At 68.4% G+C, this 43,475-nt stretch carries 42 protein-coding genes and 1 pseudogene (1 of these 43 only partly in view); 15 read left to right on the top strand and 28 right to left on the bottom strand.

What is annotated here, in order from left to right; genetic code table 11:
- The 8 genes from WS95_RS17115 to WS95_RS17080 all read left to right on the top strand — a co-directional run.
- Positions 1 to 599, top strand: a 599-nt coding sequence (locus WS95_RS17115; protein ID WP_156444490.1) for an aminotransferase class III-fold pyridoxal phosphate-dependent enzyme, incomplete at its 5' end; no start/stop codon positions are given.
- A gap of 61 nt (positions 600 to 660) precedes the next feature.
- Positions 661 to 1,776, top strand: a complete 1,116-nt coding sequence (locus tag WS95_RS17110; RefSeq protein ID WP_059780814.1) for a polyamine ABC transporter substrate-binding protein — start codon at positions 661 to 663, stop codon at positions 1,774 to 1,776.
- A gap of 186 nt (positions 1,777 to 1,962) precedes the next feature.
- A complete protein-coding gene (locus WS95_RS17105) occupies positions 1,963 to 3,117 on the top strand; it encodes an ABC transporter ATP-binding protein (RefSeq protein ID WP_034208581.1) in 1,155 nt (384 codons plus the stop codon).
- 10 nt (positions 3,118 to 3,127) lie between these two features.
- Positions 3,128 to 4,114, top strand: a complete 987-nt coding sequence (locus tag WS95_RS17100; RefSeq protein ID WP_059824770.1) for an ABC transporter permease subunit — start codon at positions 3,128 to 3,130, stop codon at positions 4,112 to 4,114.
- Positions 4,111 to 4,950, top strand: a complete 840-nt coding sequence (locus WS95_RS17095) for an ABC transporter permease subunit (RefSeq protein ID WP_059824768.1) — start codon at positions 4,111 to 4,113, stop codon at positions 4,948 to 4,950. The genes WS95_RS17100 and WS95_RS17095 overlap by 4 nt, the downstream gene beginning before the upstream one ends.
- Positions 4,951 to 5,064: 114 nt before the next feature.
- The gene (locus tag WS95_RS17090) at positions 5,065 to 6,648 is read left to right on the top strand and encodes a DUF3138 family protein (RefSeq protein WP_034208584.1); all 1,584 of its coding nucleotides are present in this window, start codon (positions 5,065 to 5,067) and stop codon (positions 6,646 to 6,648) included.
- 94 nt (positions 6,649 to 6,742) lie between these two features.
- Positions 6,743 to 8,047 carry an NAD(P)/FAD-dependent oxidoreductase gene (locus tag WS95_RS17085; RefSeq protein ID WP_059824766.1) on the top strand — a complete coding sequence of 435 codons (1,305 nt, stop codon included), beginning with the start codon at positions 6,743 to 6,745 and terminating at the stop codon, positions 8,045 to 8,047.
- Between the two features lie 25 nt (positions 8,048 to 8,072).
- On the top strand, positions 8,073 to 9,374 hold the full coding sequence (locus tag WS95_RS17080) for an NAD(P)/FAD-dependent oxidoreductase (RefSeq protein ID WP_059824764.1): 1,302 nt from the start codon (positions 8,073 to 8,075) through the stop codon (positions 9,372 to 9,374).
- Positions 9,375 to 9,464: 90 nt separating this feature from the next.
- Here the strand turns inward: WS95_RS17080 and WS95_RS17075 are convergent, their stop codons facing one another.
- The 7 genes from WS95_RS17075 to WS95_RS17045 form a co-directional block, all read right to left on the bottom strand.
- Positions 9,465 to 10,139 carry a DUF799 domain-containing protein gene (locus WS95_RS17075; RefSeq protein ID WP_059824762.1) on the bottom strand — a complete coding sequence of 225 codons (675 nt, stop codon included), beginning with the start codon at positions 10,137 to 10,139 and terminating at the stop codon, positions 9,465 to 9,467.
- A gap of 10 nt (positions 10,140 to 10,149) precedes the next feature.
- Positions 10,150 to 10,581: a DUF4810 domain-containing protein gene (locus WS95_RS17070; RefSeq protein ID WP_034208588.1), complete on the bottom strand. Its 432-nt coding sequence runs from the start codon at positions 10,579 to 10,581 to the stop codon at positions 10,150 to 10,152.
- A 57-nt stretch (positions 10,582 to 10,638) separates the two neighbouring features.
- Positions 10,639 to 11,310 carry a CsgG/HfaB family protein gene (locus WS95_RS17065; RefSeq protein ID WP_208449968.1) on the bottom strand — a complete coding sequence of 224 codons (672 nt, stop codon included), beginning with the start codon at positions 11,308 to 11,310 and terminating at the stop codon, positions 10,639 to 10,641.
- Between the two features lie 510 nt (positions 11,311 to 11,820).
- Positions 11,821 to 13,176: a glutathione-disulfide reductase gene (gor, locus tag WS95_RS17060; protein ID WP_059824760.1), complete on the bottom strand. Its 1,356-nt coding sequence runs from the start codon at positions 13,174 to 13,176 to the stop codon at positions 11,821 to 11,823.
- Between the two features lie 241 nt (positions 13,177 to 13,417).
- Complete coding sequence (locus WS95_RS17055) at positions 13,418 to 13,645, bottom strand: hypothetical protein (protein WP_034208778.1); 228 nt, start codon at positions 13,643 to 13,645, stop codon at positions 13,418 to 13,420.
- A 374-nt stretch (positions 13,646 to 14,019) separates the two neighbouring features.
- A complete protein-coding gene (locus WS95_RS17050) occupies positions 14,020 to 15,141 on the bottom strand; it encodes a porin (protein WP_034208591.1) in 1,122 nt (373 codons plus the stop codon).
- 448 nt (positions 15,142 to 15,589) lie between these two features.
- On the bottom strand, positions 15,590 to 16,336 hold the full coding sequence (locus WS95_RS17045) for a YoaK family protein (protein WP_059824759.1): 747 nt from the start codon (positions 16,334 to 16,336) through the stop codon (positions 15,590 to 15,592).
- 271 nt (positions 16,337 to 16,607) lie between these two features.
- Between WS95_RS17045 and WS95_RS17040 the strand changes: the two are divergent.
- Positions 16,608 to 16,808: pseudogene (locus WS95_RS17040) on the top strand (hypothetical protein); the annotation flags it as partial.
- 4 nt (positions 16,809 to 16,812) lie between these two features.
- On the opposite strand, the gene WS95_RS17035 reads toward WS95_RS17040, so the two are convergent.
- Together WS95_RS17035 and WS95_RS17030 are read right to left on the bottom strand one after the other, a co-directional pair.
- Positions 16,813 to 17,340: a chromate transporter gene (locus tag WS95_RS17035; RefSeq protein WP_006477572.1), complete on the bottom strand. Its 528-nt coding sequence runs from the start codon at positions 17,338 to 17,340 to the stop codon at positions 16,813 to 16,815.
- Complete coding sequence (locus tag WS95_RS17030; protein WP_059780806.1) at positions 17,337 to 18,011, bottom strand: chromate transporter; 675 nt, start codon at positions 18,009 to 18,011, stop codon at positions 17,337 to 17,339. Before WS95_RS17030 ends, WS95_RS17035 begins: the two co-directional genes overlap by 4 nt.
- A gap of 96 nt (positions 18,012 to 18,107) precedes the next feature.
- Between WS95_RS17030 and WS95_RS17025 the strand changes: the two genes are divergently transcribed.
- Positions 18,108 to 18,992: a transcriptional regulator GcvA gene (locus tag WS95_RS17025; RefSeq protein ID WP_059824757.1), complete on the top strand. Its 885-nt coding sequence runs from the start codon at positions 18,108 to 18,110 to the stop codon at positions 18,990 to 18,992.
- Between the two features lie 40 nt (positions 18,993 to 19,032).
- On the opposite strand, the gene WS95_RS17020 is transcribed toward WS95_RS17025, so the two are convergent.
- The 13 genes from WS95_RS17020 to flgB form a co-directional block, all read right to left on the bottom strand.
- Positions 19,033 to 20,340, bottom strand: coding sequence for a solute carrier family 23 protein (locus WS95_RS17020; RefSeq protein WP_059780804.1), 1,308 nt, complete (start codon positions 20,338 to 20,340; stop codon positions 19,033 to 19,035).
- 289 nt (positions 20,341 to 20,629) lie between these two features.
- Positions 20,630 to 21,865 (bottom strand): flagellar hook-associated protein FlgL, encoded by a 1,236-nt coding sequence (flgL, locus tag WS95_RS17015; RefSeq protein WP_034208596.1) that lies wholly within the window; start codon positions 21,863 to 21,865, stop codon positions 20,630 to 20,632.
- Between the two features lie 17 nt (positions 21,866 to 21,882).
- A complete protein-coding gene (gene flgK, locus WS95_RS17010; protein ID WP_059824756.1) occupies positions 21,883 to 23,814 on the bottom strand; it encodes a flagellar hook-associated protein FlgK in 1,932 nt (643 codons plus the stop codon).
- 193 nt (positions 23,815 to 24,007) lie between these two features.
- On the bottom strand, positions 24,008 to 24,763 hold the full coding sequence (locus tag WS95_RS17005) for a flagellar brake protein (protein WP_034208598.1): 756 nt from the start codon (positions 24,761 to 24,763) through the stop codon (positions 24,008 to 24,010).
- A 220-nt stretch (positions 24,764 to 24,983) separates the two neighbouring features.
- Positions 24,984 to 25,970, bottom strand: coding sequence for a flagellar assembly peptidoglycan hydrolase FlgJ (gene flgJ, locus WS95_RS17000; RefSeq protein ID WP_034208599.1), 987 nt, complete (start codon positions 25,968 to 25,970; stop codon positions 24,984 to 24,986).
- Positions 25,971 to 27,152 carry a flagellar basal body P-ring protein FlgI gene (locus WS95_RS16995; RefSeq protein ID WP_059824777.1) on the bottom strand — a complete coding sequence of 394 codons (1,182 nt, stop codon included), beginning with the start codon at positions 27,150 to 27,152 and terminating at the stop codon, positions 25,971 to 25,973.
- A gap of 5 nt (positions 27,153 to 27,157) precedes the next feature.
- Positions 27,158 to 27,847: a flagellar basal body L-ring protein FlgH gene (flgH, locus tag WS95_RS16990; RefSeq protein WP_059824754.1), complete on the bottom strand. Its 690-nt coding sequence runs from the start codon at positions 27,845 to 27,847 to the stop codon at positions 27,158 to 27,160.
- 21 nt (positions 27,848 to 27,868) lie between these two features.
- Positions 27,869 to 28,657: a flagellar basal-body rod protein FlgG gene (gene flgG / locus WS95_RS16985; protein WP_034208601.1), complete on the bottom strand. Its 789-nt coding sequence runs from the start codon at positions 28,655 to 28,657 to the stop codon at positions 27,869 to 27,871.
- A gap of 35 nt (positions 28,658 to 28,692) precedes the next feature.
- Positions 28,693 to 29,451 (bottom strand): flagellar basal-body rod protein FlgF, encoded by a 759-nt coding sequence (flgF, locus tag WS95_RS16980; RefSeq protein WP_034208602.1) that lies wholly within the window; start codon positions 29,449 to 29,451, stop codon positions 28,693 to 28,695.
- Positions 29,452 to 29,470: 19 nt separating this feature from the next.
- Positions 29,471 to 30,712 carry a flagellar hook protein FlgE gene (flgE, locus tag WS95_RS16975; protein WP_059824753.1) on the bottom strand — a complete coding sequence of 414 codons (1,242 nt, stop codon included), beginning with the start codon at positions 30,710 to 30,712 and terminating at the stop codon, positions 29,471 to 29,473.
- Positions 30,713 to 30,739: 27 nt separating this feature from the next.
- Positions 30,740 to 31,486, bottom strand: a complete 747-nt coding sequence (locus WS95_RS16970; RefSeq protein WP_034208604.1) for a flagellar hook assembly protein FlgD — start codon at positions 31,484 to 31,486, stop codon at positions 30,740 to 30,742.
- A 67-nt stretch (positions 31,487 to 31,553) separates the two neighbouring features.
- Positions 31,554 to 31,979, bottom strand: coding sequence for a flagellar basal body rod protein FlgC (gene flgC / locus WS95_RS16965; RefSeq protein ID WP_006477560.1), 426 nt, complete (start codon positions 31,977 to 31,979; stop codon positions 31,554 to 31,556).
- A gap of 40 nt (positions 31,980 to 32,019) precedes the next feature.
- Positions 32,020 to 32,508, bottom strand: coding sequence for a flagellar basal body rod protein FlgB (flgB, locus tag WS95_RS16960; RefSeq protein WP_034208605.1), 489 nt, complete (start codon positions 32,506 to 32,508; stop codon positions 32,020 to 32,022).
- A gap of 205 nt (positions 32,509 to 32,713) precedes the next feature.
- On the opposite strand from flgB, the gene flgA reads away from it, so the two are divergent.
- The 3 genes from flgA (at position 32,714) to WS95_RS16945 (ending at position 34,953) form a co-directional block, all read left to right on the top strand.
- Positions 32,714 to 33,988, top strand: coding sequence for a flagellar basal body P-ring formation chaperone FlgA (gene flgA / locus WS95_RS16955; protein ID WP_059824751.1), 1,275 nt, complete (start codon positions 32,714 to 32,716; stop codon positions 33,986 to 33,988).
- Between the two features lie 117 nt (positions 33,989 to 34,105).
- Positions 34,106 to 34,435, top strand: a complete 330-nt coding sequence (gene flgM, locus WS95_RS16950) for a flagellar biosynthesis anti-sigma factor FlgM (RefSeq protein ID WP_027785676.1) — start codon at positions 34,106 to 34,108, stop codon at positions 34,433 to 34,435.
- Positions 34,436 to 34,512: 77 nt separating this feature from the next.
- Positions 34,513 to 34,953, top strand: coding sequence for a flagella synthesis protein FlgN (locus WS95_RS16945; protein ID WP_034208608.1), 441 nt, complete (start codon positions 34,513 to 34,515; stop codon positions 34,951 to 34,953).
- Between the two features lie 49 nt (positions 34,954 to 35,002).
- Here the strand turns inward: WS95_RS16945 and WS95_RS16940 are convergent, their stop codons facing one another.
- Entirely contained in the window at positions 35,003 to 36,853 is a 1,851-nt protein-coding gene (locus WS95_RS16940; RefSeq protein WP_059824749.1) for a M24 family metallopeptidase, read from the bottom strand.
- Positions 36,854 to 37,040: 187 nt separating this feature from the next.
- Positions 37,041 to 37,235 (bottom strand): hypothetical protein, encoded by a 195-nt coding sequence (locus WS95_RS34860; protein ID WP_155294482.1) that lies wholly within the window; start codon positions 37,233 to 37,235, stop codon positions 37,041 to 37,043.
- Here WS95_RS34860 and WS95_RS16935 point away from each other — a divergent pair.
- Positions 37,234 to 38,013 (top strand): helix-turn-helix domain-containing protein, encoded by a 780-nt coding sequence (locus WS95_RS16935; RefSeq protein ID WP_059824748.1) that lies wholly within the window; start codon positions 37,234 to 37,236, stop codon positions 38,011 to 38,013. The genes WS95_RS34860 and WS95_RS16935 overlap by 2 nt on opposite strands.
- Before the next feature lie 42 nt (positions 38,014 to 38,055).
- Here the strand turns inward: WS95_RS16935 and WS95_RS16930 are convergent, their stop codons facing one another.
- The 4 genes from WS95_RS16930 to WS95_RS16915 form a co-directional block, all read right to left on the bottom strand.
- A complete protein-coding gene (locus WS95_RS16930) occupies positions 38,056 to 39,297 on the bottom strand; it encodes a multifunctional CCA addition/repair protein (protein WP_059824746.1) in 1,242 nt (413 codons plus the stop codon).
- The gene (locus WS95_RS16925; protein ID WP_059824745.1) at positions 39,294 to 39,941 is read right to left on the bottom strand and encodes a glutathione S-transferase family protein; all 648 of its coding nucleotides are present in this window, start codon (positions 39,939 to 39,941) and stop codon (positions 39,294 to 39,296) included. Before WS95_RS16925 ends, WS95_RS16930 begins: the two co-directional genes overlap by 4 nt.
- A 61-nt stretch (positions 39,942 to 40,002) precedes the next feature.
- Positions 40,003 to 40,962: a complex I NDUFA9 subunit family protein gene (locus WS95_RS16920; RefSeq protein ID WP_059824743.1), complete on the bottom strand. Its 960-nt coding sequence runs from the start codon at positions 40,960 to 40,962 to the stop codon at positions 40,003 to 40,005.
- Between the two features lie 57 nt (positions 40,963 to 41,019).
- On the bottom strand, positions 41,020 to 42,972 hold the full coding sequence (locus WS95_RS16915; protein ID WP_059780797.1) for a lytic transglycosylase domain-containing protein: 1,953 nt from the start codon (positions 42,970 to 42,972) through the stop codon (positions 41,020 to 41,022).
- An 8-nt stretch (positions 42,973 to 42,980) separates the two neighbouring features.
- On the opposite strand from WS95_RS16915, the gene WS95_RS16910 reads away from it, so the two are divergent.
- Positions 42,981 to 43,475: the 5' portion of a 5-formyltetrahydrofolate cyclo-ligase gene (locus WS95_RS16910; RefSeq protein ID WP_059780796.1), read on the top strand. The gene runs 114 nt beyond the window's last position; the window shows 495 of its 609 coding nt (coding positions 1–495); it begins with the start codon at positions 42,981 to 42,983; the stop codon falls past the right edge of the window.

The following is a 43,475-nucleotide window of genomic DNA, read 5'->3' as shown; positions in this document are numbered from 1 at the left end:
CCGACGAAGTGATCGGCGGGTTCGGCCGCACCGGCGAGTGGTTCGCGCACCAGCACTTCGGCTTCGAGCCGGACCTGATCACGATGGCGAAGGGCCTCACGTCGGGCTACGTGCCGATGGGCGCGGTCGGCATTCACGAGCGCATCGCGCGCCCGATCATCGACAACGGCGAATTCAATCACGGCCTCACGTACTCGGGCCACCCGGTGGCGGCGGCCGTCGCGGTCGCGAACCTGAAGCTGCTGCGCGACGAAGGCATCGTCGAGCGCGTGAAGACCGACACCGGCCCGTACTTCCAGGCGCTGATGCGCGAAACCTTCGCGCGTCATCCGATCGTCGGCGAAGTGCACGGCCACGGGATGGTCGCGAGCCTGCAACTGGCCGAAGCGCCGGCCGAACGCCGCCGCTTCGCGAACGGCGGCGACGTCGGCACGATCTGCCGCGACTTCTGCTTCAACGGCAACCTGATCATGCGCGCGACCGGCGACCGGATGCTGCTGTCGCCGCCGCTCGTGATCTCGCGCCAGGAAATCGATGAACTCGTGTCGAAGGCGAAGAAGGCCGTCGATGCAACCGCCCAGCAACTGGGTATTTCGTAACGGCCTTGCCTACAGGCGTGCGGCGGGCGCCGCACGTCGCCATAACCAGGGGAACTCCACCATGCGTGCCTGTATTCTTCGCCAAGCCTGCTCCGTCGCCGCCCTCGCCGCCGCGGCCGCGCTCACGTCGGTCGCCAGCCCGTCGGCGCATGCCGACGAGCTGAACGTCTACAACTGGTCCGACTACATCGCGCCGGACACGATCCCGAACTTCCAGAAGCAGACGGGCATTCACGTCAAGTACGACAACTACGACAGCGACGACACGCTTCAGGCGAAGCTGCTGGCCGGCAGCTCCGGCTACGACATCGTCGTGCCGACGTCGAACTACATGGCCAAGCAGATCCAGGCCGGCGTGTACCAGAAGCTCGACAAGTCGAAGATTCCGAACCTCGCGAACCTCGACCCGCTGCTGATGAAGATGATCGCCGACGCCGATCCGGGCAACCAGTACGGCGTGCCCTGGGCGTACGGCACGGACGGCATCGGCTACAACGCCCAGGCGGTGAAGAAGGCGCTCGGCGACAAGGCGCCCGTCGACAGCTGGGCGCTGGTGTTCGATCCGGCCAACATGGAGAAGCTGAAGAGCTGCGGCGTGTCGTTCCTCGACCAGGCCGTCGACGTGTTCGCCGCCACGCTGCAATACATGGGCAAGGATCCGAACAGCAAGAACCCGGGCGATTACCAGGCTGCATTCGAAGTCCTGAAGAAAGTCCGCCCGTACATCACCCAGTTCAACTCGTCCGGCTACATCAACGACCTCGCGAACAACGACGTGTGCGTCGTGCTCGGCTGGTCGGGCGACGTCGGCATCGCGCACCGCCGTTCGGCCGAAGCGAAACGCTCGTACGACATCAAGTTCGCGAACCCGAAGGAAGGCGGCCTGCTGTGGTTCGACGTGATGGTGATCCCGAAGGATGCGCCGCACCCCGAGGCCGCGATGAAGTGGATCAACTACGTGTCCGATCCGAAGGTCAACGCGGCGATCACCAACACGGTGTTCTACCCGACCGCGAACAAGGCCGCGCATCAATTCGTCACGCCGGCCGTCGCGCAGGACCCGACCGTCTACCCGCCCGAAGACGTGCTGAAGAAGATGGTGCTGATGAAGCCGATGCCGGCCGACATCCTGCGCCTCGAGAACCGTCTGTGGGCCCAGTTGAAGACGGGCCACTGATCGCCGTGCATCGCGGCGGCGCAGGCATCGCGGTACGCCTGCCCGCCTGACATTCGCGGACCTCCGTCCGCCCGCGCGCCGCGCGCGCTGTTCCATCCGGCACGAGCCGTCGTCCGCGAGTCGCGTTGCGCGCCTCGCGCGGGGACGCTCACGCCTGCAATCCGTGAAGAACGAATGGTGACTCCCATGCAATCGATACCCTCTTCCGCTGCCGCACGTCAGACCCAACCGGCCACGGCGCCCCGTACGCAAAACGACGCGTTCGTGCGCATCGAAAACGTCGTGAAGAAATTCGGCGACAGCACGGCCGTCGACAACGTGAACCTGACGATCGCGAAGAACGAGCTGTTCGCGCTGCTCGGCAGCTCGGGCTGCGGCAAGTCCACGCTGCTGCGCATGCTCGCCGGGCTGGAGACGGCCACCTCCGGCAAGATCTTCGTCGACGGCGAGGACCTCGCGTCGCTGCCGCCGTACCGCCGCCCCGTCAACATGATGTTCCAGTCGTACGCGCTGTTCCCGCACATGACGGTCGAGTCGAACGTCGCATTCGGCCTGAAGCAGGAAGGCACGCCGAAGCACGAGATCAGGGAGCGCGTGGCCGACGCGCTCGCGCTCGTGCAGATGAGCAAGTACGCGCAGCGCAAACCGCATCAGCTGTCGGGCGGCCAGCAGCAGCGCGTCGCGCTGGCCCGCTCGCTGGTGAAGCGCCCGAAGCTGCTGCTGCTCGACGAGCCGATGTCCGCGCTCGACAAGAAGATTCGCCAGAAGACCCAGCTCGAACTCGTGAACATCATCGAGAAGGTCGACGTGACCTGCGTGATGGTCACGCACGATCAGGAAGAGGCGATGACGATGGCGAGCCGCCTCGCGGTGATGAGCGAAGGCAAGATCGTGCAGATCGGCTCGCCCGGCGAAGTCTACGAATACCCGAACAGCCGCTTCTCGGCCGAATTCATCGGCTCGACCAACCTGTTCGAGGGGCGCGTCGTCGAGGACGAGCCCGATCACATCTTCGTCGAAAGCGACGACCTCGAAGCCCGCATGTACGTGAGCCACGGCGTGACCGGCCCGCTCGGGATGCCGGTCGGCATCTCGGTGCGCCCGGAGCGCGTGCACGTGTCGCGCGAGAAGCCGGGCTCGAAGCACAACTGGGCGCGCGGCGTCGTCACCGACATCGCGTACATGGGCAGCTATTCGCTGTACCACGTGCGTCTGCCGAGCGGCAAGACGGTGGTGTCGAACCTGTCGAGCTCGCACCTGATGAACGACGGCGCGCCGGCATGGAACGACGACGTGTTCGTGTCGTGGTCGCCGGCCAGCGGCGTCGTGCTGACGCAGTGAGGACGCCGCGATGAGAACCTCCGCTTCCACGCCTTCCGCGCCGGTGTCGACCGGCGCTGCCGCCGCCACGCCGGCTTCCCGGCGCGGCAATCGCTTCGCCGCGCTGTCGCGCTTCCTGCCGTCGGGCCGCAGCGTCGCGATCGGCGTGCCGTTCCTGTGGCTCGCCGTATTCTTCGCGCTGCCGTTCGTGCTGGTGCTGAAGATCAGCTTCGCCGACCAGGTGATGGGCATCCCGCCGTACACGTCGCTCGTCGAGATCAAGGACGGCGTCGTGCACTTCGCGTTGCAACTGTCGCACTACGCGTTCCTGCTGCAGGACGACCTGTACATCGCGACCTATCTCAGCTCGCTGAAGATGGCCGCCGTGTCGACGGTGCTGTGCCTGCTGATCGGCTATCCGATGGCGTACTACATCGCGCGTTCGGAGCCGAACCGCCGCAACGTGCTGATGATGGCCGTGATGCTGCCGTTCTGGACGTCGTTCCTGATCCGCGTGTACGCATGGATCGGCATCCTGAAGGACGACGGCCTCCTGAACCACACGCTGATCGCGCTCGGCATCATCCACACGCCGCTGCGGCTCTATCACAGCGATGCGGGCGTCTACATCGGGATGGTCTATTCGTACCTGCCGTTCATGGTGATGCCGCTCTATGCGCACCTCGTGAAGATGGACCTGACGCTGCTCGAGGCCGCGTACGACCTGGGCGCGAAGCCGTGGGTCGCGTTCACGCGCATCACGCTGCCGCTGTCGAAGAACGGGATCATCGCCGGCAGCCTGCTGGTGTTCATCCCGGCGGTGGGCGAGTACGTGATCCCGGAGCTGCTCGGCGGCGCCGACACGCTGATGATCGGCCGCGTGATGTGGGATGAATTCTTCAACAACATGGACTGGCCGATGGCGTCCGCGGTGACGGTCGCGATGGTGCTGCTGTTGCTGGTGCCGATGGCGCTGTTCCAGTACTACCAGGTCAAGGAACTGGAGGACGCGAAATGATCAAGCCGAGCAAACCGCTGTCGACGGGCGTTCTCGCCTTCGGCTTCCTGTTCCTGTACATCCCGATCATCAGCCTCGTCGTGTACTCGTTCAACGAGTCGAAGCTGGTGACGGTGTGGTCCGGCTTCTCGCTGAAGTGGTACGCGGCGCTGCTGGACGACGACGAGCTGCTGACCGCCGCCTGGCTGTCGCTGAAGATCGGCCTGTTGACGGCCACCGCGTCGGTCGTGATCGGCACGTGGGCGGGCTTCGTGCTCGCGCGCTTCGGCCGCTTCAAGGGCTTCACGCTGTACACGGGGATGATCAACGCGCCGCTGGTGATTCCGGAAGTGATCCAGGGGATCTCGCTGCTCTTGCTGTTCGTCGCGCTGGAACAGATGTTCGGCTGGCCGAAGGGGCGCGGGATGGCGACGATCTGGATCGGCCACGTGATGCTGTGCGTGTCGTACGTGGCGATCATCGTGCAGTCGCGCGTGAAGGAGATGAACAAGTCGCTCGAGGAGGCCGCGCTCGACCTGGGTGCGACGCCGCTGAAGGTGTTCTTCGTGGTGACGCTGCCGCTGATCTCGCAGGCGCTGCTGTCGGGGTGGCTGCTGTCGTTCACGCTGTCGATCGACGATCTGGTGCTGTCGGCGTTCCTGTCCGGGCCGGGATCGACGACGCTGCCGCTGGTGGTGTTCTCGCGCGTGCGGCTGGGGCTGAACCCGGAGATGAATGCGCTGGCGACGCTGTTCATCACCGCCGTGACGATCGGCGTGATCGTCGTGAACCGGACGATGATCGCGCGCGAGCGGCGCCGGATGGCCGACTTGAAGGCGGCATTCGCGGCGGCGTGACGGCCCGCCTCCGCTTCGAAGACAACGAGCACTGCAGACAAGCATGACGCGCGGCCTCAGGGGGGCGCGCGATTCGATCCCGATTTGACAGGCGCACGACTAGGAGAATCCGCAATGAAGAAGAAACTGATCTGCCTGCTGGTGGCCGGCGCGTTGCCGGGCATCGCGCTGGCCGGTTCCACCTCCGCCGAAATCAAGGCGCTGCAGGCGCAGGTCGCGGCGCTGCAGAAACAGATGAAGGCGATGCAGGCGCAGCTCGCCGCGAAGCCGGGCGGCGCGGCGGTCGCGACGTCCGGCGCGAGCGGCGGCATGGCGGGCGGCGGCGCCGTCGCGGTCGCCGCCGACCCGGGCTCGCCGGATTACGGCAAGGCACGCGCGATGCTGACCAACGACGAGGTCAGCGAAATGAAGCAGCAGATCGCGAACCAGCAGCTGAAGGTCGACTCGCTGACCGACGCGGCCACCACGGGCCCGCTCGCCGGCCTGTCGGTCACCGGCTACATCGATCCGACCTACATCTACAACCGCGCGGCCGGCACGTCGTCGTTCCTGTTCGCGAACCACGAGAACGCGTACAACTATTTCAACAGCACGTTCGGCGATCTCTACCTCGACATCAAGAAGACGTTCGGCGTCGGCCCGATGGCGCCGTCGGCCGAAATCACGCTGATGCCGAACCGCGGCAACGGCATCACGCTGCTGCAGAACTCGCGCGGCTCGATCACCGACAACCTGCTGAACACGGCGGTCGTCAACGTGCCGATCACCGCGGAAACGACGCTGGTCGCCGGCCTGATCCCGAGCTTCGGCGGCTACGAAGTCCAGCAGTCGAACCAGATGCTCACGCTCACGCACAACCTGCTGTACGATTTCTCCGATCCGGGCAGCTACGTCGGTGTCGGCGCGAACTACACGAAGGGCAACTGGGCGTGGAAGTTCTTCCTCGGCAACGAGCAGTACCGCACGTACGGTTCGGTCACGCAGACGGGCACCAATGCGCTCGGCGACCCGATCACCACCAGCAACAAGGTGCCGACCTTCACCGCGCGCGCGGACTACACGTGGTCGAGCGCGCTCGATCTCGGCGGCTCGTTCAACATCGGCCGCCAGACGCTGTCGAGCGCGATCGACGAGAACGGCGTCGTCCACTACGGCCCGGGCGGCGCGGCGCCGAGCGGCTACGGCTCGTTCTTCTTCGGCGAACTCGACGCGACCTACACGCTCGCCGACGTGCAGTACAACGCCGAAGTCGACTACGGCCGACAGCAGCATGCGGCGTTCAATGGCGGGCTCGCGCAGTGGTACGGGCTGTCGCTGCTCGCGCACCGCAAGTTCAACGCGCCGGTGGTCGGCCGCATGGGCGTGACGCTGCGCTACGACCTGCTCGCGAACTCGAAGAACGGCGGCGGCGGGGGCGGCATCGCGCTGAACGGCAACGGGATGGACCCGAGCAACGGCTTCGGCGTCGATGCGGACTGCCTCGCGATGTCGAAGGCCGGCGGCGGCCTGGGCTTCGAGTGCAAGGGCGCGGTGCGCCAGGACGTCGCGCTCGACCTGCTGTTCTATCCGACCCAGCAGATCACCGTGAAGGTCGAATACCGGCACGACTGGGCGAACAACAAGGTGTTCCTGCGCAACGACGGGTCGTACGGCAAGTCCAACGATCTGCTCGCGACGCAGTTCATCTATTCGTTCTGATGCAGGACGCGCGGGACGCCGTGCCGCACGCACGGCGTCCCGCGCCGTTTTCCGGCTGCGTGCTGGTTGCAGCCTTGTCGAAGGAGTCGGTTTGATGACGCAGTCTTTCACCCGCCGCGCCGATACGCTCGCGCGCGACTCGTACTACGAAGCCACGGCCGCGCGGCCCGTCGCCGACGATCCGATGCTCGACGCGGCGATCGACGTCGACGTCTGCGTGATCGGCGCCGGCTTCGCGGGCCTGTCGACGGCGCTCGACTGTCGCGCGCACGGGCTGTCCGTCGCCGTGCTCGATGCGCACCGGCCCGGCTGGGGCGCGTCGGGCCGCAACGGCGGCCAGGCGATCACGGGCTTCGCGAAAGACGAGGTGATCGAGAAACAGCTCGGCGCCGACGGCGCGCGCGCCGCGTGGTCGCTGTCGCTCGACGGCGTCGCGCTGATCGCCGAGCGCATCGCGCGCCACGGGATCGATTGCGACTTCGCGCGCGGCTACCTGACGGTGGCGACGAAGCCGCGCCGCATCGACGACCTGCGCGCGTGGATGAACGCCGCGACGTCGCGCTGGGGCCATCCGTCGCTCGCGTGGCTCGACACCGGCGAGATCCAGGCGCGCATTGCATCGACGCGCTATCTGGCCGGCGTGCACGATCCGCTGTCGGGCCATCTGCATCCGCTCAAGTACTGTCTCGGTCTCGCCGATGCCGCGCGCCGCGAAGGCGTCGCACTGTACGCGCACACGCCGGCGCTCGACGTCGTGCGCGGCGCGCGGCCCGTCGTGCGCACGCCGTCGGGCGAAGTGCGCTGCCGTTTCGTCGTGTCGTGCTGCAACGCCGGGCCCGGCGGCGTGCTGCCGGCCGCGACCGCCGCACGCATCGCGCCGATCGCGTCGTACATCATCGCGACCGAGCCGCTCGGCCGCGCGCGCGCCGACGCGCTGATCGCACGGCGCGAGGCCGTGTGCGACAACAACTTCTTCCTCGACTACTTCCGGCTGTCGGCCGACCACCGGATGCTGTTCGGCGGCCGCGCGAATTCGGCCGGCGCGTCGCCCGCCGCGCTCGCCGAAGCGATCCGGCAGCGCATGGTCGGCGTGTTCCCGCAGCTCGCCGACGTGCGCGTCGAGCACGCGTGGGGCGGCTTCGTCGACGTCACGCGCAACCGCGCGCCGGACTTCGGCGCGATCGATCCGAACTTCTTCTACGTCCAGGGTTTCAGCGGACACGGCGTCGCGCTCACGGGAATCGCCGGGCGCGCGGTCGCCGGCGCGATCGCGGGCGACGCGCGCGCGTTCGACCTGTTCGCGCGCTTGCGTCACCGGCGCTTTCCCGGCGGCGACGCATGGCGGCAACCCGCGCTCGAACTCGGGATGCTGTACCACCGCGTGCGCGAGCTGTTCTGAACCTTCTCGATACGTCTTCCCGATCATGCAGACCTTCGCCAACCAGCCGCACGTCGCGTCGTACTACGCGGCGACCGCCAACGATACGACCCGCCACGCACCGCTCGCCGGCACGGCCGACGCCGACGTGTGCGTGATCGGCGCGGGCCTCACGGGCCTGTCCGCCGCGCTCAATCTCGCCGAGCGCGGCCATTCGGTGACCGTGCTCGAAGCGTCGCGCGTCGGATGGGCGGCGAGCGGCCGCAACGGCGGCCAGCTGATCGGCGGCTTCGCGTGCGACATCGACACGTTCGCGCAGTTCATGCCCGAAGGCGACGTGAAGCGGATCTGGGACATGGGGCTCGAAACGCTGTCGCTCGTGAAGTCGCGCATCGCTCAACACGACATCGACTGCGCGCTGGTGCCCGGCTACCTGACCGCCGCCAACACCGAGCGCGACGCCGATGCGCTGAAGCGGTGGCGCGACGAAGCCGCGAAGCGCTTCGGCTACGACCGCTTCCACTTCGTCGAAGCCGGCGAACTCGGCGACTACGTGCAGTCGGCCCGCTATCGCGGCGGCCTGTACGATCCCGACAGCGGCCATCTCCATCCGCTCAACTACACGCTCGGCCTCGCGCGGGCGGCCGTCGACGCCGGCGTGCGCATCCACGAGGACAGTTGCGTAACGCGCGTGCGCGACGTGTCCGGCGGCCACGTCGTCGAGACGAGCGGCGGCAACGTGCGTGCGCGCTTCGTGGTGCTCGCCTGCAACACCTACGTGGGCACGCTCGCGCCCGCGCTGGCGAGAAAGATCATGCCGGTCGGCACCTACGTGATCGCGACCGAACCGCTCGGCGAAGCGCGCGCCGCCGCGCTGATGCCCGCGCGCGCGGCGATCTGCGACAGCCGCTTCGTGCTCGACTATTTCCGGCCGGCGCCCGACACGCGGCTCGTCTGGGGCGGCAAGGTCAGCTATTCGACGCGCGAGCCGCGCGACCTCGCGGCGGCGATGCGCGCCGACATGCTGAAGACGTTCCCGCAACTCGCGGACGTGAAGGTCGACTATGCGTGGGGCGGCTTCGTCGACATCACGATGAACCGCGCGCCGCATTTCGGCCGCATTACGCCGACGACGTACTTCGCGCAGGGGTTTTCGGGGCACGGCGTGAATACGACCGCGCTCGCGGGCAAGCTCATCGCCGAGGCGATCGACGGCCAGGCGAGCCGCTTCGACCTGTTCGACAGGATCCGGCATCGCGACTTCCCCGGCGGCGCGACGCTGCGCACGCCGGCGCTGGTGCTCGCGATGAGCTGGTACCGGCTGCTGGACGCGTTCGGCGTGCATTGACCGGCGCGCGGTATCGCCGCACGCAAACAAAACGGCCGCTCGTTTCGAGCGGCCGTTCGGACGACAGGCGTGGCGTGACGCCGCCGCGCGTCAGTCGGTGCCGTACTTCGGCGAGCGCGGCCCGTACAGCAGCCCGTTCGGCGGGCCGGCCGACAGCAGCCGCGTGCTCGTCAGCCCGGCGACGTCATGCGCTTCGTCGGTCAGCGAATGCGCGACCTGCTTGACGGCCGCCTGCACGAGCGCCCCGACGATCCCGAACGCATTGACGCTCATGTTGTTGCCGACTTCCTTGCCGGTCGCCCGGCCCTCGCCCTGCCACAGCACGTCGCCGCTCTTCAGGTCGACGAGTTTCGTCGACGCGGAAACGATCGTCGTGCTGTCGACCACCTGGTAGACGGAGCCGTACTGCGTGATCTTCGAATACAGCGCGGCGTCCGCGCCGAAGATCTCGCGCAGCTTCGCCGGCGACGTCGCCTGGATGTCGGTCGCATTCGTCAGGCCGTTCTGCTTGAACGTCTCGTCCATCACCGCGACGGGCACCACGTAGTAGCCGGACTCGGCGAGCGGCAGCGTCATTTGCGACAGCACGCCGTAGGTCGCGCCGACGTCGGTGGTGTCGTTGACCGGCGGCAGCACGAGGATCGAGCGCGGCTGGCTCTTCTTGAACGCCGTGTAGTCGGGACGTTGCACCGGCTGCGCGCACGCGCTCAGCAACACGGCGATCGACAGCACGGACAGCAGCTTGAATGAAAGTGTCTTGAACATGGCAAGGGCGTCACTGTTTGGCAGGATTCGAATCGGCATGCTTCTGATCGGCAACCGTCTGGCCGGCGGCCGCCGGATGCGCGGCTTTCGATGCACCGGGCTTCTTCTTCATCAGGAAGTCCATATACGCCGCGGATTCCGGGAACAGTTGCTTCTCGGCCTGCAGTTCCTGCTCGGCCTGCTGCTCGTTGCCGACGCTCGCATACAGCATCCCGAGATGCGCATGGAAACCCGGCGGCGGCGTGTGGCCCTTCGCGCGGATTTCCTGCAGCGCCTTTTCGAGCGCATCGATCTGCTGCTGCGGCGCTTGCTGGCCCTTGAAGTATTCGTACACCTGCGGCTGATAGCCGGTCCACTGATACAGCGGCGGCGTGGTCGGCGCCGCGCAGCCCGCGAGCAGCAAGGCGGCCGCCGTCGCCGGCAGCCAGATTCCCCGTTTCATGGTCTTGTCTCTTCTGGTGGGTGAAATGATTCGTGCGTGTCGTATCGCGCGCGGCATTTACTGCGCCGCCTTCAGCGCGCCGGCGTCGACCTGGTCGACGAGATGGTTCACGGCTTCCTGGATCGCGAGGTCCAGCACCTTGCCGTTGAGCGTCGAGTCGTAGCCGGCCGTGCCGCCGAAACCGATCACCTCGCGGTTCGACAGGCTGAACTCGCCCGCGCCCTGGCTCGATGCGATCACTTCCGACGTCGTCGTGTCGACGATGTTCAGGTTGACCTTCGCGTACGCGACCTGCGTCTTGCCGCGGCCGAGAATGCCGAACAATTGATGATCGCCGACGTCCTTGCGGCCGAACTCGGTCACGTCGCCCGTCACCACGTAGTTCGCGCCCTTCACGGCCTGCGCTTTCTTCATGAAGCCGGCTTCCTGCTTGATCTCGTCGAGGTTCTCGCGATCGAGCACGTTGAAGCGGCGGCTCTGCTGCAGGCGCGTGACGAGGATCGTCTTCGCCTGTCCGCCGAGGCGGTCGATGCCGTCGGAGAAGATGCCGCGCATGTAGCTCGAGCGGTTGTCGAACTTGCCGACGGCGATCGCGACGGGCTTGCCCGCGTACGGCTTCTGCGCGCTGCTGACGGCCGGCACGTCGAGCGTGCGCGACGATTCGGTCGCGCAGCCGGACAGCGCCGCGACGACCGCTGCCGCCACGAGGACGGTGCGTCGTGTCTGAATGTTCACTGCTGGTCTCCTTGCTGGAAAAGATGCCGCTGCGCGAGGCTCATGCACGCGCTCATCGCCGGTTCGGCGATCGCGGTAAGTCAGGGAAGGGGGCGCAACGGATGCGTTACGGCAAAACGCGGATGGGGAATGCGATGCGCGCCTGGATCGCGCACACGAATGATTTCGTTATTCTGGTTACTGCACTGTTGATCGTGCATGGTCGGCCCCGTATATGATTTTTCGCGATCATATCAAGCCTGTTTATCAAGACGGGGTATCTTGATAATAATTGACGATTTTCGCACTTATATTAAATACGTCGCTTATTCGTGCGCGAAGCGTTGCACGCGTGGGCTCGCGCGGCACGCGACCGATCTGCGCCGGTCTTCCGTGGCGATATCGCCGGATTGACGATCGATCCGGCGATATCGACACACGTCATTCGCGCCGTCGATCCGAACGGCCGATATCCCGACAATAAGCCGTCCGGCATTCCAGCCGCACACGCGCATACGGTTTCCGCTAATCGGCCACTTTCTGTCGCATCGTCACGAATTCCTCGGCCGCGGTCGGATGAATGCCGATCGTGTCGTCGAACTGCGCCTTCGTCGCGCCCGCGCGGATCGCGATCGCGATGCCCTGGATGATCTCGCCCGCATCGCGGCCGACCATGTGCGCACCGACCACGCGCTGACTGTCGCGCGCGACGACGAGCTTCATCAGCGTGCGCTCGTCGCGGCCCGACAGCGTGTGGCGCAGCGCCTTGAACGACGTGCGGTAGATGTCGACGTCGCCGTGCGCGTGCCGCGCATCGGCCTCGCTCAGGCCGACCGTCGCGACTTCCGGCTGGCTGAACACGGCCGACGGCACGTACGCGTGATCGACCGCGACGCGCGAGCCGCCGAACAGCGTGCGCGCGAGCAGCCCGGCGTCGCGCGTCGCGACCGGCGTGAGCTGCGGCCGCGACGTGACGTCGCCGATCGCATGGATCGACGGCACCGACGTCGCCGAATACGCATCGACGGCAATCGCGCCGCGCGCATCGAGCAGGATGCCCGCCTGCTCGAGCCCGAGCCCGTCGACGTTCGGCACGCGGCCCGTCGCATAGAGCACCTGATCGTACGGCCCGTGCCGCTCGTCGCCGACGCGCACGAACAGCGTGCCGTCGCTCGCGCGCTCGATCGATTCGATCACCGCGCGCGCATGAATCGCGACGCCCTGCTTCGTCATCTCGTCGGTCAGGAACTGGCGCACGTCGTCGTCGAAGCCGCGCAGGATTTTGTCGCCGCGATAGAACACGTCGACGTGGCTGCCGAAGCCGTTGAAGATGCCCGCGAACTCGACCGCGATATAGCCGCCGCCGACCACCGCGATCCGTTTGGGCAGCGCCGCGAGCGACAGCACCTCGCGCGACGTGATCGCATGCTCGATGCCGGGCCGCGGCGGCAGCGACGGCCGCGAGCCGGTCGCGATCGCGATGTGGCGCGCGCGGAACGTGCGCGCGCCGACCGAGACCGTGTGCGCATCGACGAGCGTCGCGCGACCGGCGTGCATGTCGACGCCCGATTGCAGCAGCAGGTTGATGTAGATGTCGCTCAGCCGGTTGATCTCGCGATCCTTCGCGGCGATCAGCGCGGGCCAGTCGAGCGTGCCGGCGCCGAAGGTCCAGCCGAAGCCTTGCGCGTCGTCGACTTCGTGCGGGTAGTGCGATGCGTAGACGAGGAGTTTCTTCGGGATGCAGCCGCGCAGCACGCAGGTGCCGCCGATCTGCTCTTCTTCCGCGATGCCGACGCGTGCGCCGTACGACGCGGACATGCGCGCGAGCCTCACGCCGCCCGAGCCGGCGCCGATGACGAACAGGTCGTAGTCGAAATCCATCGCATCCCCTCATCGCAGTTCGAATGGAGGCACGATAGCAAGATTCGGGAATTCGTGCGGCGCATGGCGCGCGCCGCGCGTCCAATAAAAAACGGCGAGAGACGAGGCCTCTCGCCGGTCAAACCGGCCGGCGGTTGTGCCATGCGTCACCGATCGACCGCATGCCCGACCTGCCGATTGCGCGGCACCGGTCCGCCCGGACGCGCGAAGGGCGCGCCCGCGGCCGGACCGGCCGCCATGCTCATGCCTGCGACGTGTCGCTGCCGTCCGTCGCCTGCGTATCGTCCGCCGCCTGTTCGGGCTTCTCTTCCTTCTTCTCGAGCATGCCTTCGATCGCCTCGGCGCCCTTGAAACCGGCGACGGCCGCGGCCGCCTTGGTCAGCAGGCCCGCGTCCGGATCCAGCTTTTCCGCGCCTTCGACGGCGGCGATCGCGCCGGCGATTTCACCCACGGTGTTCAGGATACCCATCGTCATCCCCTTTCAAGAAAATCGTGAGCGCATCGTCCCACGAAAGAAACCGGCCGACCGCGTTTGTCATCGCCGGATACACAAGTTACGCATCAGGCCGGCAGCGCACGTCGCGCGCCACCGGAACGACGCACGCGCATGCCTGACGGCATGCCGCGAGCGATGCACGCAGCGTAGCGGAAAGCGTGCGCGCGCACTGTAAAAGTATGTTCTGGAATGCCGACGGATCGCTTACGGCGCGGGACTTCCGCAATGGAGCGTCTGCCGAATAGTCGGGTGCGCGTATGAAGGTCGCGCGACGAAAAAAAAGAGGCGCCTCGCGGAGCCTCTTCGATGCGCGCCGGACGGAGCCGGTGCAGGGGTTTCGACGTTCGTCAGAAGATATTGCGCAGGCCGATCGCGATGCCCGTCTGGTTGCTGCGGCCGGGCAGCTCGACGTTCGCCGCGCCGTTCGTCTTGTTGAAGTCGACGGTGCCGTAGATCTCGGTGCGCTTGCTCAGCGCGTATTCGGCGATGCCGACGATCGCATAGCGGTTGCCGCTCGCGAGCGTGCCGTTCGTGGTCATCGCGTTGCGCATGTGGTCGTAGTAGAACGCGCCCGTCAGCGTCAGCGGCGTGCTGACCTGCCAGCTCACGCCCGCGAACGGACCGTCGTCGATGCGGCCCGTGCCCTTCGCGACCGGAATCGTCTGCTGCGCGAGCAGGCTGTCGACGAAGCCCGTGTCGTCCTTCGAGCGCAGGTAGCCCGCGTAGATCTTCGCCTTGCTGAACGCGTACACGACGTTCGCGTGGTAGATCGTCTGCTTGCGCGCCGAGTTGTCGCTGTTCTGCTGTGCGCCGGCCGCGATGCTGAGCGGGCCCATCACGTACGACAGCGACACGCCCCACGCATTGCCCTTGCCGAGCGAGCCCGGGATCTGGCCCGAGAAGCCGCCCGCGCCGGTCGATTCGTAGTTGGTGCCGGTCGAGTACATCGCCTTCGCCGTCAGGCCCTCGAACTTGCCCGTGTACTTGATCTGGTTGTCCGCATACAGGCCGGCGCCGAGTGCGACCGGCAGCCATGCGTTTTCGAGGTAGTTGCCGACGGTGAGCGGATCGTAGGTATCCGACAGCAGGTCGAACAGCGGCGTCTTCTGGCGGCCGAGGGTCACGGTGCCGTACGGGCTCTGCAGGCCGACGTACGCCGCGCGGTTGAACAGGCGGCCGCTGTCGGCGAACGCGCCGTTCTGCAGGTTCACGCCGCTCTCGAGGTTGAACACGGCCTTCAGGCCGCCGCCGAGGTCTTCCGTGCCGTAGATGCCGAAGCGGCTGTTCGTGATCGCACCGTTGGTCATCGACAGCAGGCCGTCGTTCTTCGCGTTGGCGTTGGTCAGGTAACGGATGCTGGCGTCGGCGACGCCCCAGAGCGTGACCGAGCTTTGTGCCGATGCGTACTGGCTGGCGAAGGCCAGCGCCGCGCCCCCTGCGATGACTGCGAGTCGGGTGGTCTGCTTCATGAGCTTTCCTTTTTTAGGTGTCTCCATTCATGACCGGCCGCGTGCGCAGCCGGGTGGCGATCGCGAACGTTCATGGCGAGCGCGATGTGGGCTGAATCATAAGACGAGTGCGAACGCTGAAAGAAATTGAAATACGCGGCAATCGCGCGATTGTCGTCCGGGAACAACGTTTCCCGCGCCGAGCCTCGCTCGCACGGCGGCGGGACGGGGCGCGACGGCGCCGGCGGGCACGCGCGGCGCTGTAAGGTTCGTCGAGGGTGCGGCGCGCTCGTGCGGATCGCGGCGAGAGGGTCGATGCGGTGCGCTCACCCGGATCCTGGCGAAATGGTGGATGCGGTCGGGGCAGTCGGGCAGTCGGGCAGTCGGGCAGTCGGGCAGTCGATAGTCGGGGCAGTCAGTGCTGTCGGGACGGCGGCCTACCGCCTGCCGCTTGCCGCCTGCCCTGCCGTCAGGCCGTTTGCGTCGCGCCGTCGCTGCCGTTGCCCGCGTCGCCGTTGCCGCCCGCGTCGCCCGCACCGCCGTTGCCCGCGCGACGCCATGCACGTCGCACGATCTCTGCGAATGCACCGCCGAGCAGCAGCACGGCGCCCCACAGCGCGATGTCCGGCGCGAGCCGCGTCACGAGCCCGCCGATCACCGCGCCGGCCAGGAAACAGAAGCTGATCGTCGCGAGCAGCGCCGAATCGTGCAGCGCCCCCGCGTCATAGCGCGGGATCAGCCCGACGAACAGCTTCTGCGCGGCGCGCCGCAGGTTGCCGGTCGTCATCACCGACGTGTACGACAGTTCCTCGAGATGGGTGAACGACAGCGTCTGCAATGTCGCGACGAACGAGATGCCCGGAATCAGCCACGCGCTCGACGCGCCGACGAGGCCGCTCGCGGCGACGCCGAGGAACGCGATTTCGACGATGAGGCTCACGAACGCCGTATGCCGCATCCAGCCGCGCTGCGCGGCGAGGCCGAGCAGGTGCGCGACGAACACCGCGATCACGAAGCCGCCGAGCGGCGGCACGTGATGCAGCGCGGCGGCCCATTCGCCGGCCGACAGGTTGATGCCGAGCAGCGCGACGTTGCCGGTCATCGTGTTCGCGAACACGTGGCCGTGGCCGACGTACGTGTACGCGTCGAGATAGCCGCCGGACAGCGTCAGCAATGCGGCGACAGTGAGATTGCGGCTGGCGCCGTCGAGATCCATCGATCCTCCGTGGTGCGCGCCGCACCGCCGCGCACGGCGGGCGGTGCGAATGTCGGTCGTGCCGGCACGCGCGCCGCCGGCACTGCGCGGCCGGGCTTCGTCGCATGCCGCGCGTCAATATGATGTTTGCCGTCGGGTACGGGCGGGCGCCGCGCATCGCAGCCGGCCGGAGCGTGTCGACCGCGCGGCTTTCAGCGCCGCAAGACCGGCCGAGTATACCGGGCCGGCGCGGCCACGCGCGCCGCGCCGCCCTTCTTCGCCGGGCCGTCGAATGACACTCGCGAAGTTCTTCCTGCGCTACACGGTCATCCCGTTCGCCGCGATCGCGCTGGTGGCCGTGTGGACGTTCAACCGCGAATCGGCCGAGATCGATGCGCGCCAGTACGCGGCGCCGGTGGCCGCGTATCCGTCGTTCACGCCGGAGCTGAAGCACGAGGTGGCCGACGCGTTGCGCGGCGGCAGGCTTGCGAAGCCGCTCACTGCCCGATGCCCGTGAGCCCGATCAGCGCGCCGCCCGCGAGCAGCCACAGCGGATGGATGCGCGTGCGCCACGCCAGCACCGCGCACGCGGCCGTGATACCCCACTGGATCGCGGTGCGGTTCGATGCCTCGGAAATCAGCACCGCACTCGCCGCGACGAGCCCGGCCGTCACCGGCATCATCCCCTGCTGCACGTAGCGGCGCCACGGCCGGTCGCGAAAGCGCTCCCACGCATGCAGCGCGAGCACGGTGACGATCGACGACGGCCCGAACTTCGCGAGCGACGCGACGAGCAGCCCGGCCCAGCCGGCCACGTGCCAGCCGACCAGCGACACGATCATCATGTTCGGCCCCGGCGCCGCCTGGGCCAGCGCGAACAGCGCGGTGAACTCGTGCGCGCTCATCCAGTGATGCACGTCGACGACCTGCCGCTGCATCTCCGGCAGGATCGTGTTGCCGCCGCCGAACGCGAGCAGCGACAACTGGCTGAAGATCGTCGCGATGGCGATCAGCGTGTCGCTCATGGCCGGCCCTTCCGTTGCGAATCGGGCGAGTCGGACGTGCCGGGCGCGGCGGCCGGCGCCGGCCGCGGCGTGCCCGCGTCGCGGCGGCGCGACGCGAGCCAGATGCTGACGGGCGTCAGCACGAGCATCGTGGTCAGCAACGGTATGCGCAGCACCGCGATCGCGACGAACGCGACGACCGCAATCGCAGCGACCGTGCGCGGCGCCCGCAGCAGCGGCTTCGCGACCTTCACGGCCATCGCGACGAGCAGGCCGGCCGCCGCGGCGGCGAGCCCCGCGAACAGGTGCTGCACGCGCGGATCGCTCTGGGTCTTCGCGTACAGCACGCCGAGCGCGACGACGACGAGCGTCGGGCCCGCGATCAGCCCGAGAATGCCGGCGAACGCGCCGGCGACGCCGCGAAATCGCATGCCGACGGCGACCGACAGATTGATCACGTTGCCGCCCGGCAGGAACTGGCACAGGCCGAGCAGATCGGTGAATTCGTCGGCGGAGAGCCACTTGCGCTCGTCGACGATCGTGCGCCGCGCGAACGGCAGCGCGCCGCCGAACGACATCAGGCCGAGCGACAGGAAACCGGTGAACAGCTCGGCGAGGCCGACGCCGCGAGGGGACGCGGCAGGCGGCGGGGAGGCAGGCGGCGGAGAGGCAGACGGCAAAGCGGATTGCATGGGGCTCCTCATCAAACGGTGAATCGAGGTTACCGCCGTTCGGGATTCCGGCAAAACGATTTTATCGGCGCGCCCTTGTGATCTAGAATCACAAGCATGGCACGCGATCTCCCGCCCTTTTCCGCGCTTCGGGCCTTTGAAGCCGCGGCACGACATGAAAGCTTCAGCGCCGCCGGCGACGAGCTGCATGTGACTCACGGTGCCATCAGCCGGCAGATCGCCGGGTTCGAGGCGTGGCTCGGCAAGCCGGTGTTCCACCGCTACGGCAAGCGCGTGAAGCTCACCGACGAGGGCCGCCGCTACCTGGACACCGTGCGCGCGGCGTTCGACAGCATCGCGCACGCGACCGAGCAGTTGCGCCACACCGGCGCGGCACGCGTGCTGCGCATCAACGCGCTGCCGACCTTCGCGATGAAATGGCTGCTGCCGCGGCTGTCGCGGTTCCAGCGCGACGTGCCGAACGTCGAGCTGAAGCTGTCGACGTCGAATGCGCCGCTCGACACGCTGAACGGCTTCGACGTCGCGATCCGCCGTGGCCCCGGCCACTGGCCGAACTGCACGAGCGGCCACTTCCTCGACGAAAGCGTGATTCCGGTGTGCAGCCCGGCACTGCTCAAACGCACGCCGATCGGCCGCGCGGACGATCTCGCGCGGCACGTGCTGCTGCATTCGGATACGCGGCCGGAAGGCTGGCGCGACTGGTTCGCGGCGGCCGGCGTCGCGATGAAGGGGCGCAAGCGGCAGTCGTTCGACCACTTCTACCTGGCGCTGCAGGCGGCCGTCGACGGGCTCGGCGTCGCGCTCGGCCCGTTGCCGCTGATCGACGACGAACTCGCGAGCGGGCGCCTGGTGATGCCGCTCGATGGACCGCGCATCGCGACGCGCAGCTACTGGTGGATCACGCCGGGCGCGCCGGCCGACGATCCGCTCGTCGCGCAATTCTGCGCGTGGCTGCAGGGGCAGTCGAATACCGGCGCATGAACGCGCGCCGGCGGGCGGCCCTGCACCGCCCGCCGTCGGCTCACACCACCGGGCCCGGTTCCTTTTCCTTGCGCAGGATCGCGTACAGGATGATCGCGCCGAAGGTCGCGGTGCCGATCCCGCCGAGCCCGAAGCCACCGAACTTCAGCGAGAAGTCGCCGGCGCCGAGCACCAGCGTGACGGCCGCGACGATCAGGTTGCGGTTGTCGGAGAAGTCGACCTTGTTGACGACCCAGATCCGCGCGCCCGTCACCGCGATCAGCCCGAACACGACGATCGACACGCCGCCGAGCACGGGGCCGGGGATCGTCTGGATCACCGCGCCGAACTTCGGCGAAAAGCCGAGCCCGATCGCGATCAGCGCGGCGAGCGCGAACACCAGCGTCGAATAGATCCGCGTGACGGCCATCACGCCGATGTTCTCCGCATAGGTGGTCACGCCCGTGCCGCCGACGCTGCCCGACACGATCGTCGCGAGCCCGTCGCCGATGAACGCGCGGCCGACGTAGCGGTCGAGGTTGGTGCCCGTCATCGCGCTGACGGCCTTGATGTGACCGAGGTTCTCCGCGACCAGGATCACCGCGATCGGCGCGAGCATCAGCATCGCGTGCGGATCGAACACCGGCGCGCGGAAGCTCGGCACGCCGAACCACGCGGCCTGCGCGACGATCGCGAAATCGATCGGCTTGCCGAGGCCCATCCCGTTGGTCGCGATCGCGTAGATCGCGTAGGCGATCGCGAGCCCGACGAGGATCAGCAGGCGTTGCATCATCCCGCGCGCGAACACCGCGACGCCGCCGACGCACAGCACCGTGACGAGCGCCATCACCGATTCGAAGGTCGAGCCCGACACGCCCTTGACCGCGATCGGCGCGAGGTTCAGCCCGATCACCGCGACCACCGCGCCGGTCACGACAGGCGGCATCAGCGTCTCGATCCAGCGCGTGCCGATCGCCTGCACCAGCGCGCCGAGCGCGACGTACACGACGCCGCACGCGACGATCCCGCCGAGCGCGACCGGAATGTTCGGGTTCGGCCCGCTGCCGCCGTAGCCCGTCACCGCGATCACGAGGCCGATGAACGCGAAGCTCGAGCCGAGATAGCTCGGCACTCGGCCGCCCACCAATACGAAGAACAGCAGCGTGCCGATGCCCGACATGAAGATGCACAGGTTCGGGTCGAAGCCCATCAGCAGCGGCGCAAGCACGGTCGAGCCGAACATCGCGACGACGTGCTGCACGCCCATCGCGACCATCTGCGGCCACGCGAGGCGCTCGTCGGGGCCGACCACGCGCGAGGCCGCGCCGGTCGGTTGGACCCGCCAGCGCGGGAAGTAGGAATCGGACATGGGGAAAGCGCTCCTGTCGGTCGTCGGTCGCCGGCTGCCGGGGATGCGCCGGTCTGGAATCTGGCGCGAGTTTACGGAGCGGAAATGGGGCTGGCAAGCGGACCGGTACGCGGAGTCGGCAAGCGGTGCGGCCAGGTACGCAAGCGTCTGCCCACGTGAGAGAACCGGTGCGCGACCGCGCGGCCCGGCGAAGTGCCCGCCCGGGCGCGAGGCGCGCGGGGCAACGCGCGGCGGCCCGCGCCGGCGGCGAAGTAAGCGTGCGCTCACATCGCGGCCGGCGTGTCGTGGATCAGGGGTTGATGTACTGGAACAGCGACAGGTTCTGCAACTGCGCGTAGGCCTTCTGCGAGCCCGTCAGCGCGTTCTGCATCTGCAGGAACTGGCTGATCGTCGCGACCATGTTGGTGCTCGTCAGGTCGGCCAGGTTGCTGCTGACCTGCAGCGTGTTGGTCTGGTTCACGGCCTGCATCGCCTTGATTTCCTGCTCGCGGCCGCCCACCGACGCCTGCACGGTGAGGACGTTCGTCATCATGTTGTTCAGCTTCGTCGTGCCGGTGGTCATCGCGTTCGCGAGCGCGGTCGCGGCGGCCGTGTTGCTGCTGATCGGCACCTTCAGCGCGGCGATCATCGTGTCGAGCGCCGCGAACACGTCGGTGCCGGCCTGCGGCGCGGGCGTGACCGTGAACGTGTCGCCCGGCGCCGGCTTGCCCGACACGGGCACCGACAGGCCGTTGCCGAGCGCGATCCCGGCGCCGTCCGAATACGGCTGCGCGGGGGTCGTGGTCGGCGGCACGACGGTGTTGTCGGTCACCGTGTAAGTGGGCGCCGCGGCCGTGCCGCCGAACGCGATCGTGAACTGGTGCGCGTTGGACGCGGCCGATGGGCTCGTGATCGTCACGCCGCCGATCGTGCCCGTGCCCGTGTTGCCCGCGCCGGCGAGCGGCACCGGCTGGCTGCCGAGCATCGGCACCGACAGGAACACGCTCGCGCCGTTGTCGCCCTGCGCGATCGAACGCGTGTCGGCGATCTGCACCTGGCGCGAGCCGGTGTCGCCGCTGTAGGTCACGCCGCCGCCCGGCGCGTTCGAGAACGGCGCGGTGGCCGACTGGAAGCCCGCGAACAGGTAGTTGCCCGAGCCGTCGGTCGAATTCGCGAGCGTCAGCAACTGGTCGCGATAGCCCTGCAATTGGGTCGACAACGCGGAGCGGTCGCTGTCCGACAGCGAGCCGTCGCCGGCCTGGATCACGACCGTGTGAATGCTGTTGAGCAGGTTGTTGACGCTGATGAGCGTCTGGTCTTCCTTCTGCAGCGACGACAGCGCGGCGTTCTGGTTCGACGCGTACTGCGACAGCGTTGCCGACGTCATCGACAGCTGCACGGCCTGCGCCGCGCCGAGCGGGTTGTCGGCCGGCGTCGCGAGGCTCACGCCGCTCGAGATCTGCTGGTACAGCTGCGAGAGCTGCGCCTGCTGGTCGCTCATCTGGGCGACGTTCATCTGGTAGAACTGCGCAGTGGAAATCCGCATCGCTTGGAACCCCGAAATCAGTTGAACAGGCCGAGCACGGTCTGGAACAGCGTCGACGCGGTCTGGATCACCTTCGCGTTCGCCTGGTAGAGCTGCTGGTACTGCATCAGGTTGGCCGCTTCCTCGTTCTGGTTCACGCCCGACACCGACTGCTGCGCCTGCGTGATCTGGCCGACCAGCGCGGTCTGCGCGGCGCTCGACGACTTCAGCTGGCTCGCCGTGTTGCCGATGCCGTTCACGTAGTTCGCGTACGCGCCCGTCAGCGTGGTCGAGCCGTTGCCGAACGCCTTCGAGTTGACGAGCTTCGCCAGCGCGAGCGCGTTGCTGCCGTCGTTCGTGCCGCCCGTGTTCGGCACGACCTTGAACGTGTCGCCCACCGCCGGCGTGCCGGACACCGTGACCGTGACACCCGCCGTCAGCGTGATCGGCGAGCCGGACTGGTACGGCTGCGCGGCGCCGGTCGTCGGCGGCACGGCCGTGTTGTCGGTGACCGTGTAGGTCGGCGCGGCCGCGGTGCCGCCCATCGTGATCGTGTAGTTGTGCGGGTTGGCCGCGGCCGTCGCGCTCGTGACCGACAGCCCGCCGATCGTGCCGTTGCCGGTGTTGGTCGTCGTGGCCGACGGCACGTACGGCGCGGCCGCCGCGATCGCGGAGCCGTTCGACGTCGCGAGACCGAAGCCGTTCAGCGCGCCACGCGTCGGCTGCACGGTGAACTTGTCGCCGGCGCTCATCGAGCCGGACGAGAACGAGAAGTTCAGCCCGCCGATCGATGCCGGCATCGACGTCGACGTGCCGACCACCGTGCCGCTCGCGCGGTCGGTGAGCGTGTAGTTCGTGCCGTCGTACGCGAGCGTGTAGTCGCCGGTGGTCGGCTGCGCGGCGTTCGCGAACGACACGGACAGCGCCGCGTTGCCGGTATTGCCCTGGTTCGCGTACGTGATCGGCGCGCCGGTCGAAAACAGGTTGCCGCCCACCTTGCCCGACAGGTCGATGCCGAGCGCGTTCTGCGCGTTGACCTGCGCGGCGAAGCTGGTCGCGATCGCACCGAGCTGGGCCTCGGCCGGGTCGAGCGTCTGGCTGCGGAACGCGAGCAGGCCGCCGAGCGTGCCGCCCGACAGCGACGTGTCGGACAGGAACTGGTTCGGCCCCGGCGGGTTCGCGCCGGCGATGCCCTGCGACACGACGGTCAGCTCGCTCGGATCGGACGGCGACGTGACGGTCGCGAGCTGGTAGCTCTTGTCCGCGACGACGAGCGGCGTGCCGCCCGACATGAACACGCTGTAGCCGTCGCTGTTGCGCACCACCTGCACGCCCGCGAGATTCGACAGGTTCGACACCGCGAGATCGCGCTGGTCCATCAGCTGGTTCGGCGGCTGGCCCTGGCTGCTCGCCGCGGCGATCTGCTGGTTCAGTTGCGCGATCTGCGTGGTGTACGCGTTGATCTGCGTGACGGTGTTCGTGAGCTGCGTGTTCACGCTCTGGCGCAGCGCGTCGTACTGCTGGCCGGCGGCCGTGATCTGGTTCGCGAGCGTCTGCGCATTGCTCATCGCGGTCTGCCGCACCGACGAGTCGGACGCGCTGTTCGCGACGTTCTGCATCCCGGTGAAGTAGTTCGTGATCGCGGTCGAGATGCCGGCCGTCGGGCTGCCGATGTAGTTGTTCAACTGCGTGACGAGCGAATACCACGTCGACAGCGCGCCGCCCTGCGTCTGCGCGCCGTTCAGCTGGTCGCTCAGGTACTGGCTGTACTGCCGCTGCACGGTGACGGTGCTCACGCCCTGCGGCATGTAGCCGCTGCTGGTGTACTGCCCGCTTGCCTCGGCATAGACGGGGCGTTCGACCGAATAGCCCGGCGTCGCGGCGTTGCTGATGTTCTGGCCGGTCGTCGTGAGGCCCCAGAGCGCGGCATTCAGGCCGCTGACGCCGAGGTTCATGAGTGTGTTGGACATGCGCGATCCTGATGAGCCGGCCGCGCTGCGGCCGCCGGGTTGCGTGACTCCCGGTATAACGGCCGCGGATCGAAAAAATTGAGGAAAAAATGCACGCGCGCCGCACGGGCGTGCGGCGCCGCTCGAAGCGGCCGGTGGGCGCGCCGGCGCCGTTGCGCGGGCGGCCCGCGACGGGCCGCCCGCCGGGTGCGCGTCAGGCCCGCGCGAGCGAGCGGCGCTTCATTTCGAGCTGCGTGATCAGCCGCTGCAGCGTGTTCTCCGCGCTGCCCGGCAGCGACATGTAGCGAAAGCCGAGCTGGTAGCGTCGCGACCCGTTCGGCATCTGCGTCGAACGCTGCGACACCAGCTGCAGGTCGAGCGACAGCTTGCCGTGGCCGGTCAGCTCGAGCTCGACGTCCGGCAGCAGCGTGCCGACCTCGAGCGCCTCGACGCGCTCGTCGGCCGTGCGCAGCCCCACGCCGCCGAGCGACAGGTTGTGCACCTCGAACAGGAAGCTTTCGCCGTCCGGCAGCTTGCCGCGGCACAGGAACGGATCGACGATCGGCGCGTCGACGCGGAAATATTCGCGGCGCTGGATGCAGACCAGCACGTCGGGGAAATCGGCGACGAACGCGGGCAGCCCCTCGTAGCGCGTCTCGCGCGGCGTGCCCGTGGCGAATTCGACGCGCACGCCCTCCGGCGCGGCCGCGAACGTGCAGTGCGACGCGCCGAGGATGCCGGCGTTCTGCTCGGACAGCGCACCCCAGTCGAACGTGAACGTCCGCGCGCCGACGTCGACCTCGAGCAGACGCGTGACGAGCTGGCCGCCCGGGTACTGGACGGTCAGGAAATCGCCGCGATTCACGAGGTTGCGCAGTTGCACGCCGATTTCCAGCGGATTGCGGCGGGCATAGTCGGGCCCGGAGTGGCCTGCATCCAGGCTGGGGTCCGTCGACGTTTCGATATTCATGGCTAGCCGGTCTTTCTTGTCATGGGCGCCCGGGGCAACCGGTGCGCGATAAAACCGGGCCAGAACGGGGGCCCGGTCGCAGGTCTCTCACACTTAGCGGCAGTGCTGACCGAAAGTTTAGATCGAAACGGCGATTTATTTCGCGCAAACGTTGAAACCGCGCGCGGCGGGATGCCGGGCGCGGTCCGAAAGGGCGGGCGAAGCGGTGGCGGGCGGCCCGTCAGCCGATCTGCTGCATGATCGAGATCAGCTTCTTCGCGTAATTGGGGTCGGTTGCGTAGCCGGCCTTCTGCATGCCGTGCGCGAAGCCTTCGACGCTGCGGCTCGCGCTCAGCACGCCCGCGTAGCGCGGATTGTTCTTCAGCAGGTTCGCGTAATCGGTCATCGCGTGCTCGTACGAGTCGTACGCGCGGAACTTCGCGACCACGCGGCGCGGCGTGCCGTTCACGTATTCGGTGGTCAGCGCCGACACGGTGCGGCCGGTCCAGCCCTTGTTCGCCTTGATGCCGAACACGTTGTAGCTGGTCGAGCCGTCCGCCGCGCGGATCTCGCGCTTGCCCCAGCCCGATTCGAGCGCGGCCTGGCCGACGATGAAACGCGCCGGGATGCCGGTCGTCGCGCTGGCCGCCTGCGCGGGGGCCGCGAGCCGGTCGACGAACGCGTCCGCGTCCTGCACGCCGCTCGCGCCCTTCAGCGGCGGCGTCAGCGCGCTGCCGGCCGAATAGCCGCGCGCGCCGGCGAGCCCGCCGTTGTTCGCCGCGTTCGCATACGCCTTGGCCATCGCGTTCATCGCGGCGAGGCTGCCTTCGTTGCCGGCCGCGCCGAGGCCGCCGGCGCCCATACCGCCCAGCCCGCCCGCGCCGACGTCGGCCGCCGTGTCGCCGCCGGCGCCTGCATTGCGCAGCAACTGCTTCATCAGCGCGTCGGCGACGCCGATCCCGCGCGTCGACATCTGTTGCGCGAGCTGCTGGTCGAGCATCGACGTGTACATCTTCGACGTATGCGAATCGAACAGCCCGCCGTCGGGCGACGCGTCGCGCATGCTCTTGAGCATCATCTGCGTGAACATCGCGTCGAACTGGCCGGCCACCGCCTTCGCGCCGGCCTGCGGCGACTGCTTCGCCTGCGCGCGCAGCGCATCGAAACCCTGCACGTCGAGCGCGAAGCGCTGCGTGAGGTCGTTTGCGTTGGGGAGCGTGGCTGCCATTTAGATGATCTCCAGGTCGGCGCGCAGCGCGCCGGCCGCCTTCATCGCCTGCAGGATCGACATCAGATCCGCGGGCGTCGCGCCGAGCGTGTTCAGCGCCTTCACGACGTCGGCGAGATTCGCGCCGGCCGTCACCATCTTCAGCGCGCCGTTGTCCTGCTTGAGCTGGATCTGCGACTGCTGCGCCACCACCGTCTGCCCGTTCGAGAACGGCCCCGGCTGCGACACCACCGGCTGCGTGTTGACGACCACCGACAGGTTGCCGTGCGCGACCGCGCAGCTTTGCAGCGTGACCATCTGGTTCATCACGATCGAGCCGGTGCGCGCGTTCAGGATCACCTTCGCGGCGGCCTTGTCCGGGCTCACGTCGAGGTTCTGCAGCCGCGCCATGAACGCGACCTGCTGCGCGGAGTCGGCCGGCGCCGCGAGCTGGATCGTGCGGCCGTCGAGCGCCGTCGCGGTGCCCGGGCCGAAGCTCGAATTGACCGCGGACACGATCCGCTGCGCGGTGCCGTAATCCATGTCGTTCAGTTGCAGTTGCAGCATGCCGTTCATCTGCGCGACCGCGTTCGGCACCGCGCGCTCGACGATCGCGCCGCCGACGATCCGGCCGGCCGCGAGCTGGTTCACCTGCACGCGGCTGCCGTTCGCGCTGGCCCCCGCGCCGCCGACCGCCATGTTGCCCTGCGCAAGCGCGTACACCTGCCCGTCCGCGCCCTTCAGCGGCGTGAGCAGCAGCGTGCCGCCGCGCAGGCTCTTCGCGTTGCCGAGCGACGACACGGTCACGTCGAGCGCCTCGCCCGGCCGCGCGAACGGCGGCAGCGTGGCCGTCACCATCACGGCCGCGACGTTCTTCAACTGCATGTTGTTCAGCGACGACGGGCCGCCGTTGGCCGAACCGTTGTTGATCGAGATGCCGAGGTTCGCGAGCATGTTCGCGAGCGTCTGCGTCGTAAACGGCGTCTGCATCGTCTGGTCGCCCGTGCCGTCGAGGCCGACGACGAGACCATAGCCGATCAGCGGGTTGTCGCGCACGCCCTGGATCTGCGCGAGATCCTTCAGGCGCTCCGCGTGCGCGGGCGCGGCGCCGAGCACGCACGCGGCCACGGCCGCGAACGCGACGGCGAGCCGCGCGGCCGTCTGCGCGCGGGCCGACAGGCGGCCGAACAGGGTCGTCTGCATCGTCGTCACCACGGCGCGATGTTGAGGAAGAAGCGCTGCAGCCAGCCCATCGTCTCGGCTTCGTTGATGTAGCCCTTCGACGAGTATTCGATCTTCGCGTCGGCGACCTGCGTCGAATAGACCGAGTTCGCGCCCGAGATCGTGTTCGGGTTGACGACCCCCGAGAAGCGCACGAATTCGTTGCCCTGGTTGATCAGCATCTGCTTCTCGCCGCTCACCACGAGGTTGCCGTTCGGCAGCACGTTGGTGACGGTCACCGTGATCGTGCCGTTGAACGTGTTCGCCGCGCTCGCGCCGCCGGTGGCCGCGAACTTGTTCGCGCCGGTGGCCGACAGGTTCGCCTTCGCGAACAGCCCGCCGAGGAAGCCGGCCGTCGGCACGTTGAAGTCGGTGTTGCCCTGCCGGTTCGTGTTCGCGCCCGACGACTTGGTCGCGTTGATGTTCTCCGCGATCATGATCGTCAGGATGTCGCCGACGTTGCGCGGCCGCTGATCCTCGAACAGCGGCCGCCCCGCGAAGCCAGGGTTGTAGATCGAGCCGGGCGCCTGCATCGACATCGGCATCGGCGGCTGCGCCGTCATCGGCTGCTGGATGATCGGATCGCGCGGGATCTGCGCGCAACCGGCGAGCGCCGCCACCGCGACCGCGCAGGCGGCGCGGACGGTGGCTGACGAGGGGAGGCGAACCTGCTTCATGGCGACGACGGGACGTTCCGGTTAGCTCTTCATCTGCGTGACGGTCTGCAGCATCTGGTCGGACGTCGTCACGGCCTTGCTGTTGATCTCGTACGCACGCTGGGTCTGGATCATGTTGACGAGTTCCTGCACGACGTTCACGTTCGACGCCTCGACGTAGCCCTGGTTGAGCACGCCCGCGCCGTTCAGCCCCGGCTGCGACACGTTCGGCGCGCCCGACGACGTCGTTTCCGCGAACAGGTTCTCGCCCTTCGCCTCGAGGCCGGCCGGGTTGATGAAGGTCGCGATCTGCAGCGAGCCGATCTGGACCGCGTTGTTCGAGCCCGGCTGCGTGACCGACACGACGCCGTCCTTGCCGATCGTCAGCGACTGCGCGTTCTGCGGCACGGTGATCGCCGGCAGCACCTGATAGCCGCTCGACGTGACGAGCTGGCCCTGCGCGTTGGTCTGGAACGACCCGTCGCGCGTGTACGCGTTGGTGCCGTCCGGCATCAGCACCTGGAAGAAGCCCGCGCCGTTGATCGCGACGTCCTTCGAGTTGCCGGTCTGCGTGAGGCCGCCTTGCGTGTACAGGCGCTCGGTCGCGACCTGCTGCACGCCGGTGCCGAGCTGCAGGCCCGACGGCAGCTCGGTCTGCTGCGTCGAATTCGCGCCGGGCTGGCGGATGGTCTGGTACAGCAGATCCTCGAACACCGCGCGCGACGCCTTGAAGCCGTTCGTGCTGGTGTTCGCGAGGTTGTTCGAAATCACGTCCATCTGCGCCTGCTGCGCATTCATGCCGGTGGCGGCGATGTAGAGCGAACGGTTCATGTTGAATCTTCTCCTGGTAGCTACGGCCTGGCCGCTCAGCTGAAGTTGAGCAGCTGGTTCGCCGTCTGCTCGTTCTGGTCGGCGGTCTGGATCAGCTTCGACTGAAGCTGGAACGCGCGCGCGTTGTCGATCATCGCGACCATCGCAGTCACCGGGTTCACGTTGCTGCCTTCGAGCGAATTCGGCGTGACGACCACGTTCGGGTCGACGTCGGCCGGATTGCCGTCGGCGGTGCGGAACAGCCCGTCGTTGCCGCGCGTGAGCGTGGCCGGATCGGGGTTCACGAGCTTCAACTGGTCGACGATCGCGACCGCCGTCGGCGGGTCGCCCGGCATCAGCGCGGACACCGTGCCGTCCTTGCCGATCGTCACTTCCGCGTTGGGCGGCACCGAGATCGGGCCGCCGTTGCCGACCACCGGCAGGTTGCTCGCGTTGACGAGCTGGCCGTTTTCGTCGACGTGCAGGTTGCCGGCGCGCGTGTACGCCTCGCTGCCGTCGGCCGTCTGCACCGACAGCCAGCCGGGACCCTGCACGGCGACGTCGAGCGGATTGCCGGTGCGCGTGATCGGACCCGGCGCGTAATCGGCGCCGGGCGTGGACGACAGCACGTAGGTGCGCGTCGTCGCCGGGTCGACGTTGCTGCCGTCGCCGAAATTCATCGGCACCGCGCGATACGTCGCGAGCTGCGCGCGAAAACCCGTCGTCGACGCGTTCGCGAGGTTGTTCGCGACGATCGCCTGCTGGTCGAGCGACTGCGACGCGCCCGTCATCGCCGTATAGATCAGTCGGTCCATGGCTGCCGGTTATCCGCGCTTACAGGTTGATGAGCGTCTGGTCGACGGTCTGCTGCGTCTTGATCGTCTGCGCGTTCGCCTGGTAGTTGCGCTGCGCGGTGATCAGGTTGACGAGCTGCGACGTGAGGTCGACGTTCGAGTTCTCGAGCGCGCTGCCCTGCAGCGTGCCGTGGTTCGTGCTGCCCGGCGCCGAGATCTGCGGCACGCCCGACGCGGCGGATTCCGCGTACTGGTTGCCGCCGAGGTTCACCAGCCCGTTCGGGTTGTTGAAGTTCGCGAGCGCGATCTGGCCGAGCACGGCGGTCTGGCCGTTCGAATAGTTGCCGGTCAGCTTGCCGTCGGCGCCGATCGAGTAAGTCGTCAGCGTGCCGCTCGCGTAGCCGTCCTGCGCGAGGTTGTTCACGCCGTCCTTGCCGCCGTACTGCGTCGTGCCGGTCAGGTCGAGCGTGAGCTGTTGCGGCGTCGCCGAGCCGTCGGTGTTCGGCACGGTGAACTGGAACTGGCCGAGCGATGCGGTCGGCGTGGCCGGCGTGCCGGTCGTCGTGCTCGAGATCGCCCCGGCCGAATTGAACGTGATCGTGCCGAGATCGGTCGTCGCGCCGCCCTGCACGCCCGCGTACGCTTCCCACGTGCCGGCCGCCGACTTCACGAAATACATGTTGACCGCCTGCGAACCGCCGAGCGAGTCGTACACCTGGATCGCAGTCGAGTAGTTGTACGTCGTGTGGTCGTTCGGGTCGAACGGCGTCTTGGTCGGCACCGTGTCCTGCGAGTTCAGGTTGAACTGGCCGGTGATCTTGGTCGTCGCGGTCGGCGCGATGTTGGTGGTCGGCGCCTGCAGCGGCACGGTCTGCGCGGTGTTGATCACGCCGTTCTTGTCGGCCATGTACCCCATCAGGTTCATGCCCTGCGCGTTGACGATGTAGCCGTTCTTGTCGCGCTGGAACGTGCCGTCGCGCGAGTACGTCGTCACGCCGTTGTTCGACATCTGGAAGAAGCCGTTGCCGTTGATCGCGACGTCGAGCGACGAATTCGTCGTATTGATCGTGCCCTGGCCGAACTGCTGCTGCACCGAGTTCAGCGACGTGCCGATGCCGATCTGCGTGTTGACCGACGTCGCGACCGAGTTCGCGTACATGTCGGCGAACTGCGCGGTGCTCGACTTGAAGCCGACCGTGTTCGCGTTCGCGATGTTGTTGCCGATCACGTCGAGTGCGTTCGATGCGCCGGCGAGGCCGCTCAGACCCTGTTGATAACCCATTTCGGTCTCCGTTACGAGAAAGCTCGATCAGTTGGTGGTGGTGTCGCCGGACGAGGACGACTTCGTGTTCGGGAAGATCGACGCAACCTGGGTGAGCCCCACCGTCGTGCCGTTCGACAGCACCAGCCCCGCGGTGCCGTCCGCCTGCTTGATCACGCTCTGGACCTGCGACGCGGCCAGCACGGTCGGCGCGTAGGTCTTGCCGTCGGTGCCGGTGTACTGCGCGCTGACCGTGTAGTTGCCGTCCGGCAGCGCGTTGCCGGCCGCGTCGGTCGGCGTCCAGTTGAACGGCACGGTGCCGGCCGACTGCGCGCCCGCGTTGATCGTGTTCACGACGACGCCCGCCGAGTTCTTCACGGTGATCGTCAGGTTCGACACGTTGCTCGTGAGCGACACGCCGAACGGCGACGCCGCGCCGCTCTTCACCGCGACGCCGTTGCCCGGCGCGAGCACGTTCGTGCCGATCAGCAGCGCGGCCTGCGTCTGCTGGCCGGCCGCGAGCTGCGTCGACAGCGACGTGAGCGACGTGTTCAGTTGCGCGATGCCGCTCACCGTGTTGATCTGCGCGAGCTGCGACGTCATCTGCGAGCTGTCCACCGGGCTCGTCGGATCCTGGTTCTGCAGCTGCGTGACGAGCAGCTTCAGGAACGTCGCCTGCAGGTCGCTCGCCGACGTGCCGTTGGTCGACGACACGTTGTTGGTGTTCATCGTGTCGGTCGGCAGCGTCGACACGCTGGTGCCGTTGCTGCCGATCGTCGTGTTGGAGGAAGTCATCCTGGGTGGCCTTGTGTCGGAACTGTCGGTCCGGGTCTCGGTAGGGAAAGGTCGGGCGGCGCGCGGCTTACGAGCCGATCGTCAGCGTCTTGAGCATCAGCGTCTTCGCGGTGTTCAGCGTCTCGACGTTGGCCTGGTACGAGCGCGACGCCGAGATCATGTTCACCATCTCCTGCACCGGATCGACGTTCGGCATCTGCACGTAGCCGTTCGCGTCGGCGGCCGGGTTCGCCGGGTCGTACGTCGATTTCATCGGCGACGGGTCGTCCATCACCTTGGTCACGCGCACGCCGCCCACGCCCTGGCCCGACGCGGTGCGCGCGCCGCCGAGCGGATCGGTCGCGAACACGACCTGCTTGGCCTTGTACGGCTTGCCGTCGGGGCCGGTCGCGCTGTCGGCGTTCGCGAGATTCGACGCGGTGACGTTCAGGCGCTGCGATTGCGCGGACAGCGCCGAACCGGCGACGCCGAAGATGTTCATCAACGAAGGCATGGAGGCTCCTTGTGCCGGGGTCCGGATTCGGACACGGCGCTTACGAGTTCGTCGTGATCGCGGCGATCATCGCCTTGATCTGCTGGGTCATCACGGTCATCCCGGTTTCGTAGTGCAGCGCGTTGTTCGCGAACTGCACGCGCTCGACGTCGAGATCGACCGTGTTGCCGTCGAGCGACGGCTGCAACGGCATCCGGTATTGCGCGCGGCCGTAGTCGTCCGACGGGCCGCCGGTCGGGATCAGCTTCGCGGTGCCGGCCATGTGGCCCGGCGCCGTCGACACCATCGACATGCCGCTCGTCACGCCGGCCGGCTGCGCCATCGGCAGTTGCGCGGCATTGCTCGGCGCCAGGCCGCCGCTCGCCTGCTTCAGCGAGCGCGCGAGCGTCGACGCGAAATCGACGTCGCGGGCCTGGTAGCCGGGCGTGTCGGCGTTCGCGATGTTCGACGACAGCAGTTCCTGCCGGTAGGCGCGCACGTCGAGCGCCTGTCGGCCGAACGCGAATTCCGCATCGAGTTTGTCCAGCATGTGTGCGTCTCTCCGTATGAAGCGCTGCACGCCCCCCGCGCCGGATGGCGACCCGAGTGGCTTTTTTCCATGACAGCGATGGTAGGCGCGGGACGCAACCGGCAATCGGACGAATAACGCGGCAAAGCCCCCCTCTATTCATCGTTTGCGCGACGGCTCGCCTCCCTAGAATGCGAATCGGATCAACGGCTTCGAGGACACGGCAATGGCACGCAGCGCATTTCGCGAATACGCCGGACGCGGCGCGCGCCTGCGCCGTGCGTTCGCGCTCGCCGCGGCGCTGTGGGCCGCGGTGCCGGCCGCGCACGCGGACGACGGGATGATCGTGATTCCCGGCCGCGGCGAGACGGCCGAAACCGCGCTCGCGCACGCCAATGCGGCGAGCGGCGGGCAGTTCGGCGGGAAAGCGGGTACGGGCGCGGAGGCGGCCATGGGTGGTGCGGCGGGTGTCGCGGCGGGCGGTGCCGGCGGCATGGCCGGCACGGCTGGTGCGGCCGCTGGCGGCGCTTCCGGCATGCCCGGCGCCGTCGGCATGACCGCCAACGGCTACACGGCGCAGCCGGCCGGATCGATGGCGGTGACGAGCGTTCCGGCACCTGCGCCGGCACCGGCGCCAGCACCACGCCCCGTCTACGCAGCAGCCCGCGCGACTGCCGCAAACGCCGCTTACGGCGCGCCGCGCGCCGTCGATCCCGGCGGTGTCGCGACCGTCGTTGCCGGCACCGATACCGCCGAATCCGCGTCGAATCCCCGGCAGGCGCTTGCCGCCCGCATCGCCGCGGCGCGCGCCGCTTCATCCGCGCCGGCCCCGCGTGCACCGGCGGCGGCCGAGCCCACGGCACCGCCGACGTCGCCCGGCCGGCAAGACCCCGAAACGATCCGGCGCGCGGCGCTCGCGTTCCTGCAGCAGCAGATCGCCGGCCTGCCCGGCAAGACCACCGCGACCGTCACGACCGCCTTTCCGCGCGGGCTCGCCGCGTGCACGACGCTCGAACCGTTCCTGCCGACCGGCGCGCGCCTGTGGGGCCGCACGACGGTCGGCGTGCGCTGCGCGGGCGAGCGGCCGTGGACCGTCTACCTGCAGGCGAAGGTCGCCGTGCAGGCCACCTATTACGTCGCCGCGCGCCAGATCGCGCCCGGCGAGCCGCTGTCCGCGGCCGACCTCGTCGCGCGCGACGGCGACCTGACGGTGCTGCCGCTCGCGGTGATCACCGATCCGGCGCAGGCGATCGGCGCGACCGCCCTCGCGCGCATCTCGGCCGGCCTGCCGCTGCGGCAGGACATGCTGAAGAGCGCCGCGTCGGTGTCGGCCGGCCAGACGGTGCGGGTCGTCGCGGCCGGCCCCGGCTTCACGATTTCGGCGGAGGGCAGCGCGCTCGCGAATGCGGCGCCGGGCCAGTCGGTGCGGGTGCGGATGGCGGCCGGGCAGATCGTCACGGCAATCGTCAAGGACGCCGGCACCGTCGAAATTCCGCTGTAGGGACGGATCTGCCGCAAGAATGTAAAGAATTGTTTATTCGGAGCATTTCGGGCGCGCGATGCTAAAGTTCGGGCCGACCCGGCCGTTATCTGGGTCAAACCGTACAGGAAACCCATCGTGAAGATCGATTCCACTCCGAAACCGAGCCCCCTCGCGCCGACCGGCACCGGCGCGGCCCGTGCGCAGTCCGGCACGGCCCAGTCGTCCGGGCAGGCAGCCGACGCTGGATCGACCGGCGGCGACACGACCGTGAACCTGTCGGGTCTGTCGGGCCAGCTGCGTTCGGTATCCGCGTCGGGCGACGCCGATATCGACACGGGCCTGGTCCAGTCGATCAAGGACGCGCTGAACAACGGCACGCTGACGATCGACGCGAACAAGATTGCCGACGGCGTATTGAACACCGCCCGCGAACTGCTGCAGCAGCAGCGCCCGCAGGGCAGCTAATCCCGGCCTCGTGGCCGGTTCACCCGGTTTGCCGGCGCGCGCAGCACTGCACGCACCGGCGCGACGAGCATGACGCGATGAGAGAAGAGCTGCTGGCCACGGTCAACGACGAACACGCGACGGTCGAAGCGTTCGCGTCCCTGCTCGTCTACGAGGAAAAGGCGCTGACGACGGCCGAGCCGCTCGAGATGCTGCCCGGGATCGTCGAGAAGAAAAGCGCGCTGATCGACCGGCTCGCGCAGCTCGAACGCACGCGCGACACGCAGCTTTCCGCGCTTGGCTTTCCGGCCGGCAAGAAAGGCATGGACCAGGCGGCCGAGCGCGATGCGCGCCTCGCGGGCCGCTGGCAACTGCTGCAACAGGCCGCCGAACGCGCGCGCCAGGCCAATGCGAACAACGGGATGCTGATCCGGATCCGGATGGACTACAACGAGCGCGCGCTCGCGGTGCTGCGCTCGGCGCCCGCGCCGGCCGGCGTGTACGGCCCCGACGGACGCGTCTCGGCGCTGACGCGCTGACGTCGCGCCGCGCGGCCGCCCGGCGGCCGCGCCTCTGCCTCCCCCGTCGTTACAACAGCGGACACGCGGTGACCTGCGTGCCGCGTTCCGCGCACAGCCGCTCGTAGTCGCGCAGATACGCGCGCTCGGCGTCGTCCAGCAGGTCGAGATCGATCAGATCCCAGTCGTAGCCGACCGTCACGACGTTCTCGAACGTCACGGTGCCCGGCTGCGCGTCGTCCTGCCGCACGATCACGATGTTCTCGATCCGCACGCCGCCCTTGCCCGGCAGGTAGATGCCCGGCTCGACCGAAATCACCGCATTCGGCACCAGCCCGTACCGCGCGCCCGGCGCGAACCGCACGCCGCCCTCGTGGACGTGGATCCCGACGCCGTGCCCGGTGCCGTGGCCGAAATCGTAGCCATGATCGCGACACACCTGCCGCACCAGCGCATCGACGTCGCCGCCCGTCGCGCTTGCCGGAAAGCGCGCGACGAGCCCCTTGATGCAGGCCTTCAGCGCGACCGTGTAAATCTCGCGCTGCCACGGCTGCGCGACCGTGTCCGGCCGCGTGCGGCGCAGCACCACGCGCGTGCAGTCCGTCGCGAAGCCGGCTTCGTAGTACGCGCCGCTGTCGAGCAGCACGAGTTCGCCTTCGGTCAGCTCGACGTCGGCGCTCGCCGCCGTGTAATGCGCGAACGCGCTGTTCGCGCCGTTCGCCGCGATCGACGGAAACGACAGCGCGACCGCCGAGCGTGCGCCGTACGCGTCGTTGATCGTGCGCGCAAGGTCGTACTCGGTGTGGCGCACGCCCGGCTCGCCGGTCTTCGCCCAGCGCATCGTCTCGGCGATCGCCGCGGAGCTGCGCGCGAACGCGTCGCGAAAGTGCGCGAGCACCGCCGGCGTCTTGCTCGCGCGCATCGCCTCGACCGGGTTGAAATCGGCATGCCGCGCGTGCGGCCACACCCGCTTCACCGCGTCGACGAGCGCGCAGTTCACCGATTCGAAGCCATAGCACACGTGCTCGACCGCGAACTGCGCGAGGAAGCGCTCGAGCGCGGCGACGTCGCGCCGGATCACGTGCAGCGCCGGATACGAAGCGAGCGCGACCTCGCAGCGGTCGCAGCCTTCCGGCAAAAACAGCGCCACCTGATCGCCGATCGCGAACAGGAAACCGAGGTGCGACGACGTATTCGGGATGTGATAGCCGCGGCTGTTCAGCAGATACGCGAGATCGTCCGACGCGCAGGTGAAGAACGCCGTCTTGCCGTCCGCCGCGCCGGTATGCGCGGCGAGCCGGCAGTTCAGCGCGTCGAGGTTCCGCGCGACGCTCACGCCGGTCACCGTTGCCGGGATCTCGAAGATCGGCCGCTCGACGTTCCAGCCCGGCAGCGCGATCGCACGATCGATCTCGCGATCGGCGAGGCTCGCCCAGTCGAGCGACGCGGCCTGCGTCTCATCGAACAGCCGGTCGCGCTGCGCGACGCTGATCCGCCGCGCGTCGTAGCCGACCCGCGCGAGCCGGCTCGCATGCGCGACCAGCCAGTCGGCCATCGCCTGCCAGATCGTCACGTCGATGCCGAGCTTCTCCACCCGCACGCGCGCCGGATCGCACTGCTCGTCGGCCTGGAAGTGATAGCGGCCGTCGACGAACAGCACGAACGGCGGCACGCCGAGCGCCTGCGCGGTCGCCGCGCTCAGGAAGATCCCGCAGCCGGCCGAGCCGTCGAAGCCGGACACCGCGTAGCGCGGGTTGTTGCTGCGCGGCAGGTACTCGGTCACGTATTCGTCCTGCGACGTGATCACCACCGCGTCGAGTCGCGCGGCATCGAGCAGGCGCGACAGGCCGGCCTGGGTCTCGGCGACGGACGCGTCGTACGGGGAAAGGCCGGAGAAGCTGTATTTCAGTCGATCGATCATCGGATGCCCGTTATTCATTGTTGTCGGCGGCTGGCGGCGCGTCGCGGCATCGCGCCTGCCCGCCCGCGCACGTCGCCGCGGCCCAGGTCGCGCCTGGCGCGACGCGCGGCCGGGCCGCGCCGCGGTTCCGGCGGCCGCCCTCGGGAAATTTTCGTCTCACTTAACTTTGTTTGATGCGCGACAGAATCTAGAGCAGGCCGAAATCGAGGTCAAGCCAAAATTTTCGTAGGACTAAAATCGGCGCGTGGCCTGCGGATTCCGGCACAACGCCGATTCCCGATTCGCGCGGCGATGCCGCGCGGTACAATGCGCCGGCCTCCGCCCCGGCGACCGCCCCGCCGCTGCGCCCGCGCCCCGACTCGTTGCCACGAAAGAGATTCATGGATTCAGACCTCATGCGTATCGGCCAGCGCATTCGCCGCCTGCGCCGGGAAGCGAAGAAGACGCTGCTGGAAGTCGCGACCGAGGCGAACCTGTCGGTCGGGTTCCTGTCGCAAGTCGAGCGCCATCTGACGGGCATCTCGCTGTCGTCGCTCGTCAACGTCGCGAAGGCGCTGGGCGTGCCGCTCGGCACGCTGATCGCGCAGCCGCGCCAGGTGCAGCCCGATTCGCACGAGGGCAGCCGCAAGCCGTATGCGCTCGACGCCGCGTCGCAGTGGTACGAGCGGCTGTCCACCACGTTCGACGGCAGCCAGATCAACGCACTGAAAGTGCAGATGATGGAAGGCTACCGGTCGGAATGGGTCGCGCACGGCGGCGACGAATTCGTGTACGTGCTGGCCGGCCGCATCTGCTACACGGTCGGCAAGAAGAATTACCCGCTGGCGCCCGGCGATTCGCTGCACTTCGACGCGCGCAAGCGGCATCGCGTGGCCAATGTCGGCGACGGGCCGGCCGAGCTGATCACCGTCAGCACGCTGCCGCTGTTCGACGACAGTTCGGCGGAATCCGTGTCCGCGACGGCGGAAATCAGGCAGTCGAAGCCCGGCAAGTCGCGCGCGGGCCGCCGCGCGCCGGCGCCCAAACGGGACGATCGCGACGCTGCCGCGGCACGGCCGTCCAAGGTCGACGCAGCCGACAGGAAGGTATCGGCGAAACCGCGCGTGGCCGCCGGCAAACGCCCGGCGGCCGCGACGCCGGCGCGCAACAAGAAACCGTAACGGCCGACGGGCGCACATGCCGCACGCCCGGTCGCGCGCCGATTATTCGCCGATCGCGAGCGCCTGCGCGACGGCCTGGATCCGCGCGCGATGCACGGCTTCCTTGATCTTCTCCGTGTCGGCGCCGACGCCGCGTGCGATCGCGCCGGCATCGACGCTGCGCGCGGCCGCGAGCGCGACGCGCAACCGCTCGGCCTGCGGATACGGCTGCGCATCGAGCCCGAGCCGGCCGCGCGCATCCGCTTCGCAGGCCTGCAGCAGCTCGGCGAAGCGCGCCGGCTTGCGCAGCGCGTCGCTGCGCTCGAAGAGCCGCACCAGCGCGGCCGCGCCCATCTCCATCACGCGATGCAGGTTGCCGTGCTCGCGCGCGACCACCAGCGCGAGATCGCGACATTCGTTCGGCACGCGCAGCCGCTCGCACAACGGCTTGAGCAGCTCGACGCTGCGGCTTTCGTGGCCGACGTGGCGCGGCAGCACGTCCGCAGGCGTCGTCCCCTTGCCGAGATCGTGCGTGAGCGCCGCGAAGCGCACCGCCAGCGAATAGCCCTGCTTCGCCGCGTAGTCGACGACCATCATCACGTGCACGCCGGTGTCGACTTCCGGGTGGTAATCGGCGCGCTGCGGCACGCCCCACAGCGCGTCGACCTCGGGCAGGATGTGCGCGAGCGCGCCGCAGTCGCGCAGCACCGCGAACATCCGCGACGGCTTCGCCTCCATCAGCCCGCGCGCGATCTCCTGCCATACGCGCTCGGGCACGAGCGCGTCGACCTCGCCCGCGTCGACCATCCGCCGCATCAGCGCGAGCGTTTCGTTTGCGACCGTGAAATCCGCGAACCGCGCGGCGAAGCGCGCAATGCGCAGGATCCGCACCGGATCCTCGACGAACGCGTCGCTCACGTGCCGGAACACGCGCGCGCGCAGGTCGGCCTGCCCGTCGAACGGATCGATCACCGGGCCGACCAGCGCACCCTCCGGGCTCACCTCGCGCGCCATCGCGTTGATCGTCAGGTCGCGCCGCGCGAGATCCTCGTCGAGCGTCACGTCCGGCGCGTAATGGAACTGGAAGCCGTGATAGCCGGCCGCCGTCTTGCGCTCGGTACGCGCCAGCGCGTATTCCTCCTGCGTCTGCGGATGCAGGAACACCGGGAAATCCTTGCCGACCGGCCGGAAGCCCTGCGCGGTCATCTGCTCGGGCGTCGCGCCGACCACCACGTAGTCGCGGTCCTGCACCGGCACGCCGAGCAATTCGTCGCGGATCGCTCCGCCTACTGCGTAGATGTTCATGGCTGGGGTTCGTATTCGGCGATCACGTTGGTTTCGCGGCGCGCGGCATCGATCCAGCGCTGCACAGCCGGCAGCGCCGTCACGCGCGCCGCATAGCCGGCCGCCTCCGGCGACAGCGCCGGCGCATACGTGTTGAAGCGCATCACGACGGGCGCATACATCGCATCGGCGATCCCGAATTCGCCGAACAGGAACGGCCCGCCCGATGCCGCGATGCATTCGTTCCACAGCGCGTCGATGCGCGCGACGTCGGCGAGCGCCTCGGGCGTCGCGCCGCGCCCCGGCATCGACGCGCGGATGCTCATGCCCATCTGCGTGCGCAGCGCCATGAAGCCCGAATGCATCTCGGCCGATACGCAGCGCGCATGCGCACGCGCGAGCGGGTCGGCCGGCCACATCGGGAATTGCGGATAGCGCTCGGCGAGCGTCTCGGCGATCGCGAGCGAATCCCAGATCGCCATGCCGTGATCGTCGATCAGGCACGGCACCTTGCCGGTCGGCGAGTATTCGCGGATGCGCGCGGCCGAGTCGTCGCGGCGCAGCTCGACCACGATCTCGTCGAACGGGATGCCGAAATGCGCGAGCAGCAGCCACGGCCGCATCGACCACGACGAGTAGTTCTTGTCTCCGATGACGAGCTTCATGATGGGGTTCCGAAAAACGCAAAAAAAGAAAAGGGCCGACCCGCGGCGCCGCGCGCGGGCGCTAGCGACGCGAGCGGAACCAGTCGAACCGCGAGCGCCTGGTCGCTTCGCCGAGATACGCGGGCGCAATGCTTTCCAGACTCGCGGGCGAGATCCCGAGTTCCGGCGCGAGCGGCCCCGACAGCACGTTCGGCACCGACATCGTCGCGAGATTGTCGCGCGTGAGCACCGGCTCGCCGGGCAGGCATTCGAACACGCTCGCCTGCAGCCGCGCAAGCGCGTCGGGCAGCCGCACGATGCGTGCCTGCCGGCCGACCAGCGTGCCGCAATAGCGCACCAGTTGCTCGAGCGTGTAGACGGTCGGGCCGCCGAGTTCGTAAGTCTTGCCGTGCGCGGCCGCGAGATCGAGCGTGTTGACGAACGCGCGCACGACGTCGCCGACGAATACCGGCTGAAAGCGCGCGTCGGGCATCGCGAGCGGCAGCACGGGCACCGTGCGCTGCAGGTTCGCGAACGTGTTGAGGAATGCGTCGCCCGGGCCGAACACGACCGACGGACGGAAGATCGTCAGCGCGAGCGAATCGGTGGCCGCGACCGCATGCAGCGCGGCTTCGCCGTCGCCCTTCGAGCGCTGGTACATGCTCGCGCCGTGCGAATCGGCGCCGAGCGCGCTCATGTGCAGCACGCGCCGCACGCCGACCTCGACGCATGCCGCGGCCAGCGCGGCCGGCAGCGCGACGTGCGCGCGCTCGAAGCCCGGCCCGTACGGCGTGCCGCGGCCGCCGTGCAGCACGCCGATCAGGTTGATCGCCGCGTGCGCGCCGGCGACGAAGCGCGCGAGCGTGCGCGTGTCGAGCGCATCGAGTTCGACGATGTCGACCGGCAGCATCTGCAGGTGGCGCGCGTGGTCGCGCCGCCGCGTGCCGATCCGCACGTGCTTGCCGGCATCGATCAGCGCATTGACGAGCCGGCTGCCGATGAAGCCGGTGCCGCCCAGCAGCGCGACGGTCTGGCGATCCATGATGTGGGCCTCAAAAGAACACTGCCGCGTCTCGCGCGGCAGTGTGAAGATTGCTTATCAGGGCGAGATCATGCCTAGACGTTTCTTCAACGACTGCGGTTTGCCCTCGAAGAGCGCCGCGTAGTAGACCGTGTTCGACAGCACGTTCTTCACGTAGTCGCGCGTCTCGTTGAACGGAATCGTCTCCGCGAAGATCGCGCCTTCGACCGGCTGCGTCAACACCTGGCGCCACTGGCGCGGCCGGCCCGGGCCCGCGTTGTAGCCGGCGGTGGCGAGCACCGGCGAGCTGTCGAAGTTGTTGTAGATGTCCGCCAGATACCAGGTGCCGAGCTGGATGTTGGTGTCGATGTCGTGCATCTGCGCACGCGAGATCGTGCCCAGGCCGAGCTTCTTCGCGACCATCTGGGCCGTCGCCGGCATCAACTGCATCAGGCCGCCCGCGCCCACCGACGAACGCGCGCTGATGATGAAGCGCGATTCCTGGCGGATCAGCCCGTACGCCCACTCGACGTCGAGGCCCGTCGATTGCGCGTAGCGCTCGACGGTCGTGCGGTACGGCGACGGATAGCGCAGCGTGAAGTCGTGCTCGGCCTTCGTGCGGTCGGCCGTGTTGACCGTGCGGTCGAGCAGCTCGACGCGCTTGCCGTATTCGGCGGCCGCGAGCAGCTGGCGATCGGTCATCCCGCGCAGCGGCCAGTTCCATTCGCGATTGCCTTCGAGGCGCAGGTTCAGCGCGTAGAAACGCTGCGCGAGCGCGAAGCCGGGGATCTTGCCCATCGCATCGATCTCGGCATCGCTCACCTTCGTGCGCGGCGGGATCGTCGTGCGCTGGCCGAGCTCTTCGCCGGCCAACTGCCCGTAGAAGTTGAACTGGCCGGCGACCTGCTCGAATTCCTGGTTCGCCTGCAGCGTGTCGCCGCTCTGCTTGAGCGCGCGCGCATGCCAGTAGATCCACGCCGGATCGTTGCGCAGCGACGGCGGCATCTGCTCGATCGACCAGCGCACCATCGGCCAGTTGCCGGCGAGCAGCGCGGCGCGCGTGCGCCATTCGTAGCCCGGGTTCGACAGCGGCGCGTTCGCCGATTTCGCATACCAGACCGATGCCATCGGCGAGCGCTTGATCGCGCCCTGGTAGCCGATCGCGCCCCACGCGATCGCCTGTTCCTGCTTGGTCAGCGAAGGCGCGACCGTCGTCAGCATCCCGGCGGCGGCGTCCGGATCGTTGCGCGCCATGCGGCCGAGCGCGATCAGCGCGAGCTGATGCGACGCGGCATCGGGGCCGACGCCGCGCGCGAGATACAGCGGCGGCGCGCTCGTCGCCTGGTCGAAACCGGCCGGGCGCGGGCCGAGCGCATCGACGATCTTGCCGCCGAGCGTCGTGTAGTTCTGCTCGTACGCGAGGCGCGCCTGCTGCCACACGTCGTCGCTCGTGAACTGCTGGTTGACGGCGAGCGCGGTGATCAGGTCGACGCACGCATCGCCGTAGTTCTTCGGCTCGACGAGCAGCGCGCGCGCCGCGTCGGCGACGTTCTCGTTGCGCGCCGCGCGCGATTCGAGCGCATAGCACTTGACCTGCGTGTCGTCGTCGAGCACGAAGCGCTTGTACTGATCGTCGAAATTGCGCCAGTCGTGGCGCGCGCCGAGCACGAGCAGGTAGTCGTTGCGCAGCCGATCGGCGATCGCCTGGCCGTCGTAGCGCTGCAGGAACGACTGCACGGGCGCGTCCGGCGCATCGACACGCGCGCGGCCCGTCGAATCGAACAGCTGCGGCTTGATCTGGAAATACTCGACGTAGGACGGAACCGGATAGTTCGGGATCATCGACGCGAGCTGCGCGGCCTTCGCGGCGTCGTTGCGGCGTGCGGCTTCGCGAAGCTGCACGAAGATCTGGTCATCCCCGGGGAGCGTGTCGTCGTTCGGTGCGGCGCACGCGGCCGTGCCCGCGACGAGCGCGCCGGCCGAAAGCATCAGCGCGACCGCGCGATATACTCGAAAAAGGCTGTTCGACATCGTTATGAATGGAGCACGAAGTGAGCGAAAGCATAGCACGCAACCCTGTGCCGAACCCGAAGGTTGCGCTGCGCAAAACGCTGTCCGGCGCCCGTCGCGACGCCGCGTCGCAGCCCGCCGCGAACGCCGCGCTCGACGCGCGGCTGCGCACGCTGCTCGACCGTCTGGCGCCGCGCACGGTCGGGTTCTACTGGCCGCTGCCGGGCGAATTCGATGCGCGCGACGCGGTGCTCGCCTGGTGCGCGGCGGGGGCCGGCCGGTGCGCCGCGTTGCCGGTGATCGGCGAGCGTCACACGCCGCTCGCGTTCCACGCGTGGGACACGCACACGCCGATGCGCGAAGGCCATCACCGGATTCCCGAACCGGCGTCGGGAATCGTCGTCGTGCCCGATCTTTTGCTGATTCCGTGCGTGGGATTCGATCCGCAGCGCTACCGGCTCGGCTACGGCGGCGGCTACTACGACCGCACGCTCGCCGCGTGGCCGGGCGACGCGCTGCCCGTG

Source organism: Burkholderia sp. MSMB1826 (genome assembly GCF_001526325.1).
Taxonomy (GTDB): Bacteria; Pseudomonadota; Gammaproteobacteria; order Burkholderiales; family Burkholderiaceae; genus Burkholderia.
The sequence above is the reverse complement of the archived record's forward strand: the minus strand, read 5'-3'. Positions and strand labels throughout refer to the sequence as shown.

Excerpts from the sequence above, each read along its gene's own strand:
- flgA (WP_059824751.1), top strand. The coding sequence starts at position 32,714 with ATGGCACGCAGCGCATTTCGCGAATACGCCGGACGCGGCGCGCGCCTG.
- WS95_RS17105 (WP_034208581.1), top strand. The coding sequence starts at position 1,963 with ATGCAATCGATACCCTCTTCCGCTGCCGCACGTCAGACCCAACCGGCC.
- WS95_RS16970 (WP_034208604.1), bottom strand. The coding sequence starts at position 31,486 with ATGACTTCCTCCAACACGACGATCGGCAGCAACGGCACCAGCGTGTCG.
- WS95_RS16945 (WP_034208608.1), top strand. The coding sequence starts at position 34,513 with ATGAGAGAAGAGCTGCTGGCCACGGTCAACGACGAACACGCGACGGTC.
- WS95_RS16920 (WP_059824743.1), bottom strand. The coding sequence starts at position 40,962 with ATGGATCGCCAGACCGTCGCGCTGCTGGGCGGCACCGGCTTCATCGGC.
- WS95_RS16940 (WP_059824749.1), bottom strand. The coding sequence starts at position 36,853 with ATGATCGATCGACTGAAATACAGCTTCTCCGGCCTTTCCCCGTACGAC.
- WS95_RS17035 (WP_006477572.1), bottom strand. The coding sequence starts at position 17,340 with ATGAGCGACACGCTGATCGCCATCGCGACGATCTTCAGCCAGTTGTCG.
- WS95_RS17080 (WP_059824764.1), top strand. The coding sequence starts at position 8,073 with ATGCAGACCTTCGCCAACCAGCCGCACGTCGCGTCGTACTACGCGGCG.
- WS95_RS17070 (WP_034208588.1), bottom strand. The coding sequence starts at position 10,581 with ATGAAACGGGGAATCTGGCTGCCGGCGACGGCGGCCGCCTTGCTGCTC.
- WS95_RS17030 (WP_059780806.1), bottom strand. The coding sequence starts at position 18,011 with ATGCAATCCGCTTTGCCGTCTGCCTCTCCGCCGCCTGCCTCCCCGCCG.
- WS95_RS16935 (WP_059824748.1), top strand. The coding sequence starts at position 37,234 with ATGGATTCAGACCTCATGCGTATCGGCCAGCGCATTCGCCGCCTGCGC.
- flgJ (WP_034208599.1), bottom strand. The coding sequence starts at position 25,970 with ATGGCAGCCACGCTCCCCAACGCAAACGACCTCACGCAGCGCTTCGCG.
- WS95_RS17110 (WP_059780814.1), top strand. The coding sequence starts at position 661 with ATGCGTGCCTGTATTCTTCGCCAAGCCTGCTCCGTCGCCGCCCTCGCC.
- WS95_RS17005 (WP_034208598.1), bottom strand. The coding sequence starts at position 24,763 with ATGAATATCGAAACGTCGACGGACCCCAGCCTGGATGCAGGCCACTCC.
- WS95_RS17050 (WP_034208591.1), bottom strand. The coding sequence starts at position 15,141 with ATGAAGCAGACCACCCGACTCGCAGTCATCGCAGGGGGCGCGGCGCTG.
- WS95_RS17055 (WP_034208778.1), bottom strand. The coding sequence starts at position 13,645 with ATGGGTATCCTGAACACCGTGGGTGAAATCGCCGGCGCGATCGCCGCC.
- WS95_RS17025 (WP_059824757.1), top strand. The coding sequence starts at position 18,108 with ATGGCACGCGATCTCCCGCCCTTTTCCGCGCTTCGGGCCTTTGAAGCC.
- WS95_RS17085 (WP_059824766.1), top strand. The coding sequence starts at position 6,743 with ATGACGCAGTCTTTCACCCGCCGCGCCGATACGCTCGCGCGCGACTCG.
- WS95_RS17100 (WP_059824770.1), top strand. The coding sequence starts at position 3,128 with ATGAGAACCTCCGCTTCCACGCCTTCCGCGCCGGTGTCGACCGGCGCT.
- WS95_RS16995 (WP_059824777.1), bottom strand. The coding sequence starts at position 27,152 with ATGCAGACGACCCTGTTCGGCCGCCTGTCGGCCCGCGCGCAGACGGCC.
- WS95_RS17020 (WP_059780804.1), bottom strand. The coding sequence starts at position 20,340 with ATGTCCGATTCCTACTTCCCGCGCTGGCGGGTCCAACCGACCGGCGCG.
- flgK (WP_059824756.1), bottom strand. The coding sequence starts at position 23,814 with ATGTCCAACACACTCATGAACCTCGGCGTCAGCGGCCTGAATGCCGCG.
- flgL (WP_034208596.1), bottom strand. The coding sequence starts at position 21,865 with ATGCGGATTTCCACTGCGCAGTTCTACCAGATGAACGTCGCCCAGATG.
- WS95_RS16925 (WP_059824745.1), bottom strand. The coding sequence starts at position 39,941 with ATGAAGCTCGTCATCGGAGACAAGAACTACTCGTCGTGGTCGATGCGG.
- WS95_RS17075 (WP_059824762.1), bottom strand. The coding sequence starts at position 10,139 with ATGTTCAAGACACTTTCATTCAAGCTGCTGTCCGTGCTGTCGATCGCC.
- WS95_RS16915 (WP_059780797.1), bottom strand. The coding sequence starts at position 42,972 with ATGTCGAACAGCCTTTTTCGAGTATATCGCGCGGTCGCGCTGATGCTT.
- WS95_RS34860 (WP_155294482.1), bottom strand. The coding sequence starts at position 37,235 with ATGAATCTCTTTCGTGGCAACGAGTCGGGGCGCGGGCGCAGCGGCGGG.
- WS95_RS17090 (WP_034208584.1), top strand. The coding sequence starts at position 5,065 with ATGAAGAAGAAACTGATCTGCCTGCTGGTGGCCGGCGCGTTGCCGGGC.
- flgF (WP_034208602.1), bottom strand. The coding sequence starts at position 29,451 with ATGGACCGACTGATCTATACGGCGATGACGGGCGCGTCGCAGTCGCTC.
- gor (WP_059824760.1), bottom strand. The coding sequence starts at position 13,176 with ATGGATTTCGACTACGACCTGTTCGTCATCGGCGCCGGCTCGGGCGGC.
- WS95_RS16930 (WP_059824746.1), bottom strand. The coding sequence starts at position 39,297 with ATGAACATCTACGCAGTAGGCGGAGCGATCCGCGACGAATTGCTCGGC.
- flgE (WP_059824753.1), bottom strand. The coding sequence starts at position 30,712 with ATGGGTTATCAACAGGGTCTGAGCGGCCTCGCCGGCGCATCGAACGCA.
- flgG (WP_034208601.1), bottom strand. The coding sequence starts at position 28,657 with ATGAACCGTTCGCTCTACATCGCCGCCACCGGCATGAATGCGCAGCAG.
- flgB (WP_034208605.1), bottom strand. The coding sequence starts at position 32,508 with ATGCTGGACAAACTCGATGCGGAATTCGCGTTCGGCCGACAGGCGCTC.
- flgC (WP_006477560.1), bottom strand. The coding sequence starts at position 31,979 with ATGCCTTCGTTGATGAACATCTTCGGCGTCGCCGGTTCGGCGCTGTCC.
- WS95_RS17045 (WP_059824759.1), bottom strand. The coding sequence starts at position 16,336 with ATGGATCTCGACGGCGCCAGCCGCAATCTCACTGTCGCCGCATTGCTG.
- flgH (WP_059824754.1), bottom strand. The coding sequence starts at position 27,847 with ATGAAGCAGGTTCGCCTCCCCTCGTCAGCCACCGTCCGCGCCGCCTGC.
- WS95_RS17095 (WP_059824768.1), top strand. The coding sequence starts at position 4,111 with ATGATCAAGCCGAGCAAACCGCTGTCGACGGGCGTTCTCGCCTTCGGC.